General features: G+C 69.6%; 47 protein-coding genes and 2 pseudogenes (2 of these 49 cut by a window edge). 32 read left to right on the top strand and 17 right to left on the bottom strand.

Annotated elements, in window-relative coordinates:
* Together VFA06_RS08205 and VFA06_RS08200 are read left to right on the top strand one after the other, a co-directional pair.
* A protein-coding gene (locus VFA06_RS08205) for a class I SAM-dependent methyltransferase (RefSeq protein WP_324839841.1) crosses the window boundary here: on the top strand, positions 1-574 show its 3' portion. The gene continues 77 nt to the left of window position 1, outside the view; the window shows 574 of its 651 coding nt (coding positions 78-651); its start codon lies beyond the left edge, outside the window; the stop codon is at positions 572-574.
* 15 nt (positions 575-589) lie between these two features.
* A complete protein-coding gene (locus tag VFA06_RS08200; RefSeq protein WP_324839840.1) occupies positions 590-1,060 on the top strand; it encodes an AAA family ATPase in 471 nt (156 codons plus the stop codon).
* A 3-nt stretch (positions 1,061-1,063) separates the two neighbouring features.
* Here VFA06_RS08200 and VFA06_RS08195 read toward each other — a convergent pair whose 3' ends face one another.
* On the bottom strand, positions 1,064-1,675 hold the full coding sequence (locus VFA06_RS08195; RefSeq protein WP_324839839.1) for a hypothetical protein: 612 nt from the start codon (positions 1,673-1,675) through the stop codon (positions 1,064-1,066).
* A gap of 46 nt (positions 1,676-1,721) precedes the next feature.
* Between VFA06_RS08195 and VFA06_RS08190 the strand changes: the two are divergent.
* Positions 1,722-1,844, top strand: a pseudogene (locus VFA06_RS08190) (VOC family protein); the annotation flags it as partial.
* Between the two features lie 4 nt (positions 1,845-1,848).
* Here VFA06_RS08190 and VFA06_RS08185 read toward each other — a convergent pair.
* The 4 genes from VFA06_RS08185 to VFA06_RS08170 are packed head-to-tail and all read right to left on the bottom strand — an operon-like array spanning position 1,849 to position 5,439.
* A complete protein-coding gene (locus VFA06_RS08185) occupies positions 1,849-2,568 on the bottom strand; it encodes an ABC transporter permease (protein ID WP_324839837.1) in 720 nt (239 codons plus the stop codon).
* Between the two features lie 2 nt (positions 2,569-2,570).
* Positions 2,571-3,521 (bottom strand): ABC transporter ATP-binding protein, encoded by a 951-nt coding sequence (locus tag VFA06_RS08180; RefSeq protein ID WP_324839836.1) that lies wholly within the window; start codon positions 3,519-3,521, stop codon positions 2,571-2,573.
* Positions 3,518-4,489, bottom strand: coding sequence for an ABC transporter permease (locus VFA06_RS08175; RefSeq protein ID WP_324839835.1), 972 nt, complete (start codon positions 4,487-4,489; stop codon positions 3,518-3,520). The genes VFA06_RS08180 and VFA06_RS08175 overlap by 4 nt, the downstream gene beginning before the upstream one ends.
* 11 nt (positions 4,490-4,500) lie before the next feature.
* On the bottom strand, positions 4,501-5,439 hold the full coding sequence (locus VFA06_RS08170) for an ABC transporter ATP-binding protein (protein ID WP_324839834.1): 939 nt from the start codon (positions 5,437-5,439) through the stop codon (positions 4,501-4,503).
* Between the two features lie 133 nt (positions 5,440-5,572).
* Here VFA06_RS08170 and glmS point away from each other — a divergent pair, with 133 nt between their 5' ends.
* The 6 genes from glmS to tsaE all read left to right on the top strand — a co-directional run bounded on the left by glmS (position 5,573) and on the right by tsaE (position 12,285).
* The gene (gene glmS / locus VFA06_RS08165; RefSeq protein WP_324839833.1) at positions 5,573-7,420 is read left to right on the top strand and encodes a glutamine--fructose-6-phosphate transaminase (isomerizing); all 1,848 of its coding nucleotides are present in this window, start codon (positions 5,573-5,575) and stop codon (positions 7,418-7,420) included.
* Between the two features lie 40 nt (positions 7,421-7,460).
* Positions 7,461-7,811, top strand: coding sequence for a holo-ACP synthase (locus VFA06_RS08160; protein WP_324839832.1), 351 nt, complete (start codon positions 7,461-7,463; stop codon positions 7,809-7,811).
* Between the two features lie 29 nt (positions 7,812-7,840).
* On the top strand, positions 7,841-9,277 hold the full coding sequence (locus tag VFA06_RS08155) for an NAD(P)H-hydrate dehydratase (RefSeq protein ID WP_349260104.1): 1,437 nt from the start codon (positions 7,841-7,843) through the stop codon (positions 9,275-9,277).
* Positions 9,277-10,428 carry an alanine racemase gene (alr, locus tag VFA06_RS08150; RefSeq protein ID WP_324839830.1) on the top strand — a complete coding sequence of 384 codons (1,152 nt, stop codon included), beginning with the start codon at positions 9,277-9,279 and terminating at the stop codon, positions 10,426-10,428. Before VFA06_RS08155 ends, alr begins: the two co-directional genes overlap by 1 nt.
* 97 nt (positions 10,429-10,525) lie before the next feature.
* A complete protein-coding gene (locus VFA06_RS08145; RefSeq protein ID WP_324839829.1) occupies positions 10,526-11,716 on the top strand; it encodes an alpha/beta hydrolase in 1,191 nt (396 codons plus the stop codon).
* 8 nt (positions 11,717-11,724) lie between these two features.
* Positions 11,725-12,285, top strand: a complete 561-nt coding sequence (tsaE, locus tag VFA06_RS08140; protein WP_324839828.1) for a tRNA (adenosine(37)-N6)-threonylcarbamoyltransferase complex ATPase subunit type 1 TsaE — start codon at positions 11,725-11,727, stop codon at positions 12,283-12,285.
* 27 nt (positions 12,286-12,312) lie between these two features.
* Here tsaE and VFA06_RS08135 read toward each other — a convergent pair whose 3' ends face one another.
* Positions 12,313-13,095: a L,D-transpeptidase gene (locus VFA06_RS08135; RefSeq protein WP_324839827.1), complete on the bottom strand. Its 783-nt coding sequence runs from the start codon at positions 13,093-13,095 to the stop codon at positions 12,313-12,315.
* A gap of 175 nt (positions 13,096-13,270) precedes the next feature.
* Between VFA06_RS08135 and tsaB the strand changes: the two genes are divergently transcribed.
* The 4 genes from tsaB to VFA06_RS08115 are packed head-to-tail and all read left to right on the top strand — an operon-like array spanning position 13,271 to position 15,923.
* Positions 13,271-13,933: a tRNA (adenosine(37)-N6)-threonylcarbamoyltransferase complex dimerization subunit type 1 TsaB gene (gene tsaB, locus VFA06_RS08130; protein WP_324839826.1), complete on the top strand. Its 663-nt coding sequence runs from the start codon at positions 13,271-13,273 to the stop codon at positions 13,931-13,933.
* Positions 13,930-14,481: a ribosomal protein S18-alanine N-acetyltransferase gene (gene rimI / locus VFA06_RS08125; protein ID WP_324839825.1), complete on the top strand. Its 552-nt coding sequence runs from the start codon at positions 13,930-13,932 to the stop codon at positions 14,479-14,481. Before tsaB ends, rimI begins: the two co-directional genes overlap by 4 nt.
* 20 nt (positions 14,482-14,501) lie before the next feature.
* Complete coding sequence (gene tsaD / locus VFA06_RS08120; protein ID WP_324839824.1) at positions 14,502-15,572, top strand: tRNA (adenosine(37)-N6)-threonylcarbamoyltransferase complex transferase subunit TsaD; 1,071 nt, start codon at positions 14,502-14,504, stop codon at positions 15,570-15,572.
* A 45-nt stretch (positions 15,573-15,617) separates the two neighbouring features.
* Positions 15,618-15,923: a hypothetical protein gene (locus VFA06_RS08115; protein WP_324839823.1), complete on the top strand. Its 306-nt coding sequence runs from the start codon at positions 15,618-15,620 to the stop codon at positions 15,921-15,923.
* Here the strand turns inward: VFA06_RS08115 and VFA06_RS08110 are convergent, their stop codons facing one another.
* Positions 15,924-16,334 carry an FMN-binding protein gene (locus VFA06_RS08110; RefSeq protein WP_324839822.1) on the bottom strand — a complete coding sequence of 137 codons (411 nt, stop codon included), beginning with the start codon at positions 16,332-16,334 and terminating at the stop codon, positions 15,924-15,926.
* A gap of 247 nt (positions 16,335-16,581) precedes the next feature.
* Here VFA06_RS08110 and VFA06_RS08105 point away from each other — a divergent pair, with 247 nt between their 5' ends.
* The 7 genes from VFA06_RS08105 to VFA06_RS08075 all read left to right on the top strand — a co-directional run bounded on the left by VFA06_RS08105 (position 16,582) and on the right by VFA06_RS08075 (position 24,724).
* Positions 16,582-17,859, top strand: coding sequence for an ROK family transcriptional regulator (locus tag VFA06_RS08105; protein ID WP_324839821.1), 1,278 nt, complete (start codon positions 16,582-16,584; stop codon positions 17,857-17,859).
* Positions 17,860-18,015: 156 nt separating this feature from the next.
* Positions 18,016-19,416, top strand: a complete 1,401-nt coding sequence (locus tag VFA06_RS08100; protein ID WP_324839820.1) for an extracellular solute-binding protein — start codon at positions 18,016-18,018, stop codon at positions 19,414-19,416.
* A gap of 26 nt (positions 19,417-19,442) precedes the next feature.
* A complete protein-coding gene (locus VFA06_RS08095) occupies positions 19,443-20,429 on the top strand; it encodes a sugar ABC transporter permease (protein ID WP_324839819.1) in 987 nt (328 codons plus the stop codon).
* On the top strand, positions 20,429-21,325 hold the full coding sequence (locus VFA06_RS08090) for a carbohydrate ABC transporter permease (RefSeq protein ID WP_324839818.1): 897 nt from the start codon (positions 20,429-20,431) through the stop codon (positions 21,323-21,325). Before VFA06_RS08095 ends, VFA06_RS08090 begins: the two co-directional genes overlap by 1 nt.
* On the top strand, positions 21,325-22,587 hold the full coding sequence (locus VFA06_RS08085; protein WP_324839817.1) for a 6-phospho-beta-glucosidase: 1,263 nt from the start codon (positions 21,325-21,327) through the stop codon (positions 22,585-22,587). Before VFA06_RS08090 ends, VFA06_RS08085 begins: the two co-directional genes overlap by 1 nt.
* Before the next feature lie 2 nt (positions 22,588-22,589).
* A complete protein-coding gene (locus tag VFA06_RS08080) occupies positions 22,590-23,657 on the top strand; it encodes an N-acetylglucosamine kinase (RefSeq protein WP_324839816.1) in 1,068 nt (355 codons plus the stop codon).
* Between the two features lie 713 nt (positions 23,658-24,370).
* Entirely contained in the window at positions 24,371-24,724 is a 354-nt protein-coding gene (locus VFA06_RS08075) for a hypothetical protein (protein WP_324839815.1), read from the top strand.
* A gap of 575 nt (positions 24,725-25,299) precedes the next feature.
* Here VFA06_RS08075 and VFA06_RS08070 read toward each other — a convergent pair.
* A complete protein-coding gene (locus tag VFA06_RS08070; RefSeq protein WP_324839814.1) occupies positions 25,300-25,725 on the bottom strand; it encodes an OsmC family peroxiredoxin in 426 nt (141 codons plus the stop codon).
* A 189-nt stretch (positions 25,726-25,914) separates the two neighbouring features.
* Positions 25,915-27,561 (bottom strand): DUF2079 domain-containing protein, encoded by a 1,647-nt coding sequence (locus VFA06_RS08065; protein ID WP_324839813.1) that lies wholly within the window; start codon positions 27,559-27,561, stop codon positions 25,915-25,917.
* 102 nt (positions 27,562-27,663) lie between these two features.
* On the opposite strand from VFA06_RS08065, the gene VFA06_RS08060 reads away from it, so the two are divergent.
* Positions 27,664-28,863, top strand: coding sequence for a class I SAM-dependent methyltransferase (locus tag VFA06_RS08060; RefSeq protein WP_349260103.1), 1,200 nt, complete (start codon positions 27,664-27,666; stop codon positions 28,861-28,863).
* Here the strand turns inward: VFA06_RS08060 and VFA06_RS08055 are convergent.
* Both VFA06_RS08055 and VFA06_RS08050 read right to left on the bottom strand, forming a co-directional pair.
* Entirely contained in the window at positions 28,802-30,151 is a 1,350-nt protein-coding gene (locus VFA06_RS08055) for a HAMP domain-containing sensor histidine kinase (RefSeq protein ID WP_324839811.1), read from the bottom strand. The genes VFA06_RS08060 and VFA06_RS08055 overlap by 62 nt on opposite strands.
* A 41-nt stretch (positions 30,152-30,192) precedes the next feature.
* Positions 30,193-30,876 carry a response regulator transcription factor gene (locus tag VFA06_RS08050; RefSeq protein WP_324839810.1) on the bottom strand — a complete coding sequence of 228 codons (684 nt, stop codon included), beginning with the start codon at positions 30,874-30,876 and terminating at the stop codon, positions 30,193-30,195.
* Between the two features lie 40 nt (positions 30,877-30,916).
* Here VFA06_RS08050 and VFA06_RS08045 point away from each other — a divergent pair, with 40 nt between their 5' ends.
* Positions 30,917-31,462 carry a hypothetical protein gene (locus VFA06_RS08045; RefSeq protein ID WP_324839809.1) on the top strand — a complete coding sequence of 182 codons (546 nt, stop codon included), beginning with the start codon at positions 30,917-30,919 and terminating at the stop codon, positions 31,460-31,462.
* Between the two features lie 253 nt (positions 31,463-31,715).
* On the top strand, positions 31,716-33,209 hold the full coding sequence (locus VFA06_RS08040; protein WP_324839808.1) for a cellulose binding domain-containing protein: 1,494 nt from the start codon (positions 31,716-31,718) through the stop codon (positions 33,207-33,209).
* A 226-nt stretch (positions 33,210-33,435) separates the two neighbouring features.
* On the opposite strand, the gene VFA06_RS08035 is transcribed toward VFA06_RS08040, so the two are convergent.
* A complete protein-coding gene (locus VFA06_RS08035) occupies positions 33,436-33,732 on the bottom strand; it encodes a helix-turn-helix transcriptional regulator (RefSeq protein WP_324839807.1) in 297 nt (98 codons plus the stop codon).
* 437 nt (positions 33,733-34,169) lie between these two features.
* On the opposite strand from VFA06_RS08035, the gene lanKC reads away from it, so the two are divergent.
* From lanKC to VFA06_RS08000, 7 genes are all read left to right on the top strand, one after another.
* On the top strand, positions 34,170-36,917 hold the full coding sequence (gene lanKC, locus VFA06_RS08030; protein WP_324839806.1) for a class III lanthionine synthetase LanKC: 2,748 nt from the start codon (positions 34,170-34,172) through the stop codon (positions 36,915-36,917).
* Between the two features lie 25 nt (positions 36,918-36,942).
* On the top strand, positions 36,943-37,068 hold the full coding sequence (locus tag VFA06_RS08025; protein WP_324839805.1) for a SapB/AmfS family lanthipeptide: 126 nt from the start codon (positions 36,943-36,945) through the stop codon (positions 37,066-37,068).
* A gap of 122 nt (positions 37,069-37,190) precedes the next feature.
* The gene (locus VFA06_RS08020) at positions 37,191-39,014 is read left to right on the top strand and encodes an ABC transporter ATP-binding protein (protein WP_324839804.1); all 1,824 of its coding nucleotides are present in this window, start codon (positions 37,191-37,193) and stop codon (positions 39,012-39,014) included.
* Positions 39,007-40,833: an ABC transporter ATP-binding protein gene (locus VFA06_RS08015; RefSeq protein ID WP_324839803.1), complete on the top strand. Its 1,827-nt coding sequence runs from the start codon at positions 39,007-39,009 to the stop codon at positions 40,831-40,833. Before VFA06_RS08020 ends, VFA06_RS08015 begins: the two co-directional genes overlap by 8 nt.
* A 113-nt stretch (positions 40,834-40,946) precedes the next feature.
* Positions 40,947-41,675: a WXG100 family type VII secretion target gene (locus VFA06_RS08010; RefSeq protein WP_324839802.1), complete on the top strand. Its 729-nt coding sequence runs from the start codon at positions 40,947-40,949 to the stop codon at positions 41,673-41,675.
* On the top strand, positions 41,672-45,550 hold the full coding sequence (locus VFA06_RS08005; protein ID WP_324839801.1) for a DUF6531 domain-containing protein: 3,879 nt from the start codon (positions 41,672-41,674) through the stop codon (positions 45,548-45,550). The genes VFA06_RS08010 and VFA06_RS08005 overlap by 4 nt, the downstream gene beginning before the upstream one ends.
* A gap of 9 nt (positions 45,551-45,559) precedes the next feature.
* The gene (locus tag VFA06_RS08000) at positions 45,560-46,234 is read left to right on the top strand and encodes a hypothetical protein (RefSeq protein WP_324839800.1); all 675 of its coding nucleotides are present in this window, start codon (positions 45,560-45,562) and stop codon (positions 46,232-46,234) included.
* Between the two features lie 29 nt (positions 46,235-46,263).
* Here the strand turns inward: VFA06_RS08000 and VFA06_RS07995 are convergent, their stop codons facing one another.
* From VFA06_RS07995 to VFA06_RS07985, 3 genes are all read right to left on the bottom strand, one after another.
* Entirely contained in the window at positions 46,264-47,679 is a 1,416-nt protein-coding gene (locus VFA06_RS07995; protein ID WP_324839799.1) for a glutamate decarboxylase, read from the bottom strand.
* Between the two features lie 150 nt (positions 47,680-47,829).
* Positions 47,830-50,058, bottom strand: a complete 2,229-nt coding sequence (locus tag VFA06_RS07990; RefSeq protein WP_324839798.1) for a cellulose binding domain-containing protein — start codon at positions 50,056-50,058, stop codon at positions 47,830-47,832.
* A 161-nt stretch (positions 50,059-50,219) separates the two neighbouring features.
* Positions 50,220-51,248 (bottom strand): LacI family DNA-binding transcriptional regulator, encoded by a 1,029-nt coding sequence (locus VFA06_RS07985; RefSeq protein ID WP_349260102.1) that lies wholly within the window; start codon positions 51,246-51,248, stop codon positions 50,220-50,222.
* Between the two features lie 159 nt (positions 51,249-51,407).
* Between VFA06_RS07985 and VFA06_RS07980 the strand changes: the two genes are divergently transcribed.
* Positions 51,408-53,408, top strand: coding sequence for a discoidin domain-containing protein (locus VFA06_RS07980; protein ID WP_324839796.1), 2,001 nt, complete (start codon positions 51,408-51,410; stop codon positions 53,406-53,408).
* Between the two features lie 258 nt (positions 53,409-53,666).
* On the opposite strand, the pseudogene VFA06_RS25865 reads toward VFA06_RS07980, so the two are convergent.
* A pseudogene (locus tag VFA06_RS25865) lies at positions 53,667-53,840 on the bottom strand (YegP family protein); the annotation flags it as partial.
* 275 nt (positions 53,841-54,115) lie between these two features.
* Here VFA06_RS25865 and VFA06_RS07970 point away from each other — a divergent pair.
* On the top strand, positions 54,116-56,050 hold the full coding sequence (locus tag VFA06_RS07970; RefSeq protein ID WP_324839794.1) for a hypothetical protein: 1,935 nt from the start codon (positions 54,116-54,118) through the stop codon (positions 56,048-56,050).
* A 140-nt stretch (positions 56,051-56,190) separates the two neighbouring features.
* Here the strand turns inward: VFA06_RS07970 and VFA06_RS07965 are convergent, their stop codons facing one another.
* Positions 56,191-57,206, bottom strand: the 3' portion of a protein-coding gene (locus tag VFA06_RS07965; RefSeq protein ID WP_324839793.1) for an MFS transporter. The gene runs 490 nt beyond the window's last position; only the last 1,016 of its 1,506 coding nucleotides appear in the window; the start codon falls outside the window, past its right edge; it ends in the stop codon at positions 56,191-56,193.

The following is a 57,206-nucleotide window of genomic DNA, read 5'->3' as shown; positions in this document are numbered from 1 at the left end:
GTTTCAGCAGGCCTTCCCCGACATAGCGTCGATGTCGGTGATCGACTTGGGCGGCAGGGCGGAATCCTGGCTGCGCGCTCCGGTCCGCCCGGCGCACGTGTGCGTCGTCAACCTGGAGCAGCCGACCGGTACCGCGCCGGAGTGGATCACCGAGGAGCAGGGCGACGCCTGCGAGTTGCCCGAGCATGTGCGCAAGGGCGAGTACGACCTGGTGTTCTCCAACTCGGTCCTCGAACACGTCGGCGGCCATGAGCGGCGCCAGCGATTCGCCGACGCGGTGCACGAACTGGCGCCGCGCCACTGGGTCCAGACCCCGTACCGCTACTTCCCGGTCGAGCCGCACTTCCTCTTCCCCGGCTTCCAGTTCCTGCCGCTCGCCGCGCGGGTGCGCCTGGTGCGCCACTGGCCGCTGGTGCACACACCGCCGGAGGACCGCGCTACCGCCCTGCGCGTCGCGATCTGGGTGGAACTGCTGAGCCGCACGGAGATGGCCTACTACTTCCCGTACTCCACCGTGCGCGCGGAGCGGCTCGGCGGCCTCGCCAAATCGTTGATCGCGGTCAAGACGGCCTGAGCCACCTCCGACGCCATGAAGCGTGTGCTGATCACGGGCATGTCCGGGACCGGAAAATCCACGCTGCTGAAGGAGCTTGCCGCGCGGGGATACCGAACGGTGGACACCGACTACGGCGACTACTACGAAGTCGTCGACGGAGAGCGGCTGTGGCGCCCGGAGCGGATCGAAGCACTCCTACGCGAGGCTCCGGGCGGTGACGACGGCGGCGTGCTGTTCGTACAAGGCACCACGCGCAACCAAGGTGCGTTCTACCCGTGGTTCGATCACATCGTGCTGCTCAGCGCTCCAGTCGAGGTGCTGACCGACCGGCTCACGAATCGCACGACGAACCCTTACGGCAAGGATCCCGCCGAGCTGGCCGAGACGCTCGGATACGTCGAGACAGTGGAGCCGTTGCTGCGCGCGTCCGCCACGCTTGAGGTGGCTACCACAGTCCCCGTGACCGAAGTCGCCGACGCGGTGTTAGCGCACGTGTTGTCGTAGGGCCTAGTCGAGTTCTCCGCACAGGTAGGCGGGGTCCAGGTGGAGGGCTTCGGCGATGGCGCAGTGATGCTCGCTCGCGAACAGCCACCGCTGGCTGCCGTCGCCGCGAACGACGACCTTGTCATCAGGAATCAGGCGCAGATCCAGGAGCCGGGCGAGCACGTCGCGATCGACTGCACCCGCGGCGAACGGCAGCAGCCAGTCGGGATCGGCGCCCCGCACTCCCGAGGGCCAGTTCGGGTCGCCGGCCTCATAGAGGTAATAAGGGTTCTCGAAGTCGCCCTGCAGTCGCCCGTCGCGCTCGATGACTCGCGCGATGAGGGTGTCAGCCGTGGAGTCGTAGCAGTGCACTGGCAATCCGTCGCGGTACGCGATCGCGGACAGGGCGTCGGAGCTGTACACCCAGAAGGCCACGGCCCCGATCTCGGATAGGCGGCTGAGCCGGGCCGCGGCCTCGTTGACTTCCTCGGATCCGAAGAACTCGTCACCGACCGCCGTTCGGCCGGCAGCGGCCGACTTGGCGAAGGCAGTAGGCGCGAATGACGCGAGTGCCTCAGCGACGTCGGCCGCCTCAGCGGCGACCAGGATTGATGAATAGTTGTTTCCCACGCTCACTTACTCTTCCACCGCTGTCGATCCGGTGTCGTGAGATGCTGCCCGCATGATCGCGAAGTTGCAGTGCGTGGTCCTGGACTGTGCCGACGTAGCCGAGCTGTCCAGCTTCTATCAGTCACTTCTGGGCGGCGTGGTGGACAAACCGGATCCGCGATGGTCACTCGGCGACGTGGTCAGGCGTCGCCGGTGAGGCGGAAGGAGCGCAGCCGGTTGCCCGCGTAGGAGACGGCGGCGGCGGTCGCGATGGCTGCCAGGATCACCGCGGTGGTGGCGGTCAGGTGCGCGTTCAGGGCGCTGTCCTTCGCGATCGAGTTGGCCAGGCCCAGGGAGTACTGCTCGGCGGACAGGTACTTCGCGCCGGACACGAGGTTCGTGACCAGGCCTTCCCAGACGGCCACGTAGGCGAGCGCGAATGCCACCGGATGCCTCGTGATCGTGGAGATCAGCACGAACACCGCGGTGTAGACGATCGAGCCGAGGATCGCGCCGACCCCGAGGCCGGTGGCGAACGCGCCCGCCTTGCCGGTGGCGATCACGCCGGCGACGTACTCGGGGACCGCGGCGAACAGCAGCGTCACCAGTGCGGCGATCACCGTCTTGGTGAAGATGATCGAGCGGCGGGAGACCGGCGTGGCGAGCAGGTGCAGGATCGAGCTGTCGTCGATCTCCGCGCCGAGCACCGACGTGCCCACGATCAGCGCGGTGAGCGGCAGCAGGGCGCTGAATCCCACGCGGCCGAGCACCTCGGCGGGCCAGCTGGTCGATGCGTTGTGATCCGCCTTCAGGGCGATGGTGATGATCAGCAGCACGGCGCCGGGGATCGCCAGCAGGAAGACCCGCTTGCGGCCGAGCAGCGCGCGCAGCGTGATTCCGGCGATGGTCGGGTTGAACATGCCTAGGCCCCCACGAGGTATGCGAAGACTGATTCGAGCGATTCGTCGGCCGGGATGACTTCGCGCAGCCCGATCCCCGCCTCCCGGCTGACCCCCGCGAGCTGGCGGGTGAACGTGCCGTGGTCGCTCGCGTGCACCTCAAGGCCGGTAGTGGTCAGGTTCACGCCCTGCACGGCCTGCGACGAGATGAGGGCCTTGGCGAGGGCGCGGTCGTCCGTGGTGCGCACCACGAAGACGTGCGGCCGGTTGGTCATCAGACGCCTGATGCTGCGGTAGTCGCCCGAAGCGGCGAGGCGTCCGGCGACTACTACTTGCACCGTGTCGGCGAGCCGTTCGACTTCTTCGAGGATGTGTGAGGAGAACAGAATCGTCTTGCCGGAGCGGCCGAGGCCGCGCAGCAGATCCATCATGTGCAGGCGCTGGCGCGGGTCCATGCCGTTGAACGGCTCGTCGAGCAGCAGGACCTGCGGTTCGTGCACGAGCGCAGCCGCGACTTTGGCGCGCTGGCGCATGCCCTTGGAGTAGGTGTCGATCGGGCGGTCCGCGGCTTCGGCCAACTCCACCATGGTGATCGCGCGTTCCGCGGCCTCGGCGGGGTTGGGCAGCTTGTGCAGCTTCGCGGAGGCGAGGACGAACTCGCGGGCGGTGAGGAACGCGTAGACCGAATCGCGTTCCGGGACCAGGCCCACCGTGCGGAAGATGTCCGCGTTGCGCCAGGGGGCGACTCCGCCGATCGTGACCGTGCCGCGAGACGGCTCCAGGAAGCCGGAGATCATGTGGAGCAGGGTGGATTTTCCGGCGCCGTTGGGGCCGAGCAGGCCGGTCACGCCGGGACCGAGGGTCATGGTGATGTCGTTGACCGCGACCACGTTCCCGTACCAGCGGGTGGTGTTGCGCAGTTCGACGAGGGCTGTGTTGCTCGCGACTGGGCTGCTTGGGATTGGGGTGCTCATGCGACGCCAACCTTCCGGTACCGCAGGAACAGGCCGCCGGTGGTCAGCCCGGTCAGCAGGAGTAGTTCGGCGCCGTAGAGCGGGCCGGCGCCCTTAGGGTCGGGCATGTTGGCGTCGGTCGCGTGCAGCGCCCAGATCCGGGTGCCCTCGACGAGCCGGAGCGGGTCCACCAGGCCGCCGTAGCGCGCCACCGAGTCGTAGGTGAAGGTCTCCTTGAAGGGCGGCCCGTCTGACTGCTGGAGCTGGCCGGTCTGGTCCGACTGGGCGGAGGACGGCGGGGGCGGCGGCGGGCCGTCGGAGTGGGTGCCTACGGACTCGAACACGTGCGAGATCGCGGTAGTGGCCAGGAACAGGATCGCGATGGCGCCGGTGGCGATCGCGCGGCGGCCGGTCGACGAGGCGATCAGCAGCGTGAGCGGCGCGAACGCGGCGCCGTAGGCGAGGGCGACCAGCAGGCCGGGCACCAGCGCCTTGGTCTGGTCCCAGACGCCCGTCCCGGATGTGCTCGACGCGACGGTGCCCAGGTACATGATGATCAGCGGCAAGGCCTCGAAGAGGAAGATCGCGGTGGCGAGGGCGAGCAGCTTCGCGAGCGGATAGTCCGAGCGGCGCAGCGGGCGGGAGAAGTAAAGCGGGAGGGTGTGGTGCCGCAGGTCACGCGATACCAGCTCCGGCGCGGCGACCGCGACGAACACGATCAGGAACAGCGACATGCTGTAGGCGTAGTGCGAGTACGTCAGCACCGGATCGCCGCCGACCGAGGCGACCTTGTAAATCGAGATCGCGGCCGGCAGCAGCATCGCCGCGAAGCCGCCCAGCGGGATGATCCGGGCGCGGGCGCCACGGCCGAATCCGAACGCCGCGCGCAGGCTGAACCAGTACAGCGAGCGCAGGATGTGGCCGCGGCCGAGGCGCGGGCCGGTGTACGGCTTGTAGCCGATGTCGTGGATGACGCTGTCTGTGGTCATGGCTGGCGTGGTCACGGCTGGGGCTCCGCTGCGGGGACGAGGGCGGGCGCGGGCGAGGTGGAGAAGAGCTCTTCGACGTGGTGGCGCCGGTGCTCCATCCGGTTCAGCGGCAGGCCGAGATCGGCGATCGCGTCGCGCACGAGGTCGAAGACGGCGTCGTCGCGCACCGGGACGAGCAGGGCGCGGTTCTCCGTGCGCACGGTCAGGCCGAGGGAGGCCAGGTGCGCGGCGAGCGCGTCGGCGCCTTCCTCCACCTCGACGGCGAGCCAAGGCACGTTCTGCGTCATCGAGGAGAGCGTCGCGGCGCGCAGCAGCCTGCCGCCCTCGATCGCCACCAGCTGGTCGCAGATCCGCTCGATCTCGCTGAGCAGGTGCGAGGCCACCATGACCGCGATGCCGAACTCGGTGCCGATGCGGTGGATCAGCGCCAGCATCGCGTCGCGGCCGGCCGGGTCGAGCCCGTTGGTCGGCTCGTCGAGAAGGAGCAGCCCTGGGTCGCCGACGAGGGCTTGGGCCAGCTTCACGCGCTGCTTCATGCCGGTGGAGAAGGTGCCGATCTGCCGGTAGCGCTCCTCGTGCAGGCCGACATGGCGCAGCGCCTCGGCGGCCTGCTCCTTGGCGGCGGTCGCCGGCAGCCCGCTCATCCGGCCCAGGTGGGTGACGAACTCGGTGGCGGTCACGTCCGGGGGCAGGCAGTCGTGCTCCGGCATGTAGCCGACCCGCGCGCGGATCAGCTCCCCGTCGGTGCGGGTGTCGTGGCCGAGCACCCGCGCGGTCCCGTCGGTCGGCGCCAGCAGGCCGAGCAGGATCTTGATGAGTGTGGACTTGCCGGCTCCGTTCGCCCCGACCAGGCCGGTGATGCCGGGTTCGACGGCCAGCGTGAGCCCGGTCAGCGCGGTCACGCCGCCCGGGTAGCGTTTGCCGAGGTCTCGCGTCTCGATGACTGACACGCGGACACCGTAGTGCGTGGCCGGGTCGGACGGCGTCAGTTTCGGGACTGGTTCCCCGCCTCCGCCTGCAGGATGACCGTCCCTTACCGGGAGTAGGGGTTTCTCCGGAGAGCGGCCCGGTAGGGTGGCTGGCATGTGCGGAATCGTGGGATACGTGGGTGGGAAGCCGGCGCTCGACGTCGTCTTGGAAGGTCTGCGGCGGCTTGAGTACCGCGGCTACGACTCCGCGGGCGTGGCCGTGCTGCACGGCGGCGCGCTGGAGGGGCGCAAGAAGGCCGGGAAGCTGGCCAACTTGGAGAAGGAGCTGTCCGAGCGGCCGCTGCCCGCGGCGACTGTCGGCTTGGGGCATACGCGTTGGGCGACGCACGGCGGCCCCACTGACGGCAACGCGCATCCGCACTTCGACGCGGCGGGCCGGGTCGCGGTTGTGCACAACGGAATCATCGAGAACTACGCGGTACTGCGGGCCGAGCTGACCGCGGCCGGCGTGGAGTTGCGCAGCGAGACCGACACGGAGGTCGTCGCGCATCTGCTCGCGGCGGAGTTCGAGCCGAGCGGCGGCGATCTCGCCGAGGCGATGCGCCGGGTGTGCCGCAGGCTGCACGGGGCGTTCACGCTCGTGGCCGTACACGCGGACGTGCCCGACGTGGTGGTCGGCGCGCGGCTTAACTCGCCGCTGGTCGTCGGCGTCGGGGACGGCGAGGCGTTCCTGTGCAGCGACGTAGCCGGCTTCATCGGGCACACCCGCGAGGCGATCGAGCTCGGCCAGGCCCAGGTGGTGGAGGTGCGCCGGAGCGGGGTGAAGGTCACCGACTTCGACGGCGCGGAGGTGGAAGCACGCCGCTTCCACGTGGACTGGGACGTGAAGGCCGCGGAGAAGAGCGGCTATCCGTACTTCATGCTCAAGGAGATCGACGAGCAGCCGCAAGCGGTGGCGGACACGCTGCTCGGCCGGGTCTCGGCGAGCGGCAAGCTCGTGCTCGACGAGATGCGCATGAGCGAGGAAGAGCTGCGCAGCGTCGACAAGATCGTGGTGATCGCGGCTGGCACCGCGTTCCACGCCGGGCTGATCGCCAAGTACGCGGTCGAGCACTGGACCCGGATCCCGGTCGAGGTCGAGCTGGCCTCCGAGTTCCGCTACCGGGACCCGATCCTGACCCGGGACACGCTGGTGATCGCGATCTCGCAGAGCGGCGAGACCGCGGACACGTTGATGGCGCTGCGGCACGCCCGCGACCAGCACGCACGGGTGCTCGCGATCTGCAACACGAACGGTGCGACCATTCCGCGCGAATCGGACGCGGTCGTGTATACGCACGGCGGGCCGGAGATCGCGGTCGCGTCGACGAAGGCTTTCCTCACGCAGCTGATCGCCTGTTACCTGGTGGGTCTCTACCTGGCGCAGGTGCGTGGGGAGAAGTACGAGGACGAGATCAAGGCCCTGCTCGCGCAGCTGGCCTCGGCCCCGGCGAAGGTCGCCGAGACGCTGGAGCGCATGGAGCCGGTGCGTGAGCTCGGTCGGACGCTGAAGGACGAGGGCCGCGTGCTCTTCCTCGGCCGGCACGTCGGCTTCCCGGTGGCGCTGGAAGGCGCGCTGAAGCTCAAGGAGCTGGCCTACGTGCACGCCGAGGGCTTCGCGGCCGGCGAGCTGAAGCACGGGCCGATCGCGCTGATCGAGCAGGACCTGCCGGTCGTGGTCGTGGTGCCGCCGCCCTCGCGGCCGCTGCTGCACGACAAGATCGTCTCGAACATCCAGGAGATCCGGGCCCGCGGCGCGAAGACGATCGTGATCGCGCAGGACGGCGATGACGCGGTGGAGCCGTACGCCGACACGCTGATCCGGGTGCCGGAGCTGCCGACGCTGCTGCAGCCGCTGGTGGCCACGGTGCCGTTGCAGGTCTTCGCCTGCGCGCTGGCCGACGCCAAGGGGCTGGACGTGGACCAGCCGCGCAACCTGGCCAAGTCGGTGACGGTGGAGTGAGCGCCCCGGTGACGGCCGCAGTGTCCGCCGGGGTGGCGGTGTGATCGTCGGCATCGGCATCGACGTGGTCGACATCGCGCGCTTCGAGGCGACGCTTGAGCGCACCCCGGGCATGGCCGAGCGGCTGTTCACAGCGGGCGAGCGGCACCTGAAGATCGCCTCCCTCGCCGCCAGGTTCGCGGCGAAGGAGGCGTTGGCTAAGGCGCTCGGCGCCCCGGGCAACATGCACTGGCATGACGCCGAGGTCGTCAGCGAGGCCACCGGGAGGCCGCTGCTGGTCGTGCGCGGGACGGTGGCGGCTCGCGCGGCGCAACTGGGCGTGGTGAACCTGCATCTGTCGCTCAGTCACGATGCGGGAATCGCGTCCGCAGTGGTCGTCGCGGAGCGCTGACGGGCCGCCCAACCGCATAGAGTCGGTGCATGCGCCGTGCGTATCACGTTGAAGCGATCAGGCATTCCGAAGCCGACCTCATGGCACAGCTACCGCAGGGTGCGTTGATGCAGCGCGCCGCGGCAGGGCTGGCGACAGTGGCCGTGCGGATTCTGCGCGAGGGCGGGGGCGTCTACGGCGCACGGGTCGCGCTGCTGGTCGGCGTCGGGGACAACGGCGGCGACGCGCTGTTCGCGGGGGCGAGGCTGGCGCGTCGCGGAGCGCAGGTCGCGGCGGTGTTGGCCGACGAGACGCGCGCGCACGCGGGTGGACTGGCGGCGCTGCGGGAGGCCGGGGGCCGCGTCGATCACGTGGGAAAGCTCGAAGACGCCGATCTGATCATTGACGGCATGTTAGGGATCGGCGGGAAGGGCGGACTGCGCGGGCGGGCCGCAGAGCTGGCCGAGGCTGCGCAAGCTTCGGGTGCGCCGGTCCTCGCGGTGGATCTGCCGAGCGGAGTCGATGCCGACAGCGGACAGGTCTCGGGCGTGTGTGTGAGCGCGGACGTCACGGTGACGTTCGGCGCGTACAAGCCGGGATTGCTGATCGATCCGGCGGCCGCGCGGGCCGGAGTGGTGGAGTTCGTCGATATCGGGCTGACCGCTTTGCCAGAGCACGCGGCCGTGGAGGCTTTGCAGGCCGCGGACGTTGCGCAGCTGCTGCCGCGGCCGCGGCGTGACGCGGACAAGTACGCGCGTGGTGTGGTCGGTGTCGCCTGTGGATCGGTGGAGTACCCCGGGGCGGGGATGCTCGCGGTCGGTGGTGCGTTGCGGGCCGGTGTGGGAGCAGTGCGGTACTCAGGTCCGCGTGCGGTAGGGGAAGAGGTGCTGCGCCGCTGGCCCGAGCTCCTGATTGAGAAGGAGCTGCCGGGGGATGCGGGCCGCGTGCAGGCATGGGTGTGTGGCAGCGGGTTCCCGGTCGGGGACGACTTCGCGGCGGAGCGGACCAAGCAAGTCATCGCGAGTGGGCTGCCCGCGGTGCTCGACGCGGGCGCGCTCGGGTACCTGGGCGAGGGGGAGCTGGGAGAGCGGATCGTGCTCACGCCGCACGCTGGTGAGGCGGCGCGGCTGCTCGGTGTGGAGCGTGCGGAGGTGGAGGCACGACGGTTGGACTTCGTGCGGCGGCTAGCCGACGAGCGCGGCGCGACCGTGCTGCTGAAGGGCTCGACGACACTGGTCGCTGAGCCGGGCGGCGGGCCGGTGCGGGCGAATCCGACGGGGACGGCGGCCCTGGCGACGGCCGGCAGCGGGGACGTGCTCGCCGGGCTGATCGGCGGACTGCTCGCGGCCGGGCTGCGGCCGCTGGACGCCGCGAGCGTCGGGGCGTACCTGCACGGCCTCGCCGGGAGGATCGCGCACGGCAAGGGACCGATCGCCGCCGGTGACCTGCTCGCTGCCCTGCCGCGGGCCTGGCACAATCTCCAGTGATGAGCACCGGTGAGCAGGCGCGTTTGGAAGCCAGGATCGATCTCGCCGCGGTCCGCTCCAACGTCCGCCGGATGCGTGAGGTAGCCGGTCCGGCGCAGGTGATGGCCGTGGTGAAGGCCGATGCCTATGGGCACGGCATGGTGCCGTGCGCACGGGCGGCGGTAGAGGCCGGCGCGACGTGGCTCGGCACCGCGTTGCCCGAGGAGGCGCTGGCATTGCGCGCCGCCGGGCTGAGTGTGCCGATCCTGACATGGCTGCACGCACCCGGCGACCCCTTCCGCGAGCTGATCGCCGCCGACGTCGACGTCTCGATCTCGGGGCTGTGGGCGCTGGGCGAGGTCGTCGAGGCGGTGCGCGCGGGTGGGCGGCCCGCGCGGATCCAGCTCAAGGCGGACACCGGGCTCGGCCGCAACGGCGCGCAGCCGCACGACTGGCCGCTGCTGGTCGAAGAGGCGGTCAAAGCGCAGAAGGACGGCCTGGTCACCGTCACCGGGCTGTGGTCGCACTTCGCGTGCGCCGACGAACCGACGCATCCCTCCGTCGCCGCGCAGCTGACGGCCTATCGGGAAGCGCTGGAGATCGCCGAGCGCGCGGGACTGCGCCCTGAGGTGCGGCACATCGCGAACTCGCCGGCCGCGCTGCTGCTGCCGGAGAGCCATTACGACCTGGTACGCAGCGGCCTGGCCACATACGGCGTCTCCCCGGCGCCGGAGGAGGGCAGCGCCGCCGACTTCGGGCTGCGCCCGGCGATGACGCTGGTGGGCCGGCTCGCCCTGGTCAAGCTGGTCGAATCCGGCCACGGCGTCTCGTACGGCCACACCTACCACACGACGCGGCGCACGCGGCTGGGGCTGGTGCCGGCCGGCTATGCGGACGGCATTCCGCGGGCGGCGTCCAGCTGCGGGCCGGTGTGGATCGACGGAGTGCGGCACACGATCGCCGGCCGCGTCGCCATGGACCAGTTCGTCGTCGACCTGGGTGACCAGGAGGCCGGCGTCGGCGACGAGGTCGTGCTGTTCGGCCCCGGCGACCGCGGCGAACCGACCGCGCAGGACTGGGCCGAGAAAACCGGGACAATTGCGTACGAAATCGTCACACGCATCGGTCCGCGCGTTCCACGCGTCTACCTCAACGCCTCTGCTGTGTTGTAGCTGTGCTGTAAACGCCCCTGGCCAGGCATGAACGCCTACCGGAGGGTAACAACTGAGTAGAGGAGCGGTGCAGGGACAGCGGAGAGGTACGGGACCGGTGGCTGATGGTGCGTCAGGTGGTGCGCAGGGCAAAGTCCAGCGCGGCTTCCCACGCGGCGCGGGCATAGTGGGCGCTGTATTCGGCGTCGCGGCGGCGGGTACGGCCGTCGGCATCGCGGTCGAGCGGTACACGATCGGCCGTGCTGTGCGGCGGATGGCGCAGATCCACGATCCCGGCGAGGCATACGGCACCTTGCGGGGCGTGCCACAGACGGTGATGGCCGCGGACGGCACCGAACTGTACGTCGAGGTGGACGACCCGTTCGGCTGGCCACGCAGCGTGGACTGGCAGCGGGCCGGGCGCTCATCGAGCCGGCAGCAGCGCCAACCGCGGGCGAAGGAGCGGCCGACGCTGTTGTTCACGCACGGTTTCTGCCTGCACCAGGACTGCTGGCACTATCAGCGCTCCGAGTTCTCCGGCGAATACCGGATGGTGTTCTGGGACCAGCGCGGGCACGGCCGCTCCGACTCGCTCAAGCCTCGCGCGGAGCTGTCCATCAACGTCACCGGCGAGGACCTGTACGCGGTCATCGAGGCCACCTGTCCGACCGGTCCGATCATCCTCGTCGGTCACTCGATGGGTGGAATGACGATGATGGCGCTGGCCGAGGCGCATCCGGAGCTGTTCGGCGACCGGATCGTCGGCGCGGCGCTGATGGCCACCTCCGCCGGTGAGTTCGCGGACCTCGAGTTCGGCCTGCCGAGGGCGGCCGCGAAGCTGTTCCACACCGCGGCGCCGAGCCTGTTCGAGCTGCTGACCAAGCAGCGCGCGCTGGTGGAGCGGGGCCGGCGGGCCGGCGGCGACCTCGGGCTGGTGCTGGCGAAGCGCTACGCCTTCGGTTCCGACGCGCCCGAGTCAGCGGTGCGATTCGTGCTGGAGCTGATCCAGTCGACGCCCATCGACGTCATCGCGCGCTTCTTCACCGTGCTGCGGGAGCACGACAAGGCGGACGCGCTGCCCGTGTTCGACCGGGTGCCGTCGCTGGTGCTCGCGGCCGACAAGGACCTGCTGCTGCCGCTGAAGTTCAGCCGCGCGCTGGCCGACGCGATCCCGAGCGCCGAGTTCGTCACCGTGCCGAACGCCGGACACGTCGTGATTCTTGAGCATCCGCACGAGGTGAACGCGGCACTGCGTAGGCTGGTGGACCGAGTCGAGGCGCGGCTGGGAAAGTCGTCGAACGCCTCGTAGTCGGACCGATGGAACGGGCAAAGGCGGAGCGCACGGTGGACGGCGGAGTCGAGGGCGCGGGCAGCGCCGCGGTGACGGTCGAGCGGGTCGAGGCGGAGGCCGCGCGGGACACGCAGGAGGTCGGCCGGCGGCTCGGCCGGCGGCTGCGCGCGGGCGATCTCGTCATCCTTTCCGGTGAACTCGGTGCCGGGAAGACGACCTTCACGCAGGGGCTCGCGGAGGGGCTGAACGTGCGCGGGCCGATCACCTCGCCGACGTTCGTCATCGCGCGCGTGCATCCCTCGCTGGGCGGCGGGGCGCCGCTGGTGCACGTGGACGCCTACCGGCTCGGTTCGCTCGCGGAACTGGACGATCTCGACCTGGACACCTCGGTCGAGGACTCGGTGACGGTGGTGGAGTGGGGCGAGGGCAAGGCCGAGGTGCTCTCCGGGCAGCGGCTCGAGGTGCGGATCGAGCGCGCGCGTGCGGACGACGCGGACAGCGTGGACGGCCCCGACCGCAGGGTGATCACGGTACTCGCGCACGGCGCGGGGATCGCGGACCGGTTCGCCGACGACTCCGAGAGCTGATTCGTCCCGCTGAATCGGACGACCCGCTCAGGGCAGGACGACGACCGTGGTGCCGACGCTGGAGAAGTTGAACAGCGCCTGCGCGTCGGCCTGAGCCATGCGGACGCCTCCGGTGCGCGAAGTCGGCGCCGGGGGCAGGCCGGTGACGTTGGCCACCGCGTCGAAGCCGAACGCCTTGTTGAACAGCACGACGTACTGAACCGGTGTGCCGTCGGTGCCGGTCACCTGGGACAGCTTGTTCGTCACCGTGAAGCTGCCGGTCGGCGCCGGCACGGTGCCCGGCACCACATTCATCGTGCGCGCGACTGTGTTGTTCGACGACACCAGCCAGATCCGCTTGGCGCCCTCGGCGTAGACGATGCGCGCGCCGGAGCCGGAGTTCGCCGGAAGCGCGGTCGGGTTCGTCGAGCCGCCGGTCGCCGATCCCGCGGACGCGTTCGCCGTCGGCTGTCCTGAGGCCGTGCTCGCGCCCTTGGCCGGGTTGTTCGACACCTGCGGAGCCGTCGCCGCGGCCTGGGCCGCCAGCACCGCGACGCCGAAGAGGGAGGCGATCGTCATCACCACGACCGAGTAGGTCGCACCATGGCCGGGCTTCTTCTTGCCCTGGCGCGAACGCTGCCGGGACGGCGGCGCGGCCGGCGGCTGGGCCGGTGCCGGCGGCGCCGAGGAGGAGAGGACTTCCCAAGACTGCTGGCGGGGATCCGCGCCGCGCTGAGGCTCCGTGCCGCGCTGAGGCATCGAACCGCCGCTGTAGCGGGGCGTCGTGGCGTGCGCGGACGAATCGCGCCCTCCGACACCGCGTCTGCCCATCGCGACTGCTCCTCCACCTTCGAACGACCTGTGTCATTCGCGTTCTGCGCGCCTCGATACACGCGCCGGGGACCCATCATGCCGTAACCGGCGGACCGTGAGGAGTGGGCACGATCGGGCGGTCGCCGTGCCGCGCGTGCCGGATAAGGCGCCCGGTGGGGCAATAATGGCTCCCGTGCTCCTCCTGGCTTTTGACACAGCGACCCCGGCCGTGACCGTCGCGCTGCACGATGGGACCCAGGTACTCGCCACGCACACCGAGCTCGACGCGCGACGCCACGGGGAATTGCTCTCTCCCGGCATCCGCTCCGTGCTGGCCGAGGCCGGGCGCGATCGGCGCGAGCTGACCGACGTCGCGGTCGGCGTCGGACCGGGCCCGTTCACCGGACTGCGGGTCGGCCTGGTGACCGCGCGGGCCCTCGGCGACGCGCTCGGCATCCCGGTGCACGGCGTGTGCACGCTGGACATCCTCGCCTCGGCGGTACGGCACGACGGCCCGTTCGCGGTCGCCACCGACGCGCGTCGCCGCGAGGTCTACTGGGCGCGTTACGCGGCCCCAGGCCAGCGGCTGACCGACCCGGCGGTGGACTGGCCGCACGTCGTCGCGCCGGAGGTGGCGGGCCTGCCGGTGGCCGGCGAGGGAGCGGTGAAGTACCCTGACGCGTTCGCTGAAGCGATCGAGCCGGTGTACCCGGACGCGGCCGACCTCGCCGAACTTGCGGCCCGTCAGCTGGCCGCCGGCGCCGCGCTGCTCGAACCGCTGCCGTTGTACCTGCGCCGTCCCGACGCGGTCGAGCCGGGTGCACGCAAGCCGGTGAGCCAGCCGGCGTTGCGGTGAGCACGCCGACGCAGCCTCGTCCGCCAAGCGCCGAACTGCCGCCGCGCACGGTGCTGCGGCCGATGCGGTGGTGGGACATCCCGGCGGTCACCGTGCTCGAACACGTGGCGTTCCCCGAGGACGCCTGGTCGGTCGGGATGTTCTGGTCGGAGCTCGCCGAGGTGGCGTCGCGCTGTTACCTGGTGGCGGAGGAGTTCGGCTCGGATCCCGAGCATCCGGACCGGCAGGGCCCGCGCATCGTCGGCTATGCGGGGCTGCTGGCCGGGATCGGGGAGGCCGAGGTGCAGACCATCGCGGTCGACCCGAAGCGGGAGGGCCGGGGTCTGGGCGCGGCGCTGCTCACCGCGCTGCTGCGGGAGGCGGCCCGGCGGCAGTGCGACGACGTGGTGCTTGAAGTGCGGGAGGACAACCCGCGGGCGCAGCAGCTGTACCGCAGATTCGGGTTCGTGCAGGTCGGGCTGCGCCGGGGCTACTACCAGCCCGCGAACGTGGACGCGCTGGTGATGCGCGCGTCGGGCGTCATCGAACGATTCGGAGAGGAAGACTGAGTTCAGTGACTCAAGGTTCTGTGACTCCAGGGACCGGGACGCTCGGCTCGGGGAGCGGCGACCTGCCGATCGTGCTCGGCTTCGAGACCTCGTGCGACGAGACCGGGATCGGCATCGTGCGCGGCACCGAGCTGCTCGCCGACGCGGTGGCCACCAGCGTGGACGAGCACGCCAGGTTCGGCGGCGTGGTGCCCGAGGTGGCCTCGCGCGCGCATCTCGAAGCGATGGTCCCTACGGTGCACCGCGCGCTGGAGACCGCGGGGCTCAAACTCTCCGACGTGGACGCGATCGCGGTGACGGCCGGTCCGGGTCTCGCCGGGGCGCTGCTGGTGGGCGTGGCGGCGGCGAAGGGGTACGCGCTCGCGCTGGACAAGCCGCTGTACGGCGTGAACCACCTGGCCGCGCACGTGGCCGTGGACCAGCTCGAGCACGGTCCGCTGCCTGAACCGTGTCTGGCGCTGTTGGTCTCCGGCGGGCATTCCTCGCTACTGCTGGTGCCTGACGTCACGTCGGACATCCGGCCGCTCGGCAGCACCGTGGACGACGCGGCGGGCGAGGCCTTCGACAAGGTCGCGCGGGTGCTCGGCCTCGGCTTCCCCGGCGGCCCGCTGATCGACCGGGCGGCGCGCGAGGGCGACGGCGCGGCGATCGCCTTCCCGCGCGGGCTGACCGGCCCCAACGACGCGCCGTTCGACTTCTCCTTCTCCGGCCTGAAGACCGCGGTCGCCCGCTGGGTCGAGGCGCGGGAGCGGGCCGGCGAGCCGGTGCCGATCGCGGACGTGGCGGCCTCGTTCCAGGAGGCAGTCGTGGACGTGCTCACCCGCAAGGCGATCCGCGCGTGCAAGGAGAACGGCGTCGATCACCTGCTGATCGGCGGCGGGGTCGCGGCCAACTCGCGGCTGCGCGCGCTCGCCGAGGAGCGGGCCGCCGACCAGGGCATCCGGGTGCGGGTGCCGCGGCCGAAGCTGTGCACCGACAACGGCGCGATGGTCGCCGCGCTCGGCTCGGAACTGGTGGCGCGCGGCGTGCGGCCCTCCCCGCTGGACCTGCCGGCCGACTCCTCGATGCTGATCACCGACGTGCTGGTCTGACGCGGTGCTGGTTCGCGGGGCTGGAGCGACTTGCGGGGGCGACGCGTGCGCGTGCTGATGTGGGAGGCGAAGGGCGACGCGGACGGCCTGATCGCCTGGTGGCGCGCGCAGGTCGAGCCGCAGCTGCCCGACGGCGCGTCAGCTGAGCTGTTCCGGTCGGCGGACCGCGTCGTGGCCCTGGTCCGGTTCAGCGGCGAGCGGATGACTGTGCCGGATCCACCGGAGGAGCTGACCGCACGGCCGCCGCACGCCTGGCCGTTCGAGACGGTGCCGATTGAAAGTGCGCCGTTCGAGAGCACCCCGATTGAAAGCGCGCCGCTCGAGGGCGCGCCGTCCGAGACGGGCGACTGATCAGGCCTTCATGCCGAGGGCGTCGAGCGCGGCCTGAAGTGATCGTGCGTAACCGCGTGAGGTGTACGTAGCGCCGGAGACAACGTTCACGTCGGCGCTCTGTGCCGCCAGCACCTCGGTGCGCAGCGTCTTCACGGCCCGGGTCGAGTAGTTCCACGAATCCGGGTTGTCGTGCGGCAGCTGAAGCGCCTTCACGTCGGTGATCCGGCCGCCGACCACGGTCACCTGGACCTGCACGATGCCGTGCGCGAGCACGACCTGCGGGCCGGTCGCGATGCGCGTCTGGCCCTGGGTGACTATGGTCACCGTCATCCCGGCGGCCTGCGCCTTGTTCCCGGCCTTCGCCGCGAGCAGAGCGAGCATGGCCAGCAGCGACGCGGTGATCACCACGGCGATGCGGCGCACACTCATCGGTAGTCCTCCTGCGGCAGAACTCATTCAACGCGGTACTGCCGGGCAGATGATGCCCCGTCACGAGGGGACAGGGCAAGACCCGGCTGCGGCAACGTTACCGCGATTCCCGGCCGGCACTTCTTGGCCGGCACTTTGCCAATCCCAACCCGACCCCAATCTCGTTAAGGCTCTTGACGAGCGTTGAGGGACGCCCTAGCGTTCACCCATCAATAAGGAAAGTTTCCTTACTCATGGAGAGGTGCGCATGGACCGGGACCACGACCTGGTCGGTCCGCCGGGCACGCCCAGCCTGCTGCGCGCCATCAACGACCGCACCGCGCTGTGGCTGCTCGCCGACCGCGGGCCGCTCTCGCGCACCCAGCTCGGCGCACTCGCCGGGCTCTCCAAGCCCACCGCCTCGCAGCTGATGGACCGCCTCGAGGCGGCCGGCCTGGTCGAAGCGGTGCTCGACGCCGAGCCCGCGCACGTGAACGGCAGCGCCGGGCGGACCGCCCGGCGCTACCGGCTGCGCGGTGCGGCAGCACACGTGGCCGGGCTCGACGTGACCGCGGCGCGCATCGTCGCCCGCGTGTGCGACCTGTCCGGGCGAACCGTCGGCGAGGCGACCCTCGTGACGCCAGGGCGCTCGGCCAGCGGCACCGTCGACCGGGTGCGCGAGGCGCTGACCGCGGCCTGCGCGACCGCCGGGATGGACATCAGCACCCTGCACCACGTCGTCATCGGCATCGGCGGCGCCATCGACCCGGGCACCGGCCGGCTCGGCTTCGCCCGCCACCTACCCGGCTGGCACGAACCCGACCTGCTCGCCCGGCTGCGTACCGAGCTGACCGGACCCGGTTCCCCGGACCCGCGCGTCGATGTCGAGAACGACGTGAACCTGGTGGCGGTCGCCGAGCAGACGATCGGCGCCGGACAGGGCGCTCGCGACGTCGTCGTGCTCTGGGTCGCCGAGGGCATCGGCGCCGCCGTCATCATCGACGGCAAGCTGCACCGCGGCGCGACCGGAGGAGCCGGCGAGGTCGGCTACATGCCGGTGCCGGGCGCCCCGGTGGTCCGCAGCATCGGCCGCGGCACCACCGGCGGCTTCCAGGCCCTGGCCGGCGGCCCCGCGGTGCTGAAACTGGCCCGGCAGCACGGATTCACTGGCGCTGATCCGCAGTCCGCGGTGGCCCGCGCGGTCGAGGCGATCGCCGCGCCCGCGGCTGCGCCGGTAGCCGTCCAGCAGGCGGCGCGCCGACTTCTTACCGAGCTGGCCGACCGGCTCGCCACCGGCCTGGCCCCGATCGTGGCCGTGCTCGACCCGGAACTGATCGTGCTCACCGGCGCCATCCCGCGCTCCGGCGGCGCCCCGCTGCGCGAACTGGTCGCCGAGGCCCTGCACGGCATGGCCATCCCAAGACCCCGCCTGGTCGAGTCCGCGCTCGCGGACAACCCGGTGCTCGCCGGGGCGATCCACGCGGCCCTCGCGGCGACCAGGGAGGCGGTGTTCGACACGAGCGCCGGCACTCCGGTCCCCGCCTGACTGCACCCATCTGCACGACACGGCACGACCCGGCACGACCTGGCACCACCCGCACCGCCTGATTGCACCGCACAGCTCCACTCACCAGCACAGCCCCACCGCACCGCCCGGCTCACCTCCCGAACCGCTCCACGAACCCGCGAAGGAGTTCCGCCCGTGTCGCACCTGCGTCGCATGACCGGCCCCGCGGCCGCGATAGCCGCGGTCCTGACCGCTGCGGCCTGCGCCGGCAACACCGCGCCCGCGCAGCAGAAGATCACCGCCGTGGACCCATATCCCACGAGCAAGCCCGACGTCACCATCAACCTCTGGCACGGCTTCTCCGAGGGCTCGGAGAACGACGCGTTCAACGCGATGGTCGCCAGCTTCGAGAAGGCCCACCCCAACATCCACGTGAAGACCACAGGCAACATCACCGACACCCAGATCCAGCAGGGCATCAAGGCCGGCGGATCGCAGTCCCCGGATGTCGCGGTCTCCTTCACCACCGACGACGTCGGCACTTACTGCTCCACCGGCGAGTGGATCAACCTCAAGCAGGACCTGGCCGCTGCGCAGATCGATGTGGCCAAGACCTTCCCGGCCCCGCTGATCAACTACACCCAGTACCAGGGCGACCAGTGCGCGCTGCCACTGGAGAACGACGCGTACGGGCTCTACTACAACAAGAGTTTCTTCCAGCAGGCCGGGCTCACCGACCCGCCCAAGACCCTCTCCGAGCTGCAGGCCGACGCGCTCAAGCTGACCCAGAAGAACCCCGACGGCTCGTTCAAGCGGATCGGCTTCTTCCCCTCCTTCGCGTACTTCGAGCAGGTGCCGGGCCACTTCACCTCGATCTTCCACCTCAAGTGGCAGGGCCCGACGCACAACTCCGAGCTCGCCTCGGACCCCGGCTTCACCGCGATGCTCAACTGGCAGAAGAGCTTCGAGGACGCCATCCTGAACCAGGCCCCGAAGTCGACCGCCAAGCAGCTGACCGACTTCATGAACAAGTCGATGAGCGCGGGCGAGTTCACCGCCGGACAGAACCCGTTCGAGACCGGCGCCGTCGCGATGTCCATGGACGGCGAGTGGCGCAACGCGAATCTGAAGGCTGAGACGCCGAACCTGTCCTACGGCACCGCGCCCTTCCCGGTGCAGGACACCGACACGGCCTCCTACGGCGGCGGGTACGTGACCGGCACCGTCATCGGCATCTCCTCGCGCAGCGCGCACCAGGACGCCGACTGGGAGCTGGTGAAGTACCTGACCACGAACACGGACACCCTGGTCACCTTCGCGAACGCGATCCAGAACGTGCCGTCCACCATCGCCGCCCTCGCCTCGCCGCAGCTGACCCAGAACCCGAACTTCCAGACCTTCGTGAAGATCTCCGGCAACCCGAACTCGGCCACCACCCCGGCCTCGCCGAACGGCGGCCAGTACCAGCAGACCGCGCAGACCTGGATCGCGACCTGGGAGGCGGGTCAGGTCTCTGACCTGTCCTCGGCGCTGGCCGCACTCGACGCGCAGATCGACAAGGACACCCAGGCCGGCGTGCGCCCCAGCGGCAGCTGACCTCAGACGGATCGAGGCTAGAGACAATGGCAACGCCCGTCCTCGCCCTGCCCGGGCGCAGGAGGAAGCGGGCCGACCTTCCGGCGGCGCTGCGTGCGAAGCGCCGCCGGGAGGGCCTGGCCGCCCTGGGCTTCCTCTCCCCGTGGCTGCTCGGCTTCAGCGTGTTCTTCGCTTACCCGCTGATCGCCGCGGTCTACTTCTCCTTCTACTACTACGACCAGTTCAACGCCCCGGTGTGGGTGGGCCTGAAGAACTGGGACTACATCCTGTTCAACTTCCCGGACTTCGTCACCGGGCTGAAGAACACCCTGTGGCTCGTGGTGGTCATGGTCACCCTGCAGACCGTGTTCGGGCTCGGAGTCGCCATGCTGATCACCAAGATCAAGCGCGGCGGCAACCTGTTCCGTACCCTGTTCTACCTGCCCTACCTGGCCCCGCCGGTCATCTCAACGCTGGTATTCGTGTACCTCTTCGACGCGGGCGGCCCGGTCAACACGATCCTGGCGCACCTGGGCGTGCACAACCCGCCCGGCTGGTTCAACTCGCCGACCTGGTTCAAGCCCTCCCTGACGCTGCTCTCCCTATGGGGCATCGGGAACACGGTGGTCATCTTCTTCGCCTCGCTGCTGGACGTGCCGAGGGAGCAGATGGAGGCGGCGATGCTGGACGGCGCCGGGCCGGTCAAGCGGTTCCGCTTCGTCACGCTGCCCGCGATCCAGCCGGTCATCCTGTTCTCGGTGGTCACCGGCGTGATCTACACGATGCAGTACTACACGCAGGCGATCGTGGCCGGCGAGGTGGCCAGCGGGCACGTGGCCACCGCGGGTACCACCCTTGACATCGGCTATCCGCTCGGCTCCAGCCTCACCGTGCCGCAGCTGATCTACCAGCAGGGCATCTTGAACGCGAATACGGGTCCTGCCTGTGTGCTCTCGATCCTGCTGTTCGCGATGACGATGCTGTTCACGCTCATTCTGTTGCGGCGCAAGAACGGATTGGTGGGAGGGGACTGATGGCAGCCGTGATGTCGCCCCCGGTCACACCGCACGCCGGGGTCAAACGCACGGCCCGCTCGGCGGCGCGCCGCCGGCGCGCGCTGGAGTGGATCGCGGTGCACTCGCTGGCGATCGTCGCCGCGGTGTTCTTCGCCGGGCCGTTCTTCTTCCTGGTGGTCACCTCGGTGATGCCGGACAACCAGGCGCTGTCCGGGGCGCTGTGGCCCTCGCACTGGCAGTGGTCGAACTTCCGCGACGTGTGGGACCGGGCCGGCTTCCTGACCTGGTACAAGAACACGCTGCTGTACGCGGTGCCGGTGACGGTGCTGACCGTGGTCTCCTCGGTGCCGGTCGCCTACGCGCTGGCGAAGTTCAAGTTCCGTTTCCGCCGCGCCGCGATGATCGTGCTGGTCTCCGCGATGATGATCCCGCCGCAGGTGACCGTGATGCCGATGTACCTGCTGTGGACCAAGCAGTTCGGGCTCGGCGGCACGCTCTGGCCGCTGATCGTGCCGACCGCCTTTGGTGACGCCTACTCGATCTTCCTGCTGCGGCAGTTCCTGCTGACCGTGCCCAAGGAGTACATCGACGCGGCGAAGGTGGACGGCTGCGGAGAGATCAGGACCCTGCTGCGGGTGGTGGTGCCGATGATCCGGCCCGCGATCGCGGCGGTGGCGCTGTTCCAGTTCTTCTACGCCTGGAACGACTACTTCGGCCCGCAGGTCTACGTCGGACCCAACCCGGGCAACTGGACCCTCGCCCTCGGCCTGGAGACCTTCCACGCCGCGCACCACGTGGACTGGAACCTGATGATGGCCGCGAACCTCATGGTCATCGCGCCGATCGTGGTCGTGTTCTTCTTCGCGCAGAAGGTTTTCGTCGAGGGTGTGACATTGACAGGAGTGAAGGGCTGATGAAGCTCGCGATCATCGGGGGCGGCTCGACGTACACGCCGGAGCTCGTCGACGGTTTCGCCCGGCTGCGCGCCGAGCTGCCGATCACCGAGCTGGCGCTGGTCGACCCGGCGGCCGACCGGCTCGAGGCCGTCGGCGCCGTCTCCCGCCGGATCTTCGCCAAACAGGGACACCCCGGCAGGGTGCTGACCACTGACTCGGTGGAGGAGGGCGCCGACGGAGCCGACGCGGTGCTCTTCCAGCTGCGCATCGGTGGCCAGGCGGCACGCAACGTGGACGAGACGCTGCCGTTGCAGTTCTGCTGCGTGGGGCAGGAGACCACCGGCGCGGGCGGCCTGGCGAAGGCGCTGCGCACGGTGCCGGTGGTGCTCGATCTGGCGGACCGGGTGCGCAAGGTGGCCCCGGAGGCGCGGATCGTCGACTTCACCAACCCGGTCGGCATCGTCACCCGGGCGCTGCTCGACGCCGGACACGACGCGGTCGGCCTGTGCAATGTGGCGATCGGCTTCCAGCGCCGGTTCGCCGCCGAGCTGGGCGTTACGCCGGAGCGCATCCAGCTCGACCATGTCGGCCTCAACCACCTGACCTGGGAGCGCGGCGTCAAGCTGGACGGCGAGGAGATCCTGCCGAAGATCATCGAGGAGCACGCCAAGGAGATCGCCGAGGGGAATGAGATCCCTGAGGAGGTCATCCATCACCTCGGCATGATCCCGTCCTACTACCTGCGCTACTACTACATGCACGACCAGGTGGTGGAGGAGGAGCGCAGCGCGCCGTCGCGGGCCTCGGAGGTCGCCGCGATCGAGGAGAAGCTGCTGACGATGTACCGGGACCCGGCGGTGGACGAGAAGCCGGAGCTGCTGGCCAAGCGCGGCGGCGCGTTCTACTCGGAGGCGGCGGTGCAACTGCTCGCGTCGCTGGTCGGCGGGAAGGGCGACGTGCAGGTGGTCAACGTGCGCAACGAGGGCACGCTGCCGTTCCTGGACGACCGGGCGGTCGTCGAGGTCTCCGCGACAGTCAGCGGATCAGGGGTCGAACCCCTGCCGCAGGCGCCGCTCCCCGCGCATCTTCGAGGCCTGATCGCGCACGTGAGCGCGTACGAGGAACTGGCCCTCGACGCGGCGATCCGCGGCGGCCGGGACCGGGTGTTCGGCGCGCTGCTGGCGCACCCGCTGATCGGGCAGGCCGATCTGGCCGACAAGCTCGCCGACGCGCTGATCGCCGCCAATGCGAAGCACCTGCCGTGGGCGGAGCCCAAGTGACCGTGAGCACCAAGCAGACGGAGTCGGCGGGGGGAGCCGGGGCTGCGTCCCGGGCCGGAACCGTGCTCGCCATCGACGGCGGGAACAGCAAGACCGATGTACTGCTCGTGGACGACGAGGGGAAGGTGATCGCGAGCGCGCGCTCCGGCGGCTTCACCCCGCAGTCCAGCGGCGTGGACGCGGCGATCGCGGTGGCCGCGCAGGCGGTGGCCGAGATCCGGGCGAAGCTGGGCCTGCCCGAGGAGTCCGCGGCGAGCACCGGCTCCGTCCGCCCGCTGGACTCGGCGGACGGCCTGTCTCCGGGCTCTTCGGCCCCGCTGGCCCGCCACCTTGCGGCCTACGTCGCCGGCGCGGACCTCCCGGTCGAGGAGGAAGCGTTAGCGGTCGCCTTCGCGGCCCAGGGCTGGGCCGACACGGTCGAGGTCGGCAACGACACCTTCGCGCTGCTGCGCGCCGGGGCGACCCGGCCGTGGGGAGTGGCGGTGGTGTGCGGCGCCGGCGTCAACTGCGCCGGCATCGGACCGGACGGCACACGGGCCAGGTTCCCCGCGCTCGGCCGCATCTCCGGAGACTGGGGCGGCGGCCACCACCTCGGCGAGGAGGCGCTCTGGCACGCGATCCGCGGCGAGGACGGCCGCGGCCCGCGCACCCTGCTCACCGAGGCGGTCGCCGGGCACTTCGCCCGACCGTCCGCGGAGGCGGTATCGCTCGCGCTGCACTTCGGCGAACTGGAGGGCGACCGGCTTAACGAGCTGTCCCCGGTCCTGCTCGCGGTGGCGGCGCAGGGCGACCCGGTCGCCCTCGCCGTAACGGACCGGATGGCCGAGGAGATCGTCACGCTGGCGAGGGTCGTGCTCGGACGGCTGGGCATCGCGGACCGCGCGGCGGAGGTCGTCCTCGGCGGCGGAGTGCTACGTGCCCGCGTCCCGGTCCTGATGGACCGCATCGCCGCGCGTGCCGCCGCCGAGATCCCGCGTGCAGAACTGGTCGTCGTGGAGGAGCCGCCGGTCGTCGGTGCAGCGCTGCTCGGTCTGGAGACTCTGGGCCTCACCGGCGTGGTGCGGTTCTAGGCGGTGGTCCGGGCGCGGCAGCCCTGGTCCTGAGCGGTCACTTGGCGTGGTGTGAGGGGCGGCGCGGCGCGGCGCCCGGGTTGCTCGGATCACCGTTCCGATTGGTGGTCCACTTCGCCTGCTCTAATTGAGCTTGCTCACCGTCATCAGGCAAGCGCAATCGGTGCCTTGGCCGATCGACCCAGGGCGGCGTGATTGAGTCTGCGAGAATACTGATTGAGTTTACTGATATGTTTCGTGGTCAGGTAGGCTCAGTCGAGAAGTCGCTGCCGGACTCACTGGTGCTGATTGGGCCTACCACCACCGGCGGTGTGTATCGATTGAATCTGCTTGTGGGTCAGGTAAGCGCAATCGAAGGCAGGGCTGGCGGGTGGGCTCGGCAGGGTTCATCGAGAATCGATGCTGAACCGTCTGACTCTCAGGCGCCGATTGAGCTTACTTACTCACTTCATGGTTAGGTAAGCTCAATCGAGATGCGGTGAGCGCTGGTTGAGCTCTGCGGCAGAGTGATGCAGCCTGCTTACTGAGTTTGCTTGCCCGGGTAGGTAAGCGCAATCGATGCCTTGGCCGATCGACACATGCCTGATGGTGTCTAGTGTCCATTGGCCCGCAGGACAGCACGACTGAGTCTGCGAAGTGCCGATCGAGCTTACTTGCTCATTTCATGGTTAGGTAAGCTCAATCGTGAGAGCGGGCTAGGGTACAGTCGATGCTTGCAGCGGAGTGGCGCGGTCTGCCTTACTGAGCTTACTTATCTGGAAAGGTCAGAACAGCACGATTCAGCGCGCGAGGTACTGATTGAGCTTACTGATATGTTTTGTAGTCAGGTAGGCTCAGTCGAGAAGTCGCTGCCGGACTCACTGGTGCTGGTTGGGCTTACCATCACCGGTGGTGTGTATCGATTGAGCCTGCTTGTGGGTCAGGTAAGCGCAATCGAAGGCAGGGCTGGCGGGTGGGCTCGACAGGGTTCATCGAGAATCGATGCTGAGCCGCTTGACCTTCATGTGCCGATTGAGCTTACTTACTCAGCAGATAAGCTCAATCGAGATGCGGTGAGCGTTGATTGAGTCTTGCGAAAGACTGATGCAGTCTGCTTACTGAGTTTGCCTACCTGATTGGTAAGCGCAATCGAGGGCTGGTCCGGTCGCCGCCGATTGAGCTTACTTACTCATCGTATGGCCAGGTAAGCTCAATAGAGCCGCGTGGAGTGTTGATTGAGCTTACTTACCTGGAAAGGTAAGCTCAATCGACGGTCGGACTAGCGGGTGCTCGACGGTGCCTTCTTCGAGAGTCGACACTGAGGGGCCTAGCCTTCGGGGCATCGATTGAGCTTACTTATTCATCCTATAGCTTAGGTAAGCTCAATCGCGGGGCGTGGGGTGGTGATGCTTGCCTGTGTGCAATTTGCTGCGACACGTATACCGATTGAGCTTACTTATTCAGTGAAGTGGTAGGCGCAATCGCATGTCGCACGTCAGCTGTGGCTGGTTAGCGCTTCGACCGACCATCTTTGGTCATCGCCACGTCCGCTGAGCTAGCTGAGCTAAATGGCGGGCGGCCGGATCCGGGGCGACGGTTGTCCGGTTCAGCTGGACACACCGTCGTTCGGACCGGCCGCCGCGCGGGGCTTCGTGCTTAGACCTTAGATGAGCTCGGCCTCGAGGCTGATCGGGACCGCCTTGAGTGCCTGGGAGACCGGGCAGCCCTCCTTGGCCTTCGCGGCGAAGTCGGCGAACTCGTCGGCGGTGATGCCGGGGACCGAGGCCTTGACGCTCAGGCGGATGGCGGTGATGCCGGTGCCGGGCTGGAAGTCCACCTCGGCGGCGGTGTCCACGGTGGCCGGCGGGTTGCCCGCTTGGGCCAGCGCGTGCGAGAGGGCCATCGAGAAGCAGGTGGAGTGGGCCGCCGCGATCAGCTCCTCCGGGGAGGTGACCCCATTGGGCTCCGCCGAGCGCGCCGCCCAGGTCACCGGGTAGCTGCCCAGACTGGACGAGTTGAACGAGACCTCGCCCTTGCCCTCCAGCAGGCTGCCTTCCCAGTGTGCCGCGGCCTTGCGAGTCGTTGCCACAGTTCCACTCCGATCCGTTCGAACGATCTGAGTAATCGTCAGATGACGTTGGACGAGCCCTTTTGACTCAGTCGCCATCCTAGGCGGAGTGGGTTGCCGCGGCCTTGCGGCGGTACACCGATAGGGCGGTACACCGATGTGGCGATACGGTGGCACTGCGGCACGGCGCGCTGCGATCGTTGGGCTCGGTCAGGACGTCTTGCGCAGGACGTAGATCCCGAAGCCGTCCTCGTAGATCACCTTGTACTTCGCGCCGGGGTGTCGCTGCTGCTCGAAGCCCGGAACATCCGTTATCGGCGGGCTGAAGCCGGAGACCACCTGGTCGAACACCACGTACTCGGGCGCGGTCGGGCCGGCGGGGTTGCCTACCCAGAACGTGTCGTCGCGTGCGGAGAGCGGCGCGAGCATGTTGATCGTCGTCTCGACCGTTACGCCGTCCGGGACCAGCGACATCGCGTGGCTGAGCGCCTGGGTGCGCGCGTCGAAGGTGAACGTGTTGGGGTCGAAGAGTTGGTTGTAGGGGAATTGCTGCACCAGGGCGAGCGAGACGGCGAGCATGGCGACGGCGCCGTGGTTGGACATGGCCATGCTCACTCTTCGGGCCCCGCGGCGTAGGGCGCCTGCGATGTCCGGGAGCGGACCCGCGGTGCGGGCACGCACGATGCCGTCTGCCGCCGCGACGAACAGGATCGGCATCAGGATCGCGTTGTAGTGCCAGGTGGTGCCCCAGAACGTCGAGTTGGTCGTTATGAACCGCGAGCCGAGGTTCGGGACCGCCAACAACACCAGCGGCGAGCGCAGCGCCACGAACGCGGTGATGGCCAGCAGCAGGAAGATCAGCTCCAGCTTGCCGCCGGCGTTCTGCATGCTCTGCCCGATCAGGCAGGTGATCGGCTTGGCGCCGCCAGGCTGGGTCGGGTCCGCACAGCCGCCCTTGTTCCAGTATTCGTACTGGTGGGTGGGGCTGAGCGAGGGAATGATCCAGTAGATGGCCAGGAGGGAGCCGGCGGTACCTGCGGCGGAGAGCACGGCGCCGAGCAGGGTGCGGCCGTAGAGGATGAGGGCGATGCCGATCGGGAGGACGACCGTTATCCCGAGGTCTTCTTTGCACAGAAGCAGCGGGAGCGCCCACAGCGCGGCGGCCATGTGTTTGCCCCGCAACATGGCGCACATCGAGAAGGCGATCAGCGGGACCGCGAACGCGATCTCGTGGAAGTCCGCGTCAATCGCCTCGGCCAAGCCGAACGACAGGCCGTACGCGGCGCCGAGCGCGTACCCGGCGCCGGTGCTGATCCGTTCGGCGCCGAAGCGCACGATCGGGACGGCGGCGATGGCGAACAGGAACGCCTGCGCGACGAGCAGCGTGACCGGGGTCGGGAAGATCAGGAAGAACGGGCCGATCAGCGCGACGATCGGGCTGAAGTGCTCGCCGAGGATCTCGTAGCCTGGCGAGCGCGCGTCGTCGATCGGCGCGTGGAAGTGCGCGTACTGCTTGACCTCCTCGGTGAACAGGCCGAGGTCCCACGAGGTCGGGGCGAAGCGGTAGAAGCGGGCCAGCGAGATCAGCAGGTAGACCGTCATCAGACCGGCTACCAACAGCCACGGGCCGTAGGTCTGAAGCGACCAGCGGGGCGGGAACGTGGGGAAGCGGCGGCGCGAGGGGGCCGTCTCCGCAGACTCGGGTGCCGTTTCGGCGGCAGTCTCGGAGGCCGTTTCGGCGGCGATGCCGTGCGGTTCGGGCGAGGCCTCGGGGCGGGTCTCGGTCAGCGTCGGGCCCGAATCCGATGCGGCGGTTTCCGGGCTCTCGGGAGCTTCATCCGCATTGGTATAGGCCATGGGGCGTAGGGTATCGACCGATTCGTGACATGGCCAAGAGCCGACACCCGACACGGGGATCACTTAGGGCGTGTTCGGGCGTGGTCGCTGCGGGGGCCGAGAATGGGCTGCGTGGAGATCGGTGACTTTACGGCGCTGCTCGAGCCGGTAGGCCAGGAACTCTTGACGGAGTTGAGCGGGGGCGCCTACGCCGAGGCGGCAGCGTTGTCGCTGGCGTCAAAGCTGCGTGACCGCTATCCAGCGCCCTTGGTCGCGACGGCGTTAACGCAGGCTCGGCTGCGCTCGCACGCCGAGGCCAAGTTCGGTTCGGCCGCCGCGACCATGTACTTCACGGCTCAGGGACTTGAGCAGGCGACGCGGCGCTCCGTCGCCGAGTGGCGGGCACGCCGCTACGCGTCGGCCGGCGTGCGGCGGGTCGCGGACCTGTGCTGTGGGATCGGAGGCGACGCGCTCGCGTTCGCGGCGGCGGGAATCGACGTGCTCGCGGTGGACCGGGATCCGGTCACCTGTGCGGTGGCCGAGGCCAACGTGCGGGCTGCCCGGCTGGCCGATCGGGTCGAGGTGCGGTGCGCGGACGTCACGAAAGTTGCACTCGACGGCTGCGACGCCGTCTTCCTCGATCCGGCCCGGCGCGGTGATCGCGGACGCGTCTTCGACCCGGCCGGGTACTCGCCGACCTGGGGGTTCGTGCTTGAGCTCGCCGAACGGGTCGAGGAGCTCGGGGTGAAGGTCGCGCCGGGCATCCCGCACGAGCTGGTGCCGGACGGAGCGGAGCCCGAGTGGGTGTCCGAGCGGGGCGAGGTGAAGGAGGCCGGGATCTACTTCGGCCGGCTGGCGCTGGCCGGGGGACGGCGGCGCGCGACTGTGCTGCCGGGGCCGTGGACGATGGTGGCGAGGGGGATCGGAGATCCCGAGCCGGGGCCCGTGCAGCGGTACCTGTACGAGCCGGACGGCGCGGTGATCCGGGCGCGGCTGATCGGCGAACTGGCCCAGGATCTTGAGGCGCGGACGGTCGATAAGACCATCGCCTACCTGACCGGCGACCACCTCGTGGAGACGCCGTTCGCCTCGGCGTATGAGATCACTGACGTGCTGCCGTTCCACGTCAAGCAGTTGCGCGCGATGGTGGCGGAACGCGGGATCGGCGTGCTCACGGTCAAGAAGCGCGGCGCGGACATGGACCCGGCAGTGCTGCGCAAGCAGCTGCGGCCCGCCGGACCGAATTCGGCGGTGCTGATCGTCACACGCGTCCTCGGCGCGCATATCGCCTTGCTCGGGCAACCTGCGCGCCCATCGGGCTGACCGCGGTCTTGGTGGACGGCGTGAGGAACGAGAAGTGCACTTGCGCGCCACCGAGCGGGGAGCGGTCGATGTGCAGCGAGCCGCCGGTGCGTTCGGCCAGCTTGCGCACGATGTCCAGGCCGAGGCCGGTCGAGCCCACCCGCCCGGAGCCCTCGCCCCGGCGCACCGCGCGGTCCGCGTCGTCGAGGCCCGGCCCGGCGTCGTCGACCAGGATCGCCACCGAGCCGTTGCCCTGATGCACCGTGACCTGGAACGCGGTGCCTTCGGGCGTGTGCCGGAAGACGTTGCCGAGCACGGCATCGAGGGCGGCGGCCAGCTCGGGGGCGGCGACCGGGACGTGCACGGGCCCGGACGTGCCGACCACCTGCCACAGCCGCTCCTGATCCTCGGCCAGCGCCGACCAGAACTCCATCCGTTCCGCGACCACCGCGGCCACGTCGCAGGACCCTGACGTCGTGGTGCCGCCGCGCGCGGCCCGGATGATCTGGTCGACCTCCGATTCCAGCTTGGCGACCGCCTCCCGCGTGGACGCCGCGTTCGGCACGTCCCCGAGCGCCTGGGCGTTGAGCCGCAACGCGGTCAGCGGCGTGCGCAGCCGGTGCGAGAGGTCCGCCACGAGCTCCCGCTCGGCGGCGAGCAGGTGCACGACGCGGTCCGCCATCGTGTTGAAGGCATCGCCAGCTTCGCGCAGCTCGTTCGGGCCGTCGGCGTCCACGCGGACCGTGGTGTCCCCGTCGCCGAGCTTGCGCGACGCCTCGGCCAGGTGCCGGGCCGCGCCGACCACGCGGGTGGCCAGCCGGTCCGCGACCAGCGTGGAGCCGGCGACCAGCACGAGCGCGACCGCGCTGAGGATCAGCCAGCCGCGCACCACGCCCTGATGGATCTTCCCGGCGTCGATGTAGACCTCGATCAGGGTCAGCTTGCCGCCGTCGACCACCTCCGGCTGCACGAGCACCGAGCCGCCGGGCACCGCCAAGGTCTCCGCGCGGCCCTGCGCCGAGACCACGCTCAACTGCGCCGGGCTCGCGTGGCTCGTGCCGAGCACGACGCCGCCGGGCAGGCTCAGCGCGATGTCCTGCGCCCCGGACATGGTCTCCAGCGCGCCCTGCAGCTGCGTGCGGTCCATGGTGACGGCCAGCAGCGGCTCGATCGCGGCGATCCGCGCCTGAGCGTCGGCGAAGGCGCGCTGCGCGGCGATGTGGTCGATCGCGAAGCCGAGCGGGATCAGGAAGGCGAGGGCGACCATGCTGGTGACCGCGAGGGCCACCCTCGCCAGCGCCCACCTCATCGGGGTCCGCTCTTCATCGCGTGCTCACTGCCCGTCCCTGTTCATCGCGCCGGCGGTTCGGTCAGCCGGACGCCCACGCCGCGCACCGTGTGCAGGTAGCGCGGGGCGCTGGCCCGCTCGCCGAGCTTGCGCCGCAGCCAGGACAGGTGCACGTCGATGGTTTGGTCGTCGCCATAGGGCAGCTGCCAGACCTCGGTCAGCAGCTCGCGCCGGGTGACCACCTCGCCGGGCCGGGCGGCCAGGTAGGCCAGCAGGTCGAACTCGCGGCGGCTCAGGTCCAGCGGCCGGCCGTCGAGTCGTGCCTCGCGCCGCCGCGGGTCGACTTCGAGACCGCCGATACGCAGCGCGGCGGGCGCCTGGCCGGAGCCGGTACGGCGCAGCAGCGCGGCAATGCGCGCGGCGAGATGCCCGCCGGAGAACGGTTTGACCAGATAGTCGTCCGCGCCGGCGTTCAGCAACCGGATGATCTCAGCCTCATCGTCGCGGGCCGTCGCGATAATGACCGGAACCCGGGTGATTGCGCGTAGCATCTTCAGCGTCTCGGAGCCGTCCAGGTCCGGCAGCCCGAGATCGAGCACGATGATGTCACCCGGATCGCGGCTGGCCTCGCGCAGCGCGGCGAGCGCGGTCCCGGCGCTGCGCACCGCGTGCCCGAATGCGGTGAGCTGATGGATGACCGCAGACCGGACGTCTGGATCGTCTTCGACCAGGAGCACGTTCGCCATAGCGTGGCACCGTATTCCATGGCCGGTTGAGAGGGAACCAGTGGCCCTGAATGCGTCGGGCGGCAAGCGGCGCGCACCGCTCGCTGTCGCGGCATGGGCCGGGGCCACCGCGGTGGCTTCCGCCGTGGCGTGGCTCGGCGTCGACTCGGTGCTCATCCCGGCGGCCGAGACCCCGCCGGCAGTGCTCGCGGCCGGAGCCAAGACCAGCCCGGTGCCCATGCCCTCGCCGCCGGCCGGGCTCGGCACGGGCGGCACGCACGTGTCCGTGGGCACCTCGCCGTCGCCGGAACGCAGCAGGTCACACGCCGCCGCCTCGCCCTCGACGTCCGCCTCCGCGACGCCCTCGCCGAGCAGCTCGCTGTCGCGGTACCAGACCGCGGGCGGCGTGGTGGTGCTGGCGATCTCGGCGCACCTGGTCACGCTGGTGTCGGCGACCCCGGCGGCCGGGTATTCGGTGCAGAACTGGTCGGCCGCCGGCTGGCTGCGCGTCGACTTCAGCCAGGGCTCGACCACGTATTCGGTCTTCGCCACGTGGAACGGGTACACCCCCCAGGTCCAGGTCGTCGGCCCGAGCCCTTCGTCCTGAGGGCCCGCTCGGTAGCCGCGCGGTTTCGTCTTGCTCATCCCGTGCCGCGCGCCGGGCCCATCTCATCACCGACCGCGCCCGCTCCGAACCCCGGCGGCCCGCCCCGGCCGCACCCTGAACCCGTCTTAGGGCGAGCTTAATGATCGAGGGCTGTCAGCCGGTGCCCAGTTCAATACGGTGAGGTCCGCACCAGCCGGGCCGCGGCCGCGAACCGCGTCCCGGACCGTCTCGACCCCACCGAGAGGACCAGCTCATGGGCAGCCATGCCGCGTCGCAGGACGGGCGCTCGACGCGCTCACGGCGCTTGAATCGGCAGGCGCGAGTCAAGCTCGCCGCCGCGGGGACGGGCGTGACCGTGCTTGCCGTGGGCGCCGGCTTCGTCATGGCCACCGGGGCGAGCGCGGCGGCCCCGGCGGTGACCTTCGCCGAGACCAGCTCCTGGGATGGCGGCTACGTCGGCCAGTACACGATCGCGAACAGCAGCTCGTCGGCGATGTCCACCTGGAAGGTCGGCTTCACGCTGCCGGCCGGATCGACCGTGACCAGCCTGTGGAACGGTACCGAGACGGCGGCGGGGCAGAGCTACACGGTCACCCCGGCGAGCTGGAACGCGAACATCCCGGCCGGAGGCAGCGTCAGCTTCGGCTTCGAGGTCTCCGGCACCGGCCAGCCGAGCGGCTGCACCATCAACGGCGCCGCGTGCGTCGGCGGCTCGACGCCGAGCAGCGGTAAGCCGTCGATCCCGGCTTCGCCGAGCTCCAAGCCGTCGATTCCGGCTTCGCCAACGCCTTCAAAGCCTGCTTCGCCGAGTCCGTCGGCGTCACAGAGCTCTGCGCCGCCACCGCCATCCGGTGCGTTCGGCAAGTTCGCCCCTTACGCGGATCTGTCGCTGTACCCGCTGTACAACCTTTCGGCCAGCGCGTCCGTCGAAGGCGCCAAGTTCTTCAACCTGGCCTTCATCACCACCAACGGTGCCTGCAATCCGGAATGGGGCGGCGTCACCGCGCTCAACGACTCGTCAATCAGCGCTGATATATCCGCGCTGCGTGCCGCGGGCGGCGACGTGCGCGTGTCCTTCGGCGGCGCGTCAGGGACCGAACTCGCGCAGTCCTGCTCCTCGGCCTCGTCGCTGGCGGCCGCGTACCAGAAGGTGATCAGCGCCTACTCGCTCAAGTACATCGACTTCGACGTCGAGGGCGCCGCGGTCGCCGACTCCGCCTCGATCAACCTGCGCAACCAGGCGATCGCGACCCTGGAGGCGAACAACCCGGGGCTGAAGGTCTCGTACACGCTCCCGGTACTGCCCTCCGGCCTGACCAGCCAAGGGGTATCGGTGCTCAGCTCGGCCAAGGCCGCCGGTGTGAACCTCGACGCCGTCAACGTCATGGCGATGGACTACGGCGCCTCGTTCACCGGCGACATGGCCACCCTCGCCGAGCAGGCGGCGAGCGCCACGGCCGGCCAGATCCAGTCGGTGTGGACCTCGCTCTCGGCGTCGCAGGCCCTTGCGAAGCTGGCCGTCACCCCGATGATCGGCGTCAACGACGTCAACTCGGAGAGCTTCTCGGTCGCCGACGCCTCCGCGCTGGCGAGCTGGGCCAAGAGCAAGAATTTGGCCTGGCTCTCGTTCTGGTCGGCGACCCGCGACAAGCAGTGTGCCGGCGGGGCGGCGGCCTTCGCCAGCGCGACCTGCTCCTCGGTGGTGCAGACCGCGGGCGCCTTCGGGCAGGCGATGAGCGCGTACTGAGCGAGCGCGTTCTAGCTAGGTCAACGCCGTCTAGGCCGACACGTTCTAAGCGAACGCTGGCTAAGCCAATGCTGTCTGAGTAAGTACAGTCCGACGCTGAAGCCGGCGCCGGCGGCGAACCCGGGGCGCCGACCGGTTCTGGGGGACGGGGTGGCGTGGCGGTGCGCGGTCTGAGTTTCCGGCCGCGCACCGCTGCCGTCATGTCAGAGCCCTGTTGACCCCGCGCTCAATCCCGGTAGCTGCACAGCCGCTTGGCCCTTTCGCACAGCGCTTCGCGGCGCAGCTTCTGGAGGTAGTTCGCCTCCACGGACAACAACTGCTCGCAGGCGACCACGATGTCACCGGGCGGAATGCGCTGCCCGCGTTCGTAGTCGCCGAGGTTGCTGTGTGCTGACAGGCCGATCAGGCGGGCCAGCTCCCGCTGCGAGATCCCCAGTTCGAGTCGGCGCAGCCGCAGCGCGGTTCCGAGCCGATACGCCGCGGATCTCTCGGCGGTGGAGTTATCGGCTTGCGTGGAGCCCATTCCCGGCACCTCCTTACGAGGACGACAGTCGGTGTTGGCGTCACGAGTCACCTGACTGAATTTAGGAGAACGCTGATAGTGCGCTGAAGACCCTTGCGCGGCGCATACCTCGTGGTCCGCGCATCGGTGCGCTGGGGCGGATACCGCACCGAATGCCTCTGTACTGCGCGTAAGCGGGGGATTCGCATCGTGTCGCGGACGCGCCCCGGGGGGCTCAGATTCACTCGATAGGGCGGCGCATTCGCCCGCTTAGTTTCATTTTGTGAGTGCCCCCGGCCGCCGAAACGCGGTTCGGATGGTCGGTGAGCGGTCGGAGGTTGGACGGCGTTTGGTCGGGAGCGGCGCGAATCGCGGAAGGAAGGTGCTCCACTTCGAGTGCGGGCCGAACGGCACGCACCGGACACGGCACCGAAGGTCTTGGGAGGGTTTGCCCCGCGATGGACGCGCGTTACGAACCGTTCTGTTTCGCCGATCCGGTGTTCTACGACACCCCGGAGCGCTGGCAGCGCACCGTCGCCGACTTCGCGGCGGCCGCCGGCCCCGTCCCGGCCGGCTGGCGCCGCGAGGACCGCGACCTGTGGGCCGTCTACCAGCCCGAAGGCGTGCGGCTTCCGTTGCAGGGCTGGAAGATTCACGTCTCCGCCACGCCGGCCAACGCCGAGCGAGTCCTCGAGAAAGTGTGCGGATACTGCTTCGAGCGAGGCGTCGCGTTCAAGTTCCTGCGCGGGCCGGCCGCCCTGTTGATGCAGAACAGCAAATACGCGCCGCGTGGTGCCAGTGGGAAACTTCTCACTCTATACCCGTTGGACGAAGTGGCGCTCGAGCGCACTCTTACCGAGCTGGACGCGATCGTCGGCGGCGAGCCGGGGCCCTACGTACTCAGTGACCTGCGATGGAACGAGGGCCCGCTCTACACCCGGTTCGGCGCGTTCGCGGAGTTCTACCACGTCGGCGCCGACGGCTCGCGGGAACTGGCGCTGCGCCGTCCGGACGGCACCATGGAAAGCGACCGGCGCGGACCGGTCTTCGCCTTGCCCGACTGGGTGAAGTTGCCCGTCTGCCTGGAACCGCAGCTCGCGGCGCGCGACGCCCAGCGTTTCGACCTGCCCTACCAGATCGAGCGGGTGCTGCATTTCTCCAACGGCGGCGGAATCTACCTGGGCCGGCCGAACGATCCACAGGTGGCGGGCGGCGGGAAGGTCGTGCTCAAGGAGGGCCGCCCGCACTCAGGGCTCGACCAAGGCGGCGTCGACGCGATCACCCGGCTGCGGCACGAGCACGCGATCCTGGACCGGCTGCGCGGCTTGGACTGCGTGCCCGAGGTCGTCGAATACGCCACCGCGTGGGAGCACCACTTCCTCGTCGAGACCTTCGTAGAAGGGGAGACCCTCAACGCCGCCTTCGTGCGCGACTTCCCGCTGGTACATCCGAGCCAGGGCGCTGAGAAGCTCGCGGATTATGCGCGATGGGCCGTGCGGATCGCCGACAACGTGGAGCGGGCGCTGGATTCCGTGCACCAGCGCGGCATCGTCTTCGGCGACCTGCACCCGAACAACGTGATGGTGCGGCCGGACGGCGGCGTGGTCTTCCTCGACTTCGAACTCGCCTCGCCCGCGGACGACTACACGCCGCCGCGGCTCGGCGCCGGAGGCTTCGCCGCGCCGCGGACGCTGCGCGGCTTCGAGGTGGACCGGTATGCGCTGGCCAGCCTGCGGATCTGGCTGTTCATGCCGCTGGTGGCGATGATGCACCTGGACCGGCAGAAGGCCGGGCAGCTCATGGACGCGATCCGTGCCGTGTTCCCGCTGCCGGAGAACTACTTCGACGAACGGTATTTCAACTCCGCGACGTTCGAGACAGTCAGCTCCCGCGCGGCCGATTCCACCGCGCGAGCCGGAGCGAATGACCGACGTGACGAAAGCGACGAAAGCGTTGTAAGGCCGGCGCACCCGGCCATGCTGCTCGACCCGGCCGGTTCACACGACTGGCCCGCGCTGCGCGCGTCGCTCAGCGCCGGGATCGCCGCCGCCGCGACGCCCGATCGCACCGACCGGCTCTTCCCCGGCGACATCGAGCAGTTCAGCCACGGCGGCCACGGTCACAGCCTGGCTTACGGCGCGGCCGGCGTGCTGTACGCGCTGCATACGGCAGGCGTGCAGATCGACCCCGAGCAGGCGGACTGGCTGATCGAGGCGAGCTGGCGCGACCCGCTGAAGCCCGGGGCGCTCATCGGAACGCACGGAGCGGCTTATGCCCTGGACGTCATAGGGCGGCAGAACGAGGCGTTGCAGCTGCTTGACCGGCTCGCGGACGCGAAGCTGACCAGCGCCGGGATCGAGGACGGCCTACTGGATCTGGCCGAGGGCCTGGCCGGCATCGGCCTCGTGGACCTGCATTTCGCGCGCTCGACCGGCGAGAGCGGGTGGCGCGACTCGGCGCTGCGAGCGGCCGACCGGCTCGCCGAGCAGCTGGCCGTGCGGGGTCCGCGACAGGCCGAGCGGATGGGCGAGGCGCGCGAGGGCCTGGCGCACGGCGCTTCCGGCGCGGCCCTGCTCGCGGTGCGCCTCTACGAGGAGACCGGCGATACCGGATTGCTCGACCTCGCGGAGACCGCGCTGCGCCGCGACCTCGACGCCTGCCGGAACATGGCGGATGGCACGGTCCAGGTCGCCGACGGAGACAGGGTGCTGCCCTACCTCGAGATCGGCAGCACCGGCATCGGCGTCGTGCTGCGCGACTATCTCGCGTACCGGCCCGACTCGCCGCTGACCGCGATCGAACCGGGTATCGCAAGAGCCTGCGACGTCGACTTCGTGATCCAGCCCGGCCTGTTCAACGGGCGCGCCGGTCTCATCACATACCTGGCGCGGCTGCGGGACGCGGACGTCGATCTCGGCGACCTGGATGCCGCAGCGGTGCTCGACCGGCAAATCCGCAGGCTGATGTGGCACGCGGTGTCCTACAAGGGGCACCTGGCGTTCCCCGGCGACCAGCTCCTGCGGCTCTCGATGGATCTCGCGTCGGGTAGCGCCGGCGTCCTGCTGGCGCTCAACGCGGCGCTGGGAACGGGAACGGGACTGCCGTTCAGCACCTCCTACCGCGCCGGCACCGGTGTCGGCGCACGGGCACACAGCGGTGCCCACACAGACTCTCGGCCTTCCGGCCGTGAGATGGCAAGAGATTGATTCCCTACCAGAAAGGCAGAAGATCATGGCGATCCTCGACCTGCAGGGTCTGGAAGCTCCGGCGACCGAGCGCAACGGCGGCCACGGCGGCGCCTCGACCGTGAGCCTGCTCAGCTGCGTGTCCGCCGCGAGCGTCATCCTCTGCGTCTGACGGCTGCAGTGGCCTGAGAGACCTGAGCGCGGATCACCGCGGCAGGTCTAGCACTCAGACTGGCGTTCCCCGCGCTCCCGGGCGCGGGGAACGCCCGGTCGCGTCCGGAAAGGAGTCTGATGATGAGTGTCGCGATGAGTGGTGGCACGGCGAACGCGCAGACGCTTTCCGGCCCGGCGGCCCGACGGCGGGCCGATCGCCTGCTGCTCGAAGTCGCGCGTCAGCATTTCGGCTGGACGACTGTCACGGCCATCTCCACGCTCGCCGCATCAGCTCTCGTAGTCCTCCTCCCAGCCGCCCTCGCGCACGCCGTCGACGCCGTGATCTCGAACCCAGCCCCGGCCGCTGCTTCGTCCCACGACTCGACCCGTGCCGTGCTGCAATTCGCCGTCGTGCTCGCTGCTTTGACTGTCGCAAACCTCGTATCCGAGTTCGGCCAGCCCTACTGCGGCGCCGCCGCCACCGCCTCGCTGCGCCGACGGCTGATGGACCGGCTGCTCACCGCCGGTCCCGCCGCCACCCGGTGTTTCGCCCCGGGCGACCTGGTCGGCCGGCTTGTCGGCGCGGCGCCGGACGCGGCCAATGCCCCGGTCGCCATCGTCAACGCGACCGCCGACCTCGTGATGTCGGCAGGCGGCCTTGTCGCGCTCGGGCTGATCGATTGGCGCCTGGTAACGGCGTTCGCGGTGACGGTGCCTGTCGGAGCACTGATTCTGCGTTCCTTCGTTCGGCAGACCGGGGATCTGGCCGCGGCATATCAGCGCACGCAGAGCGAGATCGCGGCGCGGCTGCTCGACGCGCTCGGCGGGATCCGCACGATCCGCGCCTCGGGCACCAGGGACACCGAGGCCGCGCGCGTCCTGACGCCGGTGCCCGAACTGTCGACGACCGGCAAGGCGCTGTGGCGAGCTCAACGCGTCGCCGGTTGGCGCAGCATGCTGCTTTTCGCGCTCACCCAGACCGCCGTGCTGGCCGTGGCGGGCTTCGGCCTCATCTCCGGTCGCCTCGCGGTGGGCCAGGTGCTCGCCGCTGCCAGCTACGCGGCACTCGGCCTCGGGTTCTTCTCCTCCACCCAGGCTGCCTTGGCCCTCGCGCAGGCCCGGGGTGCGGCCATGCGCCTGGCCGAGACCGAAGACCTGCCGCGCAGGTCTTACGGCGCCCGCGACCTGCCTCCATCCGGCGGCGGACTGCTGGAGTTTCAACGGGTCACGGTCATGGGCACCGACGGCCCGGTCATTGAGAACCTTGATTTAACGGTTCCCGGCGGCCTCGAACTGGCCGTGGTCGGCGCGTCCGGATCGGGGAAGAGCGTGCTGGCCGCGCTCGCCGGGCGGCTGATCGATCCGGACGCCGGAATGGTGTCGCTCGACGGCGTCGCACTGCCGCAGCTCTCGCGCGAGGCGCTACGCGGCGCGGTGGGCTATGCGTTCGAGCGCCCCGCGCCGCTCGGCGAAACGGTCGGCGAAACGATCGGCTTGGGCGCGGAACCGCAGCGCGTCGAGCGCGCAGCCGTGGCCGCGGCCGCGGACGGCTTTATCAGGAAGCTGCCGGATGGTTATGAGACGCCCCTGGAGCGGGCTCCGCTTTCCGGCGGCGAGACCCAGCGCCTCGGTCTCGCCCGCGCGCTGGCTCGCGCCGGTGCCGGGCTTCGCCTGATCGTGCTCGATGACGCTACCGCCGCACTGGACACGGTCACCGAGGCGCGGGTCGGCGCGGCGATGGAGTCAGCGACGGCAGGTCGGACCCGGATCGTGATCGCACGTCGAGCAGCAGCCGCGGCTCGCGCGGACTTGGTCGCCTGGCTGGAGAACGGCGCCTTGCGCGCATTGGCACCACACCACGAGCTTTGGGCAGAACCCGAATACAGGGCGCTGCTTGACGGCGAATACGAGCCGGAACTAGACGGCGGATGTGAAGTCGATGGTGCTGGAGCCGAGCATGACTAGCCGCACCACGCCAGGCCCGGTGACTTCTGCCTCAGCCTCAGCCTCCGCCTCTTCGCCCGCCTCGGCCGGATTCCGCTTCATCACGGCCGAGGTTCTGCGCCGACGCCGCGCACTGACCGCGCTACTCGCCTGGTCGCTGCTCGAATCAGCCCCCGCACTCGTCTCCGGCCGCTTCGTCGCCGCCGCGCTCGACGAGGGCTTCCTTCGCGGGCGGGCGATGACCGGACTGGTGTGGCTGCTCGCTCTCGGCGCTGTCACCGCCTTGGGCGCACTCGGTACTCGCGCCATGTATCCCCGGCTCGGCGATGTCGTCGAGCCGTTGCGGGACGCCCTCGTCACGGCGCTTGTGCACGGGACGCTGGAGCGCGCGTGCAGAGGCGACGCCGAGCACGGACCACTCGGCGCGGCACCGGTGGCGCGATTGACCCGGCAGGTCGAGACGGTGCGGGACGTCGTCGCCGGTCAACTGCTCGTGGTGCGGCAATTCGCGGTCACGGCCATCGCGGTGTGCATCGGCCTCGCCTCGCTCGCGCTGCCGCTCGCCGCGCTGGTCGTCGGGCCGCTGCTGCTCTCGCTGCTCGGGTTCGCGGTGTTACTGCGCCCGATGATCTCCCGGCAGCGTGCTGCTTTCCTCGCCGAGGAGCGGGTCGCGGCGCTCGCTGGAACGGCGATCGAAGGGCTGCGTGACATCGCTGCCGCAGGAGTCGAGCCGCTCATCGCGACGCGCGTCGGCGCGGCCGTCGACGAGCAATACCGGCTCAGCCGCGCGCTCGCCGGCTTCGGCGCGGCGCGGCGCGCAATCGTCGTGTTCGGCGGCAACGTCCCCTTGCTGCTGATCCTGCTCGCGGCGCGACCGTTACTGCGGCATGGCCTGACCGCCGGGGCCTTGGTCGGAGCGCTGACCTACGTCGCCGTCAATCTGGAGCCCGCGCTACGCACGCTGGTTCAGGGCGTCGGGGCGTCCGCGCTGCGGCTGTCGGTCGCCGTGCGGCGCCTTGCCGAAGGCGGACTGGTCGCAGCGCCCGAGCCGGCACCCGGACCGAGCGACGCGACGCCCCCGGTTCCCTCGCTCCGGATCCCCTCTGCCGCCGCGGCCGTTGACATATCAAGCCTCTGCTTCCGCTACGGCCCGCACTCCGATCCCGTGGTCGAGAATCTCGATCTGCGCATCGGCCGGCACGAGCACCTCGCGATCGTCGGCCCGAGTGGAGCCGGCAAGTCCACCCTGGTGAACCTGCTGGCCGGATTGCTGCCTCCCGGGTCGGGCAGCGTGGCCCTGTTCGGTGCACCGCTCGCCTCGATCCCGGAGGACCGGCTCCCCGAACTTCGAGTGCTCATTCCGCAGGAGGCGTACGTCTTCGCGGGCACGGTCCGCGAGAATCTCGCCTATCTGCGCCCTGACGCGACGGACGCTGAGATCACCGAGGCCGCCGGGCTGGTCGGTTCGACTGCGTTGCTCGACACGCTCGGCGGCCTGGACGCGCGCGTCGTCCCCGCGCTGCTCTCGGCCGGCCAGCGGCAGCTGCTCGCCCTTACCCGCGCGCACCTCTCCCGAGCGCCGATCGTGCTGCTCGACGAGGCCACCTGCCACCTCGACCACGCCGCAGAACGCCGCGCCGAGGCCGCCTTCCGCAGCAGGCCAGGCGCGGTCGTCCTGGTCGCGCACCGCCTCGGCTCGGCCCGGCGCGCGGACCGCGTGCTGCTGCTCGACGCCGAGCGCACCGAACTCGGCACCCACGCGGAGCTTGCCGCGCGCTGCCCGCAGTACGCCGAACTCGTCGGCCGCCGTCCTGCTCCCGCGCCTATCTCAGTGGGCTGACATATCGCTCTTTCCCGCGCCGAGCAACGGATTCAGAACCGTGGACAGCAACGGAGCACTCTGCGAGACTCGCCGGAAGCAGTCGTTCGCCAGCGCAACGGGGAGGCAACGGGATGGCGATCGAGCTTCCGAGCGAGGTGGCGCAGTTTCTCAACTTCATCGGCATCAACTGGCCGATGATCAACGAGGACAAGGTGCGCGAATTCGGACAACACGTGCGCGAGTTCGCCACCAATCTCCAGGATGCGCACCAGCAGGCACACAACACGGTGCAACAACTCGGCCAGGCGTATCAGGGCGCGGGATACGAGGCGCTGCTGGCCAAGTGGTCGAGCACGTCGACGCAGCACCTGACCGAACTGGTCGACGGCTGCCACGTCGTGGCCGACGCGCTCGATGCGGCCGCCGACGTGATCATCGGCATGAAGGTCGAGGCGATCGCGGAACTGGTCGTGATGGCCGCGACGTTCATCGCCGACCAAGCCGCCGCGGTGGCCACCCTCGGCATCGCGGAGGCCGCCGAGGCCCTGGTGATCGAGGCCGGAAAGAAGATCGTCGAGTTCCTCAAGCAGCAGCTGATCCAGCACATCGTGGCCGAGGTGATCGAGGCGACGGTCAAACCGTTGATGGACAAGGTTTCCGCGGCGGTCAGCGGCTTGGTATTCCAGGCGGCGGCAAGCGCGCTCGGCGTGTCCGGGGGCGGCGGATCCGTCGGCGCCGGCTTCTCGATCGACACCGAACTGGTCAAGGGGCACGCCGCCGCGATGAGACAGCACGCTGAAACGGTCGCGGGGCACGCGCAGACCTTCGCGGCGAACGCGGGAGCGCTGAACTTCTCATGAGCGACGAGATCGTCGAGGTGGTCGAGCAGGACATGGCCAAGCCGGTCCTGGAGTCGATCGAGAAGGTGGGCGAGGCGGTCCCGAAGCACTTCGGGGAGATCGGCGAGAAGCTCGAGCAGTCCGCCGCGGCGCACGTGGAGAACGAGGCCGGGATCGTCGCGAAGATCGAGGGCATCGGCAAGGGCGACGCGGAAGGCTCGCTCAGCGGCGCGGAATCCGAGGTCACCGGGTCCGGCGGGCTGTCCGGCGGCGGCGGTGAACCCGAGCCGCTCGGCGGCGGCAACGAGGTGACGGACGGGCAGGTGCCCGGCGCGCAGGGCGCGAGCGACGATCCAGTTGACCTGGTCAGCGGGCAGATGTTCCTCCCGCAGCAGGATCTCGCGCTGCCCGGCGTGCTGCCGCTGGTGCTGGAACGGATGCACCGCTCGGACTATCGCCGGGGCCGCTGGTTCGGCCGCTCCTGGGCCTCCACGCTGGATCAGCGTGTTGAGATCGACGAGGACGGCATCCACTACGCGGCACCGGACGGCGTGGTGCTGCACTACCAGGTGCCGACCCAGCCCGGCCAGGAGGTGCTGCCGAGCGAGGGCGCACGCTGGCCGCTGCGCTGGGACCGGGCCGGTGACACGATCCTGATCGCGCAGCCGGAATCCGGCCGCACGCTGCACTTCCCGCCCGGCCCCACGCCAGAGGTGTCCCGGCCGGTGCAGGCGATCAGCGACCGCAACGGCAACCGGATCACCTTCGTGCACGACGACGAGGGCCTGCCCACCGACGTCTACCACACCGGCGGCTACCACGTGATCGTGGACAGCGAGCTGACCAGCGCCGGTCCGCGGATATCAGGGCTCAGGCTCGCTGATCCGGGCGGGGGAGACGCCACCGCGCTCGTGGGCTTCCGCTACGACCCGCTCGGCAGGCTGACCGATCTGCTCGACTCCTCCGGCCGCCCGCTGGTCTTCGAATACGACCGCGACGACCGGGTCACCGGCTGGATCGACCGCAACGGCAACCGGTACGAATACGAGTACGACGACTCCGGCCGCGTCGTGAGCGCCAACGGCACCGGCGGCTACCTGGCCGCCACCTTCGCCTACGACCTCGAAGCACGCACCACCACCGTCACCGACTCGCTCGGCTACCCGACCGTCTACCACTGGAACGAGCGCGGCCAGACGGTCCGCGTGGTGGACCCGCTCGGCGCCGAGACCGTCACCGAGCAGGATCGCTACAACCGGCTGCTCGCCGTCACCGATGCGCTCGGCCGCACCACACGATACGTGCGCGATGAGCACGGCGACCCGGTGCGAATCGAGCGCCCGGACGGCAGCGCCTTGCAGATCACGTACAACGAATCGCGGCTGCCCACAGCGGTCCTCGTTCCGGGCGGCGCGCTATGGCAGTACGCGTATGACGAGCGCGGAAATCTCACCGTCGTCACCGCCCCGGACGGCGCCGTCACCACGTACGAATACGACGAACGCGGTGCGATGATCGCGCAGACTGACCCACTGGGTCAGGTCACCCGCTTCGAGGCGAACAGCGCGGGGCTTCCCGTCGCCACGACCGCCGCGAACGGCTCACACGCCCGGCTCCAACGCGACGCGTTCGGCCGAGTCAGCAGCGTGACGGATGCGCTCGGCGCGGTCTCGACTATGGGGTGGACCGTCGAGGGGGCTCCTGCCTGGCGCGTCCTGCCGGACGGCACACGCCAAGAGTGGACGTACGACGGCGAGGGCAACCTTGTCGAATACCGCGACCCGATCGGCGGAACGGCGCGGACCGAGTATGGGCCCTTCGACAAGCCGATTGCGCGCACCGACCAGTTCGGCGCGGTCTATCGCTTCGGCTACGACACCGAACTGCGGCTGGTCAGCGTCACGAATGCCGCCGGCCTGTCCTGGCGCTACGAGTATGACGCCGCCGACAACCTGGTCGCCGAGACCGACTTCAACGGTCGTGCTCTGACATACCGCTACGACACGGCACGCCAGCTGATCGAGCGGGTGAACGGTGCGGGGCAGGTCGTTACCTACAGCCGCGATTCGCTTGGCCGGGTTGTCGAGCGCGAGGCGGACGGCTCGGTCTACCGGCTCGTGTACAGCCCTGCTGGCCACCTGATCCATGCTGAAAGCCCGGATTCCACCCTCGACTACACCCGCGACGCACTCGGCCGCATCCTCACCGAGACGGTCGACGGCCGAACCCTGATCAACGAGTACGACGCCGCCGGCCGCCGAATCCGCCGCACGACTCCGTCAGGCGCGGTATCGCAGTGGACGTACGACGCGGTCGGCCTTCCGGCGACTCTCACCACCGCGAACAGTGCCCTGACCTTCCAACATGATGCGATCGGCCAGGAAACGCTCCGGTACGTCGGCGCCGGTGCCGCGATCGCGCAGAGTTTCGATGCAGCGGGCCGTCTTGCCGCACAGTCGGTTTGGGCGTATGACCAGACCGGATCCGGTCAGGAACCCACGCTACTTCAGCAACGTGCGTACACGTACCGTCCAGACGGCTACCTCACGGAGCTCACCGATCAACTGCGCGGTGCCCGCAGCTTTAACCTCGATCCGCTTGGCCGCGTCACGGCTGTGCAAGCGGCGACTTGGTCCGAGACGTACGCCTATGACGCGCTCGGCAACCTTGCGCAGGCAACGGCGCCCGGCGATGAAGAGAGCCGAGGCGAACTCGAACACGAGGGCACCCTTGTGCGCCGCGCCGGCCGGGTGACATTCGAGCACGACGGACAGGGCCGCCTCGTGCGCGCAACGCGGCGCACCTTGTCGGGCCAGACGAAGCAGTGGCAGTACACCTGGAACGCAGACGACCGCATCACGCAGGTCATCACGCCCGACGCCACATGGCGCTACATCTATGACCCCATCGGCCGCCGCACCGCAAAGCAGCGCCTTGATGGGGAGGGTGCGGCGGGCGCGGTAGTCGAGGAGATCACCTTCGCGTGGGACGGGTCGCGTCTCGCCGAACAGGCATCGACTGCAGTAGACGGAACTACGACGGCGGTCAGCTGGGACTGGGAGCCAGGCGGCTACCGCGCCGTGACGCAAACCCGGCGCAGCTGGGCCGCCACCGCCCCGCAAACCGAGATCGACGCCGCGTTCTACGCGATCATCGCCGACCAGTCCGGCATGCCCACGGAGCTGGTCGCGCCAGACGGCCGGATCGCCTGGCACACCACGACCAGCCTCTGGGGCACCCCGATCACCGCCCCGGGCGCCGAGACCGACTGCCCGCTGCGCTTCGCGGGCCAGTACCACGACGCCGAAACCGGCCTGCACTACAACTACTTCCGCTACTACGACCCGTCGACCGGCGCCTACGCCTCACCCGACCCGCTCGGCCTTGGCCCCGCGCCAAACCACTACCGCTACGTCGACAACCCGCTCGCCGCGTTCGACCCGCTGGGTCTCGCGCCGTACACGCCGCCGCCCGGCTCGAAAGCCAGCCTCAGCGCCGCCGACCAGGCGAGTTACGACACGCTGAGGCAAGCTGTCGACCGCTCTGCCGCACGGACCCCGGCGCAGATCCGCGCGAACCTGAGCCCGGCGCAGATCGCCCGCGGTCAGCAGGAGCCTTACTTGCAGCGGATGTTCGTCGGCTCGGAGATCGAAAAGGGCGCGGCGAACGACCCCGCGGTCCTCGGCGACCCGAACATCACCCACCTGGGCACCTCGTCACCCGGTCAGCAGGTGGCCGACTTCCAGATAGGCAGCGGCAACTACAACGTGGATGTGACCGGAGGCAGCGCGAGCTCGTACAACACGCACATGAACCGGCCGTACATCGACCACGGGGACCAGATCATGCAATATCCGACGATTTCTGACGCCGACCTGAAACAGATCTTCAAGTAGAGTCGGCGCATGCGACAGCAGATCGGCGGCGAGACCTTCACCCGGCTGCGCCAGTACGGCAGCGGGCGCGTGTTCGAGGGGCTTGACCTGGATCGGGTCAAGTTCGACTCGTGCATTCTGGCGCAGCACGACGACCCCGGGCTCGGGCTGGTCGTGCGGGACGTGACGATCAGCCGTTCCTCGGCGGCGAACTGCTCGGTGCACGGAGTGCGCTTCGAGGACGTGACCGTCGACGGGCTCTCCCTGGCCAAGCTGCACCAACTCTCCGGCTGCGTTTTCAAGCACGTCACACTGAAGGGCCGGATCGGCCCTCTGATGACGACGCCGGTGAACTACGGGATGGAGGAGCGCCTGCAGGCCGAGTTCAACGCCGCGATCGAGTCGTACTACCGCGACGTGGATTGGGCGCTGGACATCTCAGAAGCCGAGTTCAGCGACGCGGACTTCTATATGGTGCCGGGGCATTTGGTGCGGCGGAATCCAGAGACGCAGTTCCTGCTGCACCGGGACGTCGTGGACAAGACTCAGGGCGTTGAGCTGCCGGTGTACGCCGGGATCGCCGTTTCGCGGTTCGAGCTGACGCCCTTCGACTCGCTGGTGGCCATCGCGCCGCGCCGGTCCAAGAACTTCGCGCAATACCTGGAAGACCTCGAATACCTGCGTCGCGCGGGTCTGGCCGAGTAGCTACTTACAGACAGCCGCCGATCTCGGCGTCAGTGGTGGAAGGCGGTGCGCTTCTTCACGCCGTGCTCGCTCATCGGTCCCGGCTGCCGGTGGAGTTCGGGCAGCAGCCGGTTCAGATCCGCGAGTAAGAGGTCTGCCAGGTCCATGGAGAACCCGTTGCGGCATACCAGCCGGATCACCGCCAGGTCCTCGCGGTTAGCCGGAAAGGTGTACGCGGGCACCTGCCAGCCGCGCTCGCGCAGCCGCCGCGAGACGTCGAAGACGTCGAAGACCGTGGCCTCGTCGCGCGTGGTGAACGCGAAGACCGGCAGTTCGTCGCCGCGGGTCAGCAGCCGGAACGCCCCGGTCGCCTCGACTCCCTGCGCGAGGTGCTGCGCGACGTCGCGGGCCGCCTGCTGCACCGCGCGGTAGCCGTCCCGGCCGAGCCGCAGGAAGTTGTAGTACTGCGCGACGACCTCGGCGCCGGGGCGGGAGAAGTTCAGCGCGAAGGTCGGCATGTCCCCGCCGAGGTAGTTGACCTTGAAGACCAGCTCCTCGGGCAGCGCCGCCTTGTCCCGCCACAGCGCCCAGCCGACGCCGGGGTACACCAGGCCGTACTTGTGGCCGGAGGTGTTGATCGAGGCGACCCGCGGCTGCCGGAAATCCCAGGACAGCTCCGGGTCGAGGAAAGGCGCGACCATCGCGCCCGAGGCGCCGTCCACGTGCACCGGGATGTCGAGCCCGGTGCGCTCCTGCAACGCGTCCAACGCCGCGCAGATCTCCGGCACCGGCTCGTAGCTGCCGTCCATCGTCGAGCCGAGCACCGCGACGACCCCGATCGTGTTCTCGTCGCACATCGCGGCGGCGCGCTCACCGTCGAGGTGGTAGCGCTCGCCCTCCATCGGGACCAGCCGCGGCTCGATCTCCCAGAAGTTGCAGAACTTCTCCCAGCAGACCTGCACGTTGATGCCCATGACCAGGTTCGGCCGGGCCTGGCCGGAGGCGTATCGGTCGGCGTTGCGCGGCTCGCGCATCCAGCGGCGCTTGAGGGCGAGGCCGCCGAGCATGCACGCCTCGCTCGAACCGGTGGTCGAGCAGCCGACCGCGGCCTGCGGGTCCGGCGCGTTCCACAGATCGGCCAGGATCGACACACAGCGGCGTTCGAGCTCCGCGGTCTGCGGATACTCGTCCTTGTCGATCATGTTCTTCTCGGCGCACTCCGCCATCAGCGCGGTGGCCTGCGGCTCCATCCAGGTGGTCACGAAGGTGGCCAGGTTGAGCCGGGCGTTGCCGTCGAGCATCAGCTCGTCGTGCACCAGGCGGTATGCGATCGACGGCGGCATCGGGCCGTCGGGCAGCCGGTGCGCGGGCGGTGCGACCTCGAGCGGGCCGAGCGGATCGGCCTCGGAGAGTAGCGGGTTGACGGCTAGGCGGCGGTCGCTGCGGTGTCCCTCATGCAATCCCACCGGTCCACCTTCCCATCGGTCGGCGGTGGGCGCGAGCCGTCCGAAGCCGGGATGGTGCGGCACGGGGCCGGTGCTTGGTGCGCACCGGCCCCGCGTTGTTCGACCCTTGCGCTGAGCGGCTGACTGGATACCGCCGTCAGCTAACTGCGATCACCCGACCGTGCAAGCGTTTCCGTTGACGGTGAACGCGGTCGGCGAGGCGTTGCTGCTGGACCAGGTGCCCTGGAACCCGAACGAGGTCGAGCCGCCGGCCGGCACGGCGCCGTTGTAGCTGACGTTGGTCGCCGTCACCTTGGTGCCGCTCTGGGTCACCTGGGCGTTCCAGGCGTTGGTGACCTTCTGGTCGCCGGGCCAGGTCCAGGCGACCGTCCAGCCGCTCCACGCCGTCGTGCCCGTGTTCGCGACCGTCACGTTCGCCGTGAAGCCGCCGCCCCAGGAGTTCGGCGCGTAGGTGACCTTGCATCCGCCGGAGGAGCTGGACGCGCTCGTGGTCACGGCGACCGTGCCGGAGCGCGCGGAGCGGTTGCCCGCGGTGTCCTTCGCGTAGACGGCGAAGGTGTAACTCGTCGAGGGAGTCAGGCCACTGATCGTGGCCGAGTTCGTGGTCGGCGACGCGACCACGGTCTCGGTGGTGCCGTTGACGCTGACGACGTCGTACCCTGCGATACCCGTGCTGCTCGTCGACGCGGTCCAGCTCAGGTTGACCGAGGTGGACGTGACGCCGGAAGCCGTCGGCGTGCCGGGCGTGGTCGGCGGCGTCACGGTCGAGCCGGGCTGCAGCGTGATGACCGCGGCGCTGTACGGCGCGATGGTCTGCGCCGCCGCGCTACCGCTGGCCGCTGTGGTGATGGACGTGCCGGGTGGAGCCAGCGTGGCCACGCTCGGAGCGCCGGAGGCCGGGGTGAATCCGGAGTAGCTGAGCCCGACCGAGTAGCTGTTGCTCGGGTCGTCGTTGACCAACATCACCCGCAGCGAGCCATCGGCGGCCTTGACGGCGTACGACTTGACCAGCGACTGGCTGGAGGTCGCCGAGACCAGGGTGTCACCGGGGTGGATGAACTTGCTGAGCAACTGCATGCCGTAGTAGGCGGGGAAGGGAGTGTCGGCGGCCGGCTCGCAGACCTGCGCGCCGTTGATCGTGCCGCAGCTCCCGTCGGCCAGCACGCCGTAGTCGCCGTACGTCGCGGTGCCGTAGAGCGAGGAGCCGTTGTCGCCGGTGGTCACGATGCCGTTGTGGATCTGCCACCAGTCGACGCTGGAGACGCCGTTCTGCAGCCAGCCCAGGTAGTCCTGCTCCAGATACAGGGCGTTGACGATGCTGAGGGTCTGCTTGCCGGGGTTCGAGGACACCGAGTTGGTCTCGGTGATCATGATCGGCACGTTGGCGCTTCCGCTGTACTGGCTCAGCGAGGAGCGCAGGCTGGAGACCATCGTCGGGATCTGCGAGGTGTCGCTGAGCAGGCCGGCGTCGGTCGGCCCGGGCGGGGTGACCGTGCTCGGGTTCTGCGGGTACCAGTGCACGTCGGCGAAGCCGATCTGGTTGCCCAGCGCGGAGAGCACCGTCTGGTTCCACGTCTGCGGGCTGGCGCTGTTGGTCACGCCGTCGGGCCAGTTGCCGGGCGCGGTCAGCACGACGCCGATGACGATGCTCGGGTCCACCGCCTTCATGGCGCTGATATAGGCCTTCACGTTCTGCGCGTAGACCGCGGGGCCGCAGTTGGTCGGGCTGGTAGCGGAGGTGCAGTGCTTGTCCGGCTCCCAGCCGGTGCCGCCGTACGTGCCGTTCCCGTAGATCTCGTTGCCGATCTCCCAGTACTTGATGCCGTAGTTGTGCGTGACGTTGGCGTAGCGCACCCAATCCGCGGCGAACTGCGCGCCGGTTTCCGCGGGATTCTGCGTCGCGCCGACGGTGTCGCCGGTGCCGTAGTTCACCGTGATCATGCCCTGGGCGCCGCTCTGGCTCAGGAGCGTGGCGTACTGGTCGAAGTTCACCGACTGCGCCTGGCCGGAAAGCACATCGGTGTTGTTCTTCCAGTTGTACGTGTCCGACGAGGTCCCGCCCGGGAAGCGGATCAGTCCGATGCCCGCGTTCTTCATCAGTCCGGGCACTGCGGCGTCGATCAGCTTGCTGTCGTAGACCGAGCCGTTGGTGCCGACCCCGGTGGCGGGCACGGTCGCGAGCGTCTGCCCCGTGTTGATGCTGACGGTCGCGGCGCTCGTCGCGTTCGGTGTCGCGGCGGTCGCCGGCACAGCCGCCGCGGCGAACGCGGCCGCCGCCGCTACCGGAAGCACGGCCGCCGCGAGCACGCCGCGGCGTATCCGAGGTCTTGTATCAACCTGTGCGCGCACCGGGTCAGTGCGGCGCCCTGCGATGGTCATCGACGGTGCCCTCCATCGAGTGGGGAATGCAGCTCAACCGGCTTATCCCGGCCGAAACCGCAGGATTGGGTCCGGCGGCGCTGATCGTCAAGGGCGTGACCGGGCCGTCGATCATCGCGCAGTCCAGCCGAGGGTGGCCGCCGAAACTTACGCGCCGGGCCTCAGCGGGCCGGCGCCGCACCGGTGGAGCCCCGCACCACCAACTCGGTCGCCAGCTCGACGTGCAGCGCGTCCACCCGGTGGCCGTCCAGCAGTCGGATCAACAGGCTGACAGCCATCCGGCCCATCTCGGCCAGCGGCTGGCGCACTGTGGTGAGCATCGGGCTGGTCGCCTGGGCCAGATCGATGTCATCGAAGCCTGCGATGGACAGGTCGTCCGGCACGCGCAGCCCGCGCTGCGCGGCGGCGGTGAGCGCGCCGACGGCGGCCTTGTCGTTGAAGCCGATCAGCGCCGTGGGCCGCTGCGGCAGATCGAGCAGCGCATTCGTAGCCTGATACCCGTGGCGGGTGGTCGGCTCGGTAGCGCGCACCAGCTCGGGGGAGGGCAGCACGCCGGCCTCGGCGAGCGCCGAGGCGTGCCCGGCCAGTCGCGCCTCGCTGGCCAGCCAGTTGTCCGGACCGGCGATCACCCCGATCCGGCGGTGCCCGAGCCGCGTCAGGTGTGCGGTCAGGCTGCGGGCACCGGCGAAATGCGCGGCGGACACGGCGGCGATGTCGCGCGGCATCGCAGTACGCGGATCCACCACGACGAAGGGGAAGCCGCGCCCGCGCAGTGCGACCAGTTGCTCGCTCGGCTCCGGCGGCAGGATCACGATCGCACCGCCGACCCCGGCCCGCGTGGGCAGCGCGGGCAACACGGCGGCCTGCTGCGCGGCCTCACCGGCGTTGAGAATCAGCGTCCTGCCGTGCAGCTCCAGCGTCTCGGCGATCGAGGAGACGATGAGCCCGAAGTAGTCGGTGAGCACGTACGGGCAACGCACGAAGACCGCGCCCTGGCGCACAGCCGTGGCACGGCCTGCCGCGTCCGTCTGCGCGCCCAGCTCCTCGGCGGCCCGCCGCACCAGATCGCGGGTGCGCGGTGCGACGTTCGCCTGCTCGTTGAGGACCCGCGAGACGGTGGCGATCGAAACGCCGGTGTGCGCCGCGATATCGCGGACTGTCACCCGGCGCGGTGTCGCCGGGCTAACCATGTGCCACCGCGCTTGTTACAGCACCGCGTTTCATGGTCGCAGCATACCGGTGCTCGACTACCCGTTGACAGTTGCCGGAACCGCTGGTTTTCTACGGCTGTCGTCAATGTTCCAACGTTGTTACATCTGTTACAGGGCGGCGCGAAAGGAAGGACAGACATGGCCCGCTCCAGGCTCATCGCGGTTTCACTGGGCACGGCGATCGCCGCTGTCGGCGCCTCGGCCGGCGCGTCGGCGGCGAACACGCCGGACCGCGCAGGCGCCCCCGCTCCGGTCGCCGCGCACGTCTGGGTCACCACCCCGGACGGCACCGACAAGCTCAGCGACCTCGGCACCGTCGCGTTCGGCGCTGCCGACACGGGCGCGGGCGGCGGCGCGGCGACCACTGCGCCCACGATCGTGGTCGATCCGACCCGGACCTTCCAGACCATGCAGGGCTTCGGCGGCGCGATCACCGACTCCTCGGCCTCCGTGCTCTACGGGCTCGCTCCCGCCGCCCGCACCGCGACGATGCGCGAACTGTTCGACCCGGCGACCGGCGACGGCCTGGACTATCTGCGCCAGCCGATCGGCGCCTCCGACTTCGTGACCACGGCCGCCTACACCTACGACGACCTGCCCGCCGGACAGACCGACTACCAGCAGCGGCACTTCTCCATCGCGCACGACCAGGCGCAGATCCTCCCGCTGCTGCGCGAGGCGAAGGCGATCAACCCGCGCCTTCAGATCATCGCGACACCGTGGAGTCCGCCGGCCTGGATGAAGACCGGCGGCTCACTCGACGGCGGCCGGCTGATCGACGACCCGCGCATCTACCGCTCCTACGCGCTGTACCTGCTCAAGTTCATCGAGGCCTATCGCGCCAACGGCGTGACGGTGAATGCGATCACCGTCCAGAACGAGCCACAGAACCGCACGCCCAACGGCTATCCGGGCACTGACATGTCCAGCACGCAGGAGGAGAAGGTCATCGAGGACCTCGGCCCGATGCTGCGCGCGGCCGGCCTGGACACACAGATCTTCGCCTACGACCACAACTGGACCGAGCACCCGAACGACGCCGCCGCGACGCCCCCGGACGAGACCGCGGACATTAACGCGTACCCCCAGAACGTGCTCTCCTCCTCGGCGAGCCGCTGGGTTACCGGCGTCGCCTATCACTGCTATTACGGCGACCCGAGCGCGATGACCGCGCTGCACAACCAGTTCCCGGACAAGGCGATCTACTTCACCGAGTGCTCCGGCAGCCAGTCCGCGAACCCCGCGAACACCTTCTCCGACACGCTCAAGTGGCATGCCAGGAACCTGATCATCGGCGCGACCCGCAACTGGGCCGAGACCGTGATCAACTGGAATCTCGCGCTGAACCCGGACGGCGGCCCGCACGTCGGCGGCTGCGGCACGTGCACCGGCATCGTCACGGTCGCCGCGGACGGCACGGTGACCAACGACGCCGAGTACTACACGCTCGGGCACCTGGCCCGCTTCGTAAAGCCCGGCGCGGTGCGCATCGCCAGCACCTCGTTCGGCACGACCGGCTGGAACGGCCAGGTGATGGACGTGGCGTTCCGCGACCCGGACGGCACGACGGTCCTGGTCGCGCACAACGAGAACGACAACCCGCAGACCTTCGCGGTGCGCGAGGGCGACCAGGCGTTCACCTACACCCTGCCCGGCGGCGCCCTCGCGACGTTCACCTGGCGCGGCACCCCGACCGGCGCCTACGCGCTCAGGCAGGTCGATCCGACCGGATGGACCGCCACGGCGCAGCCGAACGGCCCGACCAACTCCTGCTGCACCGGCGACGTGGCCGCGAACGCCGTGGACGCCGACGCGAGCACCCGCTACTCGACCGGAGCCGGTCAGACTCCAGGCCAGTACCTCCAAGTGGACTTCGGCAAGCAGGTCCGCGCGAAGCAAGTGGTCTTCGACACCGGCGCGTCGACCGGCGACTACCCGCGCGGCTACACGATCACGACGAGCGCGGACGGCGCGACCTGGACGACCGCGGTGGCCAACGGTCAGGGCACCGGCCAGTTCACGACGGCGCAGCTGACCGGCGCGCCGGTGCGCTACGTCCGCATCACGCTGACCGCATCGAGCGGAAGTTGGTGGAGCGTCGCCGACGTCCGCGCCTACACGTCGGGCTTCGGCTGGTAGTCGCGCCGCTACCGCTGAAGCCCGACCCGGTGTTGGAGTGCGCGCTGGGCCCCGCGCCTGACACCGAAGAGCCGGGTACGCCGGTTTGGGTTCGGCGTACCCGGCTCCGTTCATGCGCCGGAGCGTTGCTGGCTAGTGGTGGGCCATGTGCTCCGCGGACATCGGCGCTGACGCGGTCGGCGCCGCGGCCGGCTTGGTGGTCGCCTTGGGCGCGGGCTTCGGTGCGGGCTTGGGCGACGGCTTGGCTGAGGCGGCCGTCAGGTCCTGGACCGAGGCCTCCGCGGCGTGGCGCCTGATCGAGTCGATGCCGTTCATCGCCGCCGTCTTGGACTCGTAGGCTTCGCCGACCGCGATGATCTCCCCGTTGCTGGCCTTGAGGCGGAAGCGGAACTTGCCCTTCGCGTCTGTGTAGAGCTCGAACTTCCCGGCCATGCCCTGTCCTTTCTGTCGCTGGGCGATGACAGATCGAGACTCGCCGCCTTCGCGGCGGGTCGCACGGTGGCCGGTCCATGCAGGTGACTCGGCGGCGCGCCGCCATCTCTTGACACGCCTGTAACGCAAGTGTTCACTGTCGCGATGGAGAGCGCTCTCCGCCGCCGTCGGCTCAGCCAGAGCGCCGATCCGGGACTTTCGGGGGGTCCGAGCTGCACGTTCCTGCAGTACCGTTCAGCACGCTTGTCACCGGAATCGTTTACGGAGCTGTGAACATGATCAGACCTCGATGGCTGGCGGTAGCAGTCGCCACGCTGGCTCTCGTCGCGGGCAGCGCGGTCACCGCGGGTGCCGCGAACGCCGCGGCGTCCGCCCAGAGCAGCACGGCACAGGGCACCGCGGCACAGAGCGCGACCGCACAGGGCACCGCGGCCCAGGGCGCGACCGGACCCGACCTCTCGATCCCGGGGCTGCGGACCGGCGGCAGCCTGGGCCCGAACGTGATCGTGTTCACCCCGGACATGCCGCAGAGCCAGATCCAGACCACCCTGGACAACCTGGCCGATCAGCAGGTCCCCAACCAGTTCGGCAGCCAGCGGTACGCCGTGCTGTTCGCCCCCGGCAGCTACGGCTCAGCCGCCGACCCACTGGTCTTCCAGGTCGGCTTCTACACCAGCGTCGCCGGGCTCGGCCTGAACCCGGGCGACACCGTGATCAACGGTTCGATCGACGTGTACAACCAGTGCTTCGCGCCGAACAACTGCGTCGCGCTGGACAACTTCTGGCGCTCGCTGTCCAACCTGACCATCAACGTGGCCGGCCAGTCCGGCTGCAAGGGCAACACCGAGTTCTGGGCCGTCTCGCAGGCCGCGCCGCTGCGCCGGGTGCACGTCAACGGCCTGGTGAGTCTGATGGACTACTGCGACGGCTCGCCGGACTACGCCAGCGGCGGGTTCATCGCCGACTCGCAGTTCACCGGCAGCACCGTGATCAACGGCTCCCAGCAGCAGTACATCACCCGCGACAGCGCGCTGGACGGCTGGACCAACGGCGTGTGGAACCAGGTGTTCTGCGGCGACTCCGGGGCGCCCGCGCAAAGCTTCGCCTCGAACTCCGGGCTCTCCGGCGGCCCCGCGCCCTACACGACGCTGGCCACCTGCCCGGTCACGCAGGAGGAGCCGTATCTGTACCTTGACTCCGCCGGCAAGTACCGCGTCTTCGTGCCTTCCGTGCAGCACGACTCGACCGGGCCGACCTGGTCCGCCACGACGCAGACCGCCGGGACCTCGCTGCCGCTCAGCTCCTTCTACGTGGTCAATCCGAGCAGCACGGTCGCACAGATCAACCTCGCGCTCGCGCTCGGCGACAACCTGCTGTTCACCCCGGGCGTCTACAACCTCCCGCGGACCATCCACGTGCTGTGGCCGAACACGAAGATCATCGGCCTCGGCTTCCCGACCCTCGTACCGACCAACGGCAACGTGACCATGGACGTGGCCGGCGTCGGCGGGGTCAATCTCTCCGGCCTGATCTTCGACGCCGGGGCGGTCAAGTCGCCGTCGCTGCTCACCGTCGGCTGGAAGGGCTTCCCGCTCGGCCACGCGGCCGACCCGGTGACCGTGGACGACGTGTTCTTCCGGGTCGGCGGCGAGCAGGCCGGCTCGGTGACCGACGCCTTCGTCGATAACAGCGACGACTCGATCATCGACGACGTCTGGATCTGGCGCGCGGACCACGGCGCGGGCGCCGGAACCTGGGCCGGCGACCCGGGCGACACCGGCCTGATCGTCAACGGCGACCACGTCACCGCCTACGGCCTCGCGGTCGAGCACTTCCAGAAGACCGAGACGGTGTGGAACGGCCAGGCCGGCACGGTGATCTTCTTCCAGAACGAGAACCCGTACGAGGTGCCGGATCAGGCCTCGTGGATGGCGAGCCCGACCCAGAAGGGTTATCCGGCCTTCTACCTGCCGAACCGGGTCACCAGCTTCCAGGGCTACGGGATGGGCAGCTACTCGTACTTCGACCAGGGCGTGGATATCGAGAACGCGATGGCCTTCCAGAGCCCGAACGCCCCCGGCGTGCAGTTCCACGACATCCTGACGGTGTTCCTCAACGGCTCCGGCGGCATTCAGTCGGTAGTCAACGGAACCGGCGCGGCGGTTAACTCCTCGTTCGGAGGGCCGAGTGACGTGGTCAGTTATCCGTGAGCTGCATTAGGTGAATAAGCAGCGCCCCCGGCCTGCCGCTGAGTGCGGTAAGCCGGGGGCGCGCTCGTTGTTGCAGCCGGGTGCTGGTTCGTCTTCCTTTGTGTGCAGCGGCCCGTGCGTGCAAGCTGCACCGCGCATGGTCACCTCACGGAAGGCTGCGGCTTGCGGAAGATGCCGGGCGCCGTCACCAGCACGATGACCAAGGCCACCGCGAGGAACACGACCGAGCCGGTGAGCGCCGCGGAGATCGCATGGGCCAGATGCTGCTTGGCGGCCAGCGCGGCCGGGACGCCGGCGCTGTGCTGCCCGGCGGCGTTGCGGGCCGCGGTGCCGAACACGGTGACCAGAACCCCGAGTCCGAGCGATCCACCGACCTGGTGGAAGGCGTTGACCAGACCAGAGGCCGCGCCGCTGTCCTTCGGGTCGACCCCGGCGATGCCGGAAGAGGTCAGCGGGATGAACGCGATGCCCATACCGAGGCCGAGCAGCATCATCGGCAGCGCGATACGCGGGAAGTACTGTGTGTCCGCGGACAGCCGGCAGGTCCAGGCCATCGCGATCAGCGCCACCGACAGGCCGGTGATCAGCAGCCTGCCGCTGCTCACCGCGCCGGCGACCTTTGGCACCAGGCGCGAGGTGGCGAACAGCACCGCGGTCATCGGCAGGAACGCGAATCCGGCCTTCAGCGCGCTGTAGTCGCGCACCTCTTGGAGGAACTGGGTCTGGAAGAAGAAGTAGGCGAACATGCCGCCCACGGTGAACAGCCGCGCGACATACGCTCCGGAGCGCTCGCGGCTGGCGAACAGGCGCAGCGGCATGATCGGCTGCGGCGCGCGCAGCTCGACCAGCACGAATCCGGCCAACAGCAGTACCGCGCCGGCGAACGAGGCGAGCGTCGCGTGGTCGGTCCAGCCGGAGGAGCCTGCCCGCACGAAGCCGTACACGAGGGCGGTCATGCCCAGGGTGGAGCTGACCGCGCCGACCAGGTCGAAGCGGCCCGGGTTGCGCTCGGTCTCCGGCAGGTAGCGCGGGGCCAGCAGCACCAGCGCGATCCCGATCGGCACATTGATGAACAGTCCCCAGCGCCACGAGGCCAGGTCGGTGAGCAGGCCGCCGAGCACGAGGCCGACGCTGGCTCCACCGCTGGAGGCGGCGG

Origin of the sequence: Actinocrinis sp. (assembly GCF_035653575.1) — a bacterium.
Lineage (GTDB): Bacteria > Actinomycetota > Actinomycetes > Streptomycetales > Catenulisporaceae > Actinocrinis.
Note: the sequence above shows the minus strand (reverse complement) of the source record. Positions and strands in the feature narration are given on the sequence as shown.

What these genes read in the sequence shown, in the direction of transcription:
- VFA06_RS08200 (WP_324839840.1), top strand. Translation starts at nt 590, where the DNA reads ATGAAGCGTGTGCTGATCACGGGCATGTCCGGGACCGGAAAATCCACG.
- VFA06_RS08185 (WP_324839837.1), bottom strand. Translation starts at nt 2,568, where the DNA reads ATGTTCAACCCGACCATCGCCGGAATCACGCTGCGCGCGCTGCTCGGC.
- VFA06_RS08180 (WP_324839836.1), bottom strand. Translation starts at nt 3,521, where the DNA reads ATGAGCACCCCAATCCCAAGCAGCCCAGTCGCGAGCAACACAGCCCTC.
- VFA06_RS08175 (WP_324839835.1), bottom strand. Translation starts at nt 4,489, where the DNA reads ATGACCACAGACAGCGTCATCCACGACATCGGCTACAAGCCGTACACC.
- glmS (WP_324839833.1), top strand. Translation starts at nt 5,573, where the DNA reads ATGTGCGGAATCGTGGGATACGTGGGTGGGAAGCCGGCGCTCGACGTC.
- VFA06_RS08155 (WP_349260104.1), top strand. Translation starts at nt 7,841, where the DNA reads ATGCGCCGTGCGTATCACGTTGAAGCGATCAGGCATTCCGAAGCCGAC.
- alr (WP_324839830.1), top strand. Translation starts at nt 9,277, where the DNA reads ATGAGCACCGGTGAGCAGGCGCGTTTGGAAGCCAGGATCGATCTCGCC.
- tsaE (WP_324839828.1), top strand. Translation starts at nt 11,725, where the DNA reads ATGGAACGGGCAAAGGCGGAGCGCACGGTGGACGGCGGAGTCGAGGGC.
- VFA06_RS08135 (WP_324839827.1), bottom strand. Translation starts at nt 13,095, where the DNA reads ATGGGCAGACGCGGTGTCGGAGGGCGCGATTCGTCCGCGCACGCCACG.
- VFA06_RS08110 (WP_324839822.1), bottom strand. Translation starts at nt 16,334, where the DNA reads ATGAGTGTGCGCCGCATCGCCGTGGTGATCACCGCGTCGCTGCTGGCC.
- VFA06_RS08105 (WP_324839821.1), top strand. Translation starts at nt 16,582, where the DNA reads ATGGACCGGGACCACGACCTGGTCGGTCCGCCGGGCACGCCCAGCCTG.
- VFA06_RS08095 (WP_324839819.1), top strand. Translation starts at nt 19,443, where the DNA reads ATGGCAACGCCCGTCCTCGCCCTGCCCGGGCGCAGGAGGAAGCGGGCC.
- VFA06_RS08090 (WP_324839818.1), top strand. Translation starts at nt 20,429, where the DNA reads ATGGCAGCCGTGATGTCGCCCCCGGTCACACCGCACGCCGGGGTCAAA.
- VFA06_RS08085 (WP_324839817.1), top strand. Translation starts at nt 21,325, where the DNA reads ATGAAGCTCGCGATCATCGGGGGCGGCTCGACGTACACGCCGGAGCTC.
- VFA06_RS08065 (WP_324839813.1), bottom strand. Translation starts at nt 27,561, where the DNA reads ATGGCCTATACCAATGCGGATGAAGCTCCCGAGAGCCCGGAAACCGCC.
- VFA06_RS08060 (WP_349260103.1), top strand. Translation starts at nt 27,664, where the DNA reads ATGGGCTGCGTGGAGATCGGTGACTTTACGGCGCTGCTCGAGCCGGTA.
- VFA06_RS08055 (WP_324839811.1), bottom strand. Translation starts at nt 30,151, where the DNA reads ATGAGGTGGGCGCTGGCGAGGGTGGCCCTCGCGGTCACCAGCATGGTC.
- VFA06_RS08050 (WP_324839810.1), bottom strand. Translation starts at nt 30,876, where the DNA reads ATGGCGAACGTGCTCCTGGTCGAAGACGATCCAGACGTCCGGTCTGCG.
- VFA06_RS08040 (WP_324839808.1), top strand. Translation starts at nt 31,716, where the DNA reads ATGGGCAGCCATGCCGCGTCGCAGGACGGGCGCTCGACGCGCTCACGG.
- VFA06_RS08035 (WP_324839807.1), bottom strand. Translation starts at nt 33,732, where the DNA reads ATGGGCTCCACGCAAGCCGATAACTCCACCGCCGAGAGATCCGCGGCG.
- lanKC (WP_324839806.1), top strand. Translation starts at nt 34,170, where the DNA reads ATGGACGCGCGTTACGAACCGTTCTGTTTCGCCGATCCGGTGTTCTAC.
- VFA06_RS08025 (WP_324839805.1), top strand. Translation starts at nt 36,943, where the DNA reads ATGGCGATCCTCGACCTGCAGGGTCTGGAAGCTCCGGCGACCGAGCGC.
- VFA06_RS08020 (WP_324839804.1), top strand. Translation starts at nt 37,191, where the DNA reads ATGAGTGTCGCGATGAGTGGTGGCACGGCGAACGCGCAGACGCTTTCC.
- VFA06_RS08015 (WP_324839803.1), top strand. Translation starts at nt 39,007, where the DNA reads ATGACTAGCCGCACCACGCCAGGCCCGGTGACTTCTGCCTCAGCCTCA.
- VFA06_RS08010 (WP_324839802.1), top strand. Translation starts at nt 40,947, where the DNA reads ATGGCGATCGAGCTTCCGAGCGAGGTGGCGCAGTTTCTCAACTTCATC.
- VFA06_RS08005 (WP_324839801.1), top strand. Translation starts at nt 41,672, where the DNA reads ATGAGCGACGAGATCGTCGAGGTGGTCGAGCAGGACATGGCCAAGCCG.
- VFA06_RS08000 (WP_324839800.1), top strand. Translation starts at nt 45,560, where the DNA reads ATGCGACAGCAGATCGGCGGCGAGACCTTCACCCGGCTGCGCCAGTAC.
- VFA06_RS07990 (WP_324839798.1), bottom strand. Translation starts at nt 50,058, where the DNA reads ATGACCATCGCAGGGCGCCGCACTGACCCGGTGCGCGCACAGGTTGAT.
- VFA06_RS07985 (WP_349260102.1), bottom strand. Translation starts at nt 51,248, where the DNA reads ATGGTTAGCCCGGCGACACCGCGCCGGGTGACAGTCCGCGATATCGCG.
- VFA06_RS07980 (WP_324839796.1), top strand. Translation starts at nt 51,408, where the DNA reads ATGGCCCGCTCCAGGCTCATCGCGGTTTCACTGGGCACGGCGATCGCC.
- VFA06_RS07970 (WP_324839794.1), top strand. Translation starts at nt 54,116, where the DNA reads ATGATCAGACCTCGATGGCTGGCGGTAGCAGTCGCCACGCTGGCTCTC.